This is a genomic window from Arenibacter nanhaiticus (assembly GCF_900141935.1).
Taxonomy (GTDB): domain Bacteria; phylum Bacteroidota; class Bacteroidia; order Flavobacteriales; family Flavobacteriaceae; genus Arenibacter; species Arenibacter nanhaiticus.
Genome location: NZ_FQYX01000019.1, coordinates 1 through 57,671, shown reverse-complemented (window position 1 = coordinate 57,671; position 57,671 = coordinate 1). Strand labels below are relative to the sequence as shown.

Genomic DNA, 57,671 nt, shown 5'->3' with positions numbered 1-57,671 from the left:
AACTTTATCTTAGAGATGTGGTGAGAAGTATTACGCCTCCTATGCGAGAATTAAAAGGATTTAAAAAAGTTTACCTAAAGAAAGGCGAAACCAAGTTGGTCACTCTTACCCTCCACGCAGATGATTTAAAATTTTATGACAGCCAATTGAATTTTGTTTCGGAACCAGGAGAGTTTGAGGTGTTTGTCGGGACCGATTCCAATGCCGCAACCAAGGTGACCTTTACGTTAAAATAAAGGAAGGCTACATGCCTTGATGAAATAGATTTCTTATTTGAAAAACAATAAATTGGCCTAGACAGTTAGCGCTGTTTGCTACGAACTATATCGAAGATGTATTACTTTATTAAATTACTGCTTTTAGTTTTTGTAGCGTGTAGCTTTTCGTGTAAGCGGGAACAGCCAAAGAAAACTGTCGAAAATAAAAAGCCCAATATCCTTTTTATTATGTCGGATGACCATGCTATCCAAGCGCTTAGTGCTTATGGGCATCCTATAGGTGAATTGGCACCCACGCCGAATATAGATAAGCTTGCCCATAAAGGAGCCCTTTTTACCCATAGTTATGTCACCAATTCTATTTGCGGTCCTAGTAGGGCGGTGATATTGACGGGAAAACATAGTCATATCAATGGTTTTAGGCAGAACGGCGATCGATTTGATGGGAGTCAGCCCACCTTGCCCAAGATGTTGCAACAATCGGGTTACCAGACCGCCTTGTTAGGAAAGTGGCATTTGCATGGGAATCCGGAGGGTTTCGATCATTGGAAGATTTTAGTAGACCAAGGAAACTACTACAATCCAGATTTTATTGAAAACGGAGATACCACTAGGATTCAGGGATACGCCACAGATATTATTACTCACGATGCTTTGGACTGGCTTAAGAACCAACGAAAAGATAGTGTGCCGTTCTTTCTAATGGTGCAACACAAAGCGCCGCATAGGAATTGGATGCCGGCGCTACGGCATATCAATAAGTACGACTCGGTTCAATTTCCCTTGCCAGACTCCTATTTCCCTACTTTTAATAACCAACAGGCCGCAGAAGAGCAACTACAGAATATCTACCGGGATATGTATGAGGGGCACGATCTTAAAATGACAGTAGAGTATGGAAGTACGGCACTGGCCCATAACCCATGGAAAACCGATTTTGAACGGATGAGTTCGGAGCAACGGAGTGCATGGGATGCGGGCTATTTGCCCAAGAATAATGCCTATCACAAGGCAAAATTAAGTGGTAAGGAATTGGCCCAATGGAAGGGACAGCGCTACCTGCAAGATTATATGGCCACCATAGCTTCCGTAGATGAAGGCGTTGGGGAGCTAATGGCGTATTTGGAGGACAATGGTCTGGCAGAAAACACCTTGGTGGTCTATACGTCCGATCAAGGATTCTATCTGGGAGAAAAGGGTTGGTTCGACAAACGGTTTATGTACGAGCCCTCTTTTGGAACGCCACTTTTAATGCAATGGCCAGCTACCATAGCACCAGGGAAGAAAATTGATGCCATGGTCCAGAACCTTGACTTTGCCCAAACTTTTTTAGAAGCGGCAAGGGTCTCGGATATGGGTGGGGAAATGCAAGGGGAATCCTTTCTGGGGCTATTGAACGGGAGTATGGATGAGACCGACTATAGGGATGTAATTTACTATCATTACTACGATTTTCCAGCCTTTCATATGGTGAAGAAACACTATGGAATAAGAACGCCACGCTATAAATTGATGCATTTTTATGACGATATTGATCAGTGGGAATTATACGACCTGCAAAACGATCCCTTGGAGCAACAAAACTTAATCCAAGACGCAAGCTATTCCGAGGTATTAGGGCAGATGCAGCATACCTTAGATAGTGTGCAAAAAGCCTACGGTGTAACCGATAAAGAATTTGAACAAGCTCCAAAGGCAAAGGTAGAGGGTGCCTATAAGCAGTTTAAAAAATTACGGGGTCCAGTGAAATAAAATGGCCTTGTCGAAAGTAAGACAGGATAATTTATAAAAAAGCTGACAGGTTTAATTTGCTGCCGATTTCTTTAATAGTTAATTTAATTAAGGCTACAAGATAGTTAGGGCATTCTTGTTTTCCTTTAGAGACAAGTTGCAACGTATGCTACAATCATAGATATTGGTGTATTCCTTGGTTTTCTAGCTCCCCCCCCCCCAAAAAAAAAATCCGACCCCCATTAGAGGTCGGATTTTCCGAGTTTTAAAAAATGAATGGTTGGTTATTTACTGTGGTTTGAAAAATGGTTTGGTTTTATTTTCCCTTTAGGGTCTGTTCGTTATAGGTGCTTTCAAAAATCTTATCTGCATTGGCCGATTCGAATCCGTCCCTACGGTGTTGTCGGGTAATGGCTTCTTTGGGCAGGTCTTTATATTCCGGAAATACTAGCCGTTCTGCAAACTCCACATAGCTCCCTGCAATTTCCATGGTACTGCCATCGGCAAATTCGGCTTCCATCATCTTGGCAATGGTACTGCTCTGTTTTAAGAGTCCGTCTGCACTGGTTTTTATCTTTCCGCCAGAAGTGTTCAAGGCAATCCCGATACTTTCCAAAAAGGTATTGAATTTGGCTACGGTATTGTAATCGTCCGGTAATTCGTGAACGCTAATCGTATAATGGTTTAGGTAGTAGCGGTTATAGATCACCCATGCCGCATATTCGCTTTCTTGGGCCAGGGCATTGTAATCTGCTGCGGTAGGCAGCTCCCAAAGCGACTTATGGAAAAATTCGCCCACAGCCTCAGGATCGTCCAAATCCAAGGCATCTACCGGGTCTGAGACAATATCCTTGGTATAGCGGCGAATAATTTCCTGTGCTTTATCAGACAGGTCCTGTACCCGTAATTCACTCATAAAAATCCTAGGATAATGGGGTTGCGGAGGGGCGTACCAATAGGCATCCAGTTTTTTGCCCTCAAAATAATAGTAGTCCTTTTTGGTATATCCGTAATGTAAAAATATTTTTTCAAAAGAAGTAACGCCCAAATTGGGAACCCCTAAGGTTCTAAAAGCAATATGATCGTTTACAATCTCGCTTTCGTCTTTTATGATTGCATGACTTACCATGGCCTTAGTTACTTTTTCCACATCTGGAACCCTAGTTTTATACGGGGTAAAAAGGGCGTCAAAAATCATGTCCAATGCTGCTGTGCTCATAAGTGCTTTTCTAAAAGGTTATATCCCAAAAGTATGGAGGACTATAACCTGAAACAATTCTTATTCTTTTAAAAACAATAAGTAAAACTTATTATAACTTGTGAAGTATCCTTTCTGTCTCGGTATTACTGCATTGTATACGATCGCATTTCGTAGTATATTTTTTCTCAAGAAGACTATTCCTGCGAGTCAAAAAACGCTGGGATGGTATGAGCGAAGGTTTGTGGTGAGAATTTTTTGACAACAACTGATGTGTTGAAAACTAACAGGTTATGAGTCGACTTGCTTGTTTCTCTATATTTTTGTACTTTCGTGCTTCGAAAAAATTTAAGGGCTATCACAAATAGGAACTACTTAGGGATGTTCCGATGCCTATTTTTTTGAACTGAAAAACGGCAGCATAGAGGTCAACGATATCTGGTTTTTTTTTAAACACTAGGCCTCTACCACCTGATAAATTCTATTTCGGGTGCCAGCATGTAGTAATTAGCAAGCACTAAGTGCTTATATCGTTTTTTTGACTTCCATAATGGGAGTTGATCTGCTATGCTACGTTCTGAAAGTTTTGACAATTATAAAAACAAATGTGAGATATATGAAGACAAGAATTGGAATTATTGGCGCCGGCCCCAGTGGTTTGGCGCAACTAAGGGCATTTGACTCCCTAGAAAAAGAAGGGAAAGAAATCCCTGAAATTGTTTGCTTTGAAAAACAAAGCGATTGGGGTGGACTGTGGAATTATACTTGGAGAACCGGTGTTGGAAAATACGGGGAACCTACCCACGGTAGTATGTACAAATACCTGTGGTCCAATGGTCCCAAGGAATGTTTGGAATTTTCGGATTATAGTTTCGACGAGCATTTTGGGAAGCCTATTTCTTCGTATCCTCCCAGACCGGTATTGTTCGATTATATCCAAGGAAGGGTAAAAAAGAGCGGGGTGCGCAAGCATATCCGTTTTAATACGGCCGCAAGGTGGGTATCCTTTGACGAAGACACTCAAAAATTCACCCTTATAGTAGACGATTTAGTAAACAATAAGACCTATACGGAGATATTCGATTACCTAGTAGTGGCTACAGGGCATTTTTCTACGCCCAATATGCCTTATTTCCAAGGCTTGGAAGATTTCCCTGGTGCCGTTATGCACGCCCATGATTTTAGGGGTGCGGATCAGTTTAAGGGTCAAAACGTATTGTTGGTGGGAAGTAGTTATTCTGCCGAGGATATAGGGATACAATGTTATAAACACGGAGCTAATTCCGTAACCCTGAGCTATAGGTCTAACCCTATTGGTCTTTCTTGGCCCGAAGGTGTCAAAGAAGTACCGCTTTTAGAAAATTTTGATGGTGAAATCGCCCACTTTAGTGATGGCAGTCAAGAACGTTTCGACGCCGTTATCATGTGTACCGGTTACCAACATAAATTCCCGTTTTTACCAGACGAGATGCGCCTAAAAACACCTAACTGTCTGTATCCGGACAACTTGTACAAGGGGGTTGTATTCAATGAACTTCCAAAGTTAATATACCTGGGGATGCAAGATCAGTATTATACTTTTAATATGTTCGATGCCCAGGCTTGGGTAGCCAGGGATATTATGTTGGGGAAATTGAAAGTTCCTGAAAAGGACGAGCGTTTGGCCGATATGGAAAAATGGCTTCAGAAGTCGCATTCCAATAAAACCCATGACGACGAAATAGATTTCCAGACCGATTATGTGAAGGAATTGATAGGAATGACGGACTATCCTGAGTTTGATTTGGATACCGTGGCCAGCTTGTTTAAAAAGTGGTTAAAAGATAAAGAAGACGATATTTTAAGGTATAGGGACAAAACCTTTAAGTCCGTAATGACCGGAACTATGGCCGAGAATCACCATACCGAATGGTTAGATGAAATGGACGATAGTTTTGAACGCTATTTTTCGGAATCGTCAGCGCCGGAAAAAAACCCGGAAAAAGAAGTCTTGATGCAAAGATAAAGGCACTGACAACCCTAAACGCCCTAAAGTAATTTTCTGTCTTTAGGGCGTTTTTTTATGCTTTTTTTTAAGGTCCGTAGGACGGTTTTCAAAAACTGTGCTTGTCGATAGCAGGGATGGGGGCTATGGTGGTGAGTATTTTGGGCGTTCCCTCCTTCGTCGGGCGGGCACTCCGCTATATCCCTCGCTCCACTTCGGGGATGCCGCTACGGTCCCTAACGCAAATTGATGTAACAATGTTGCAATTAAGGTAGTAAAACGGGTACATAAACCCATATCTGTGGGAAGTACCTTATTATGTGGTCCTATAAAATGAAATCAGGATTTTTGAGCTCCTGGAGGCAACTAGGGACGACAGAGAAGTCGTGTTTTTAGTCAGTACAATATGATTACTTTCTAAATGGTCAACCTAAATCAGGGACGTACAATGTACACCATTGATAATTGTTTATTGCTTATTGTTCCCTGTAATCGCGTTAGCTATTGCAGCGGCATCCTTTTTTAGGCGGCCGAGCCGCCTAAAAAAGATACAGCGGAAAGAGCGACCCGATAGGGGAACGCCCCGCATAAAAAACAAGTGATAAACGTCGCCCCCATCCTCAAAGCTTGTAAAACTTAAGGCATGCTATTTTCTAATTATTTTGTAATTTTAATTGGTGAAAGTTCTTATTTTACGCAAAATGATAAGAAATATCAATCAATTAGAATTACGTCCACTGCGATATTTTTTGGTATTGGCAGAAACCCTTCACTATACCCAAGCGGCAGAGGTATTGTTCATTTCGCAATCTGCCTTGAGCCAACAAATAAAACAGCTAGAGCACGTGTTGGGAACGCCTTTGTTTGTTAGGACCAACAGGAGAGTAGCCCTGAGTACGGCCGGGGAGCTTTTGCAGCAAGAGGCACGTCTGATATTGAAACAGCTAGATAGTTCCATGGAACGGTGGCAACTGTCTCTGGATGGGGTCGTAGGGCAGTTGCGGATTGGGTTCGTAGGTTCGGCCATGCAAGCGTACCTGCCACCGATCATCAAGGAATTTAGCAACGCTTACCCTAAGATTAGGTTTCATTTAGAAGAGCTTACCAATGCCGAGCAGCTGAAGGCCTTAGAGCAAGACCAAATAGATATTGGCTTTATGCGTTCTAATAAAGTGTCCTCGGAGATTGCCGTAAAAGCTGTTTACCGGGAAAATTTTTCCTTGGTTTTGCCATTGGAGCATCCGGTCACAGCTGGTAATTTTAAGAATATGGGACAGTTTTCGGAAGCTTCTTTTATTCTCTTTCCCAATGAAAATAGTCCTATGTACTATCAGCAGATTCAAAATTTGTGTGCCGATTACGGGTTTAGTCCACGCATTGCCCACAAGTCTATTCATGGTCCTACCATTTTTAAGTTGGTAGAAAACGGTATGGGCATTGCCTTGGTGCCCAATTCCTTAAAAGACGACAAAAATTACCGCATTAAGTTTATAGAATTAGCTAAGGAACCTCATAAGACCGAGCTTTTTGCCGCTTGGAAGAAGCAGCAACAGAGTATGTCCCTACAGCATTTTTTAGAATTTATTTAGGAGCTCATAAAAAAAAATCCCCCGACTTGGCTGGCGCCAGTCGGGAGATTCTGCTGTATTCAAAGAAACTAGGAAAACTTCTTAGTCAATGGCCGTATTGGCTTGTATTTCTGAAAGTGGTACAGGGAAATAGCTGTGCTTGGAAGCATCGAATCCACTTCTTCCAGCGGCACTCATGGCCGCATCTAACATTCCCCAACGACGTAAATCGAAGAATCTGGTCGATTCTAAAGTCAGCTCCATGGTACGCTCATGGATAATCTGTTCTTTTACATCGGCCTTAGAAGTAACGACTATCGGAGGCATATTTCCGTGTACGCTCCTTAGCTCATTGATAAGGCTAATGGCCAAAGGCGTATTATCGGTTTCGTTAAGCGCTTCGGCATACATTAATAGTACATCTGCATAACGCATCAACACCACATTGACACCAACATAACTGTTGTTCCAAACATAATTGGGCAACCACTTTCTAAAATATGCGTGGTTGTCATGGGTATCGCCATAGGTATCGGTCATCAGGGCATCCCAAGTACCACCTTGCATCTCATTGGTATTGGTGTCGTTATAAAAAGGGTCTTTAAAATAAAGGGATCCATAAAGTCTATTGTCATATAGTCCGTTGTTGGCAATTTGCCCCTCTTTTTTCATAACATCTACCAATTGCGGGTTGGCTGCTATGCCTCCCCATCCGCCTATGGACCAGTCTCCTACAAAGGCATGTAGTCTTGTAGCGTTCCATGAGGTAGCATCCCCGGATTTAAACTGCAGTTCAAAAATGGATTCTTGGTTATTTTCGTTTTCACCATTAAAAAGGCTCAAGAAATCTGGTTCTAAACTATATACTTGGCTATCGACAACGGCTTTAAGTGCATCGGCGGCATTTTTATAGTCTGTAGCCTCTGCGGAAGTGGCATCGCCGGCTTTGTGCAAATAAGCCTTTCCTAAATACGCTAGGGCAGCTCCCTTGGTAGCTCTTCCCAAATCGGTATCTGCTACCGTAGTCGGCAACATTTCCGAGGCCGCTTTAAAATCGGCAATAATAGACTCCCAAGCTTCAGGACGGCTAGACAATGGCTTGTCTAGGGTTTCTGGTGAGATGATTTCATTACGGACAATGATTTGCTCATAAAGACTGAGCAATTTAAAGTGGTAGTAGCCTCTTAAAAAGGTTGCCTCGCCCACAATTTGCTTCTTTTCTTCATCAGAAATCTGTTCCGATGTCATTTCACCTACCTTGGTAATTACCTGATTGGCAAAATTGAGTCCTTTGTAATTAGTACCCCAAATGACGTCTAAAAAGATATGTCCGTTGGTATAGTTAAAATTAAAGATCGACATCCAATGCGCATAATTGGTAGCATCGGGTCCTGGCAACGCATAATCAGACCTGAAATATTCTACCACAGGTCTTCCTTCTTGCCATCCGTCCCAAAAATTGCTTCTGGATTCCAATTCGGAATAGGCGGCCGTTAATCCGGAACGGGCATCTTCGGCATTTCGCCAAAAGTTCTCGGAGGTTAATTTGTCTGGTGAGGTCTCTACAAGAAACTCATCGTCGTTACAGGATATCATTGCCACCAATAAGAAGGCTGCCATGAATACTTTATATAGATTTTTCATTGTATGAATATTTTTTAATGATTAAAATTGAAGTTGTAGGCCCAAAATCACGGATTTGTATTTCGGATACAAATTAATATCGATCCCTCTAGAAAGGATACTTCCGCCTACCTCAGGATCTAAACCGTCGTACTTGGTAAAAGTGAATAGGTTTTGTCCGGTAGCATACAATCTTAATTTATTGATAAATGTTTTGTCTAAAAGTGATTGAGAGAAAGAATACCCTAACTGAATAGTTTTGATACGCAGGTAATCACCATCTTGTAAAAATCTGGTCGAAGCACGGTTATTCTTATTGGGATCTCCTAATACGGCTCTGGGCATATCGGTATTGGTATTGCTTGGAGTCCATGAATTAAGGGTGGCCGTTCTAAAGTTTCTACCGGTATCCATGCTCAATAATCTAAAGTCGTTTCCATTATAGATTTTATTGCCGCCAACCCCTTGGAAGAACACATTAGCATCGAACCCTTTGTAGTTTGCCGATAGGTTTAAACTGTACTCGTACTTAGGAATGGCCGTTCCCTGATAGGTTTCGTCATCGGAATTGATGGTGCCATCACCGTTTTGGTCGATGAATCTGATATCCCCTGGGGCAGCATCGGGCTGTATTAAATTGCCTGCAACGCTATGCGCATCTACTTCGGCCTGATTTTGGAAAATACCGTCTGCTACTGGTAAAAAGTAAGCTCCTGGTTCGTGGTTGATCCTTGTTTGGTTCACAAAGTGATCGGATCCAAATAAAAGTCCGGTACCGTATAATACCTGATTTTCGTTGCTTAGTTTGGTTACTTCACTGTTAATAGTGGTAAAGGTAGAGAAGATAGAATATTGAAAGGCGTTGTCCTTATTGTTGTAGCCCAGTTCAAACTCAATTCCCTTGTTTTGAAATTCCCCTACGTTTACAACCGGATTGTTGATTCCTGCCGAAGGCGATACTTCCTTAATGATCAATAGGTCTTCTGTGGTACTGTTATAGTAGTTGATAGCACCGTTTAATTTATTGCCCAATGCGGCAAAATCCAATCCAAAGTTCGATGAAGTATTAGTTTCCCACTGCAGGTCGTCGTTCTGTAGGGATCTTGCGATACTTCCCAAACTAGAATTTTGTGGGTTTCCAAATACATAGCCTCCATCGTTTTGACTCTTACCTTGAGAAATAAGGGCAACATAGTCATAATAGCCCAAAGCACTGTCGTTTCCTGCCTGTCCCCAGCTATAGCGAAGTTTAAGGAAATTAAAAACCTCTTGGTCGTCCATAAAGCTTTCATCGGTAATTTTCCAGCCTAGGGCATAAGAAGGGAAAACCCCGTATTTGTTGTTTTTACCAAATTTAGAGCTACCGTCCCTACGAACACTGGCCTGTACTAAATATTTACCGTCATAGGCGTAGTTTACACGGCCAAATTGAGATACCAAGGCATATTTTGCATTGGTGCCGCTAGCAGAATAAGTACCGTCATTAAAGGCATCCAAGGTATTAAAGTTAGGGTCTAGGATAATGGCGGGAACTTTGTTGTTGTCCTCATCTAATTTATATCCTTCTCCTTGGGCATAGGTTTCTTTAAACGGCTCTGAAATTCTTTGGTAACCGGCCAATAATTGAAAGGTATTTTTTCCTATTTCGCCCTGATAATTTAGGGTGTACTCTTGGTTAAGCCTTCTAAACTCGCTGTTGTATTCAGAAACAAAGGAAAATTCGCGTTGCGGATCGTCCTGTACGTCCCTTACTCTAAAGGGTTGGTGGAAATTATAAGTGTAATTGGCCAAGTTGGATAGGGAGAAATTAGAATTGAAGTTTAATCCGTCTATAATTTCATAGCCAAGGTTTACACTACCAAGGAAATACTTTATTCTGGTATATCCATCTAAATAATTAGCTTCTCCAACAGGGTTACGGTGATCTGGAATATCGCCGGTTCTATATCCGTATCCAGAATCATTACTACTGTCCAATACCGGAATTAAAGGGGAAATAAAATAAGTTTCCCTTAGCGAAAATTTATAGTCTTCCTTATAGGTTTCGCTATAGGTTAGATTCGTTTTTATGGAAAGGCGGCCCTTTTTGGCACCGATATTGGCATTGATTCCCTTTTTGGTGAATTCCGAACCTAATAAAACTCCTGTTTCATCGGCAAAGTTACCACTAATGCTATAGTCTACAAATTCCGAAGCTCCGCTAACCCTTATGTTTTGTAGGTGCAAAAGTCCTTCTCTATGGGTCTCGTCTATCCAATTGGTATTGACTGCTGGCGGATTTGCCAAGTATTGTGGCAAGGAGGCCCCGGCATTCTGGTACATTTGTTTGTGAACGTCTACATAGCCTTGGGCGTCTAGCAATTTCATTTCTTTACGCACGGTATTCATGCTTAAAGAAGAACCGATCTCTACTTTGGGCTTTCCGCTTTTTCCTTTTTTGGTGCTGATAATGACCACCCCGTTGGCAGCCCTTGTTCCGTAAATAGCACCGGAAGCGGCATCTTTTAAGATTTCTATCGAAGCAATATTGTTTGAGTCTATAAAATAAGGATCGGCCTGTACTCCATCGACGATATACAATGGTTGGTTGTTTCCAAAACTACCAATCCCTCTGATCATAATATCTGAAGCAGCTCCTGGACTTCCTGAAGACTGGGTAACGGTAACCCCAGAAACACGTCCTTGAAGGGCATCTGTTGGGTTGGTACTGACAACTTTGGTCAGTTCTTCACTTTTTACAGTACTAATAGCACCGGTAACATCGCTTTTCTTTTGCGTTCCATATCCTACCACTACTATTTCGTCCAAACTTTGTGCGTCTTCTACCATAGTAATGTTAATTTGGCTTTGGTTGCCAACAACCACCTCTTGGGTTACAAACCCTAGGTACCTAAATACCAAAGTAGTCTGTCCATCAGTGACCTCAATAGTATAGTTCCCATCAAAGTCTGTTTGTACTCCTATCGTAGGATTGTCCTTTAGGGTCACAGAGGCACCTGGCAACGGGTAGCCGGAGTTGTCCGATACCGTTCCTGAGACGGTTTTTTGTACTACTTCTTTTTTAAGAACAAGTGGTTTTTTGTCCAAAAGAATAGCCCCGTCTTGGGTAAAGGTGACTTCGAAATTTCCGAAAGACAAACTTCTTTCCAATAAGTCATTGGCCTTGATCTTTCCTTTTTTTAGGAAGACCTTTGGGGCCTTGTCAAATAAATCGGAGCGGTAAATAAAAGTGTGCTCGGTCTGATCTTTAATGAGTTCAAAGACCTGTTCTACGGAAAGATGGGAGTCCGTATCAATGGTGATTTTTTCATTTTGTGAGAATACTGGTTTGGGGCTAAATCCGAAGGTCGCCATACAGCATAAAAAGATAAAAGTCCTCATAACGGTCATTAGGAGTTTTCCCTTGTCATAAACAAGGGGTTGGTTAAATTTAGTTTTCATAAATTTGGTGGTTAGTTAGTTAAACATTTAATTAATTAATCCTGGGGGGATAGCGGAGTAAATTGTCCAGGTTTAAACGCTGTTCCCCTTTTTTTTAAATTTCTACTGTAATACGATTGTTTTTCCTACTGTTTTAAATTTTGCTTCATTGGTGTTTTCTATTATTGAAAGAATGTTTTCCAGTGCTTGTTTTTTATTGAATACCCCATTGAAAGGAACCCTGGCAGCTTCGTTGTTTTCGATAATAAAGTCTACATCGTACCATCGGGATAGCACCTGCAATATTTCCTTTAGCGGCTTTTCTTTAAAGCTGAAGAAACCGTTTTTCCATGAAATTTCGTTGTTGACATCCACTTCCTTAACCGAGAACTGATTGGTGGTGGCTTCTAAGGTTGCTTGTTGTCCTGGTTTTAGGTTGTTGGTACTAAGGCCATTGTTTACCATAACCTTTCCTTCTACCAAGGTGGTGGCTATGTGGGTATCTTCTTTATAGGCCCTAATATTAAATTGGGTTCCTAGCACCTCTACTTCTTGGGTTTTGGTAGCCACCATAAAGTGTGCTCCGTTGTGGGCGGTACTCGGAGATACTTCAAAATAGGCCTCTCCATATAACAAACTTACCTCTCTGGGGGCATTGTCCGTAAAGTTTACTGGGTATCTCAATTGAGAATCCGAATTAAGCCAAACCTTGGTGCCATCGGAAAGGGTAATAAAAAATTGTCCGCCCCTCGGAACGGTGACGGTATTGTATGCCACTTTATTGTTATCGGAAGTATTTTGGCCCTTGTAAATAAGTGCCTCTCCATTACTGCTTACCGCTGGGGCTTTAAAGGAGTTTCCCTTTTCCAACACAATTTGTTCGCCGTTATCTAAGGTCAATATAGCCTTGTCCGTACCTATAATGACAGGAGTAACTTCGGTGACTGTAGGGGTCTCCGCAGGGGTTGTGGAGGTGTTTTTGTTAAAAAAAGCTAGGGAAATAAGCAATAGTACGACGGCAGCTGCGGCAGAATATTTCCAAAAACTTCTGGTTTTTACCGTTGGGCTGTAATCGGTTCCAAGTTGTTCCCATCCTCTTTTAAAGTCTACGCCATCTGGATATTGACCATAGTTTTCCTTGACTTGGGAAAAATAGGCCCGGTGTTTTTCCGACTCCTGGTACCAAGATTGAAAACGTTGTTCTTCTTCCTGGTTCAGGGTGTTATTTATCTTTTTTATGATAAGCTTAAACTCCATTATTGATAATAAATTAAGAGGGGTTTTGGTAATAAGACAATTTGAAACAGGAAATGGGTGACAGGAAATAAAAATATTTTTATTTTTTTGTGAAATTACATTGATAAATTTTATGCCCTTGTTGGTATAAAATATACACGGAGGCCCTGTTTTAAAGCTATGGAAGGAAATGAATGGTGTTGAAAACCCGAATTTTTTTTTTTTTAAGATCGCAGTAAAGCAAACCATAAAATTAGGCCCAGTAGTTCCCCGATTTTAATTTTGGCGCGTTTTAACTGGGTTTTTACGGTATTGACAGAGATCCCCATTTCTTCGGCAATCTCTAGATATTTGTAATTGCTGATGAACCGTAACCGTACAATTGTTTGCATATTTGGAGGTAAAGAGGCTACGATGTCCAGGACTTTATGGTAGATGATTTTTTTCTCATCTTGGTCCAAAGCTTCCAAGTCGTATTCCTGATCCATCACCGCTTGTATTTCTAAAATACTTTCGTTGTCGGTAATTTTTACGGTCTTTAAAAAGTTAAGGCTTTTATTGCGGACCATGGCAAACAAATACCCTTTTAAAGATGTTTTTAGAATAATAGTATCGGACTTTTCCCATAGGAAGATAAATGTTTCTTGAACGATATCTTCGCTAGAATTGCGGTCGTAAAGATATCCATAGGCATAATGGACCAATCCTTCATAGAGGTCTTCAAAAAGATTTTTATATACAAATCTATTTTGTTTTTGTATTTCTCTTAAGATGGTATTATCGTCCAATGGCAATTATTGATTTAGACAAATCTAAACAAAAGATATGAACTATAGGACTGCTTTTATAGAGGAGGTGTTTATTCTAAAGACATAGAAAAGTGCGCAAAAGATGTTAAAAAATAGTCTAATTCATTTTTTTTTGTAATTTGGCCATGTCCAAAAAAAATAGAGCAGTTCAAATTTCCTCGATTGCTTTTTCCTTCTGTTTTACGAAAGAACTTATATAAAATAAAAGCCTGTCTCGAAGAGTCCTGGCACTAAATGTATGATCTCATGGACACAAAATATCCTGTATTATCTTATTTTCTAATAGTATTGCTGCTTGCAAGCTGTCGACAAAAACCTACAACTAAAGGAGAGAAACCTACTGTCCCTAAAAATCTTATTTATTCTTCCGATATATTAAACTACAAAGGTACTCCCAAAAGTTTTGACGATAGGGATATGCTGATGTTTTCTGATCAGGGGGCTTGGTTTGCCTATAGTTTTCCCGATTCTCCTGGGGGTATTGGCGGATTTGCCGGTCCCTTTTTAATGACCCAGAAAAACGGGCAGTGGATAAGCAAGTCCCTGGCCGAAATGGAGGTGAGCAGCGAGGCCTCCGAAGCCCCTTTAATAGATTGGGAAAAGGACCTAAAGTCGCAAAACTCCTTTGCCAGTCATATGGAGCAAATTTTTGAAAACGATTCGATCAGGATTCGTCAGGAATTGGTTTTTATAAGTGGGCATACGGCTTTACAGCGTACGACCATCACCAATATCGCAAAACGTGGATTTGCCATCAACTCTCAATTTAAGGGCGATTTATTTGAGGTGGGCATCACAGCTGCCAAGGAAGATAGGGGGGTGAAATTTAATAGCGTTCATAGCAAGGCTATCGGGTATTTACAAGTGATCAATGAAGAAGGAAATGTATTTGTTACCGATAGCAGTAGCTATACCATTGACAATGAAACCGGCTTTTTAAATCCGGATGATAGCAAACAGTACCTAATGGCCCAGACATTTATTTTTCCCGAATACTCTTGGGAAAAGGAAAAGGCCTTCTTGAACAACATAAACTTTGATTCGGTGTTGGAAGTGAGAAAAGCCGAAAAAGAAAACATGCTTACCGCCCTAATACAAGAGAGCAGGGATGTTTTTAAAGCGCCAAAATACGCAGAGGTGTTGGCCAAAGCGCAATTGACACTACAAAATAACTGGCGGATCCCTGCGGGGGAATTAAAACATCAGGGGGTGTTTCCAAGTTATCATTACGAATGGTTTCACGGCTTTTGGTCTTGGGACTCATGGAAACATGCGGTGGGCCTATCTGGATACGACAGTAAATTGGCAAAAGATCAGATCAGGGCCATGTTCGATTTTCAAAGTGAAGACGGTTTTATTGTAGATTGCATTTATAGGGATACCACCATAGAGCCCCATAATTACCGGGATACCAAGCCCCCTTTGGCGGCATGGGCGGTAGCCAAGGTATTGGAAAAAGATATGGACATGCCTTTTTTAAAGGAAATGTACCCCAAACTTTTAAAATATCACCAATGGTGGTACGCGAAACGCGACCATGATGGGGACGGCCTTTGCGAATATGGCTCTACGGACGGTACCGTATTGGCCGCAAAATGGGAAAGCGGTATGGACAATGCCATTCGTTTTGACGATTCTGAAATCCTAAAAAATTCGGATGGAGCTTATTCTTTAAATCAGGAAAGCGTAGATTTAAACGCCTATTTGTACGCCGAAAAATTATACTTGGCCAATATGGCAAAGACCTTGGGAGAGACAGAAACGATGCAAGCCTTGACCAAGGAGGCCGCCGTTTTAAAAGATAAATTGCAGACCCAATTTTACGATGCCGAAGACGGGTGGTTTTATGATACCAATTTAGAAGGGACTACCTTTGTTAAAGGAGCAGGAAGCGAAGGATGGACGGCTTTATGGGCCAATGCCGCAACGCAAGAACAGGCTGCCACAATTAGGAAAAAAATGATGGACCCCAATAAATTTTATACCAGGGTGCCCTTCCAGACCATGGCCAAGGACCATCCTAAGTTTGATCCTATGAATGGCTACTGGAGAGGACCAAATTGGTTGGACCAGGCTTATTTTGGAATTAAGGGCTTGCGAAATTATGGCTTTGACCAAGAGGCCGACAAGGCCACCATACAACTTTTGGAGGGGGCACAGGGAGTGCTGGGAAAAGGAGCGTCTATTCGCGAGAATTATCACCCTCTAAGCGGCGAGGGCTTGTATGCTAAAAACTTTAGCTGGAGCGCTGCCCACCTGATAATGATGCTTACCAAAGAATAGGGACAGAAAAGTAGATTACCAATAAAAAAATGTGTTTAATGAACTATAGCAATTTACTCATAACCACAGAAAAGGCCCAAGAAATAGCCTTGGAAGTTTTTAATATACAAGGGAAGGCAAAACCCCTTCCTGGGGAAATAGATTTTAATTTTAAGATCGATTCCAAGGAGGGAACGGCCTATATTCTTAAAGTATCGCGCCCTGGGGAAGATGAAAATTATCTGGATTTTCAGCAGCAATTATTACAATACGCCGCTAAACATGGAAAGGATATAATTTCTCCTAGGGTCATTACCGATATGGAAGGGAACCCCATTTCAGAAATTAAGGACGATTATGGCCAATTGCGGAAAGTACGCCTATTGTCCTGGATTTCGGGACGGGTTTGGAGCGGCGTAAATCCGCAATTGGACGATTTGCGCTATAGCCTAGGAGAACATTGCGGCAGGCTTACCCAAGCCTTGCAGGGTTTTGACCATCCCGAGGCCCATCGCGAATTCGTTTGGGACGTGGCCCAAGGGCATTGGACTACTGGGCATCTCCATCTTTTTGAGGGAAAGGAAAAAGAGATTGTTTCCTATTATCAGGAGCTGTTTTTAAAGGCACAACCCAGCTATTCCCAATTGAGGAAGGCCGTAGTACATAACGACGCCAATGACAATAACGTTATTGTGTCCGAAGAGCTGCTTGCCCCCAAGGTGGTTTCGGCCATCGATTTTGGCGATGCCGTATACACCCAGATCATCAACGACCTCGCTGTTGCCTGCGCCTATACCATCATGCACCACAACGACCCTTTGGAAGCAGCCTTGCCTATCGTACAGGGTTACCACCGGGAATTTGCCCTAGAAGAAGGCGAACTGGAGTATTTATATATGGCCATTGCCATGCGATTGGTGATTTCGGTGACCAAATCGGCCATCAATAAAATAGAAGAACCAGATAATACCTACCTGCTTATCAGTGAAAAACCGGCTTGGGAAGTACTAAAAAAATGGCGCCGTATCAATGCCGATTTTGCCCATTATAGTTTTAGGGAGGCCTGTGGGTATAGCGCCCACCCCAAAGAAGAACAATTTTCCCAATGGACCAAAAAGAATGTTTTTTCTCTAGAACAACTCTTTCCTAGTATCGGAGCCAACGAAATCCATGGGGTAGACCTCAGTGTTTCCAGTACCTGGATGGGCCATGAAAAGGATTTTAACGATCTGGATTATTTTCAATACAAAATCAACAAATTACAGGGGGAACACCCTACCAAAATATTGGCTGGAGGGTATTTGGAACCTCGTCCTATATACACGACTTCTTCCTATGATAAAATAGGGAACAAAGGCCGCGAAAGCAGGTCTATCCACTTAGGGGTCGATTTTTGGTTGCCTGCAGAAACCCCTGTACACGCCTTGTTCGATGGGGAAGTGGTATGTGCCGTAAACAATGCCGGCGATAAGGAATACGGTGGCATGGTGATTTTAAAACACCAAGAGGGAGCATTGGAGTTTTACTCGCTATACGGACATTTGTCGGTAGCTACTGCTACCCGACATACAATGGGCTCCCACCTAAAGGCGGGCGAGCTTATAGGCACATTGGGGAATGCGTCCGAAAACGGAAATTGGGTGCCGCACCTTCATTTTCAACTGATGCTTTCTCTCTTTGATTTTACCGATGATTATCCGGGAGTAGCCTATTTTAACCAACGTGCCGTTTGGGCAAGTATTTGTCCAGATCCTAACCTATTGTTCCAATCCAAGGCCTTGGCAGAAGACACGAGCCTCTCCAATGACGATATTATCGCTTATAGAAAGAAACATTTGGGTAAAAGTTTAAGCCTTCAGTACAAAGTGCCCATAAAAATGGTGCGTGGGGCTGGGCAATACCTGATGGACCAGTATGGGAGAAAGTATCTGGATACCGTCAATAATGTGGCCCATGTGGGCCACGAACACCCGGCAGTGGTAACGGCAGGGCAGGAGCAGATGGCCCTGATCAATACCAACAGTCGCTATTTGCACGAAAATATTAACGAATTGGCCAAGGAGCTCTTAGAAACCCTGCCCCCAGAATTGAGCGTGCTCCATTTTGTGAATTCGGGCAGTGAGGCCAATGAATTGGCCATACGAATGGTGAAGGCGGCAACGGGAGAGCGCGATATTATCGCCTCTGAAGTGGGCTACCATGGCAATTCCAATATGTGCATCGATATCAGCTCCTATAAGTTCGATGGGAAAGGAGGACAGGGCGCCCCGGAACACACCCATATTTTTCCGCTTCCCGATGCCTTTAGAGGAAAATACAGAGGCGATCATACCGCAGATAAATATGCCGGGGAAGTGAAAAAACAACTCGAAAAAATTCAGGCTAAAGGCCGGAATGTCGGTGCCTTTATTATAGAACCCATAATTAGCTGCGGCGGACAGATAGAATTGCCGGAAGGATTTTTAAACCAAGCCTACCAGATCGTACGGGAAGCAGGGGGGCTTTGTATTTCCGATGAGGTACAGGTAGGTTGTGGCCGTATGGGGAAAACCTTTTGGGGCTTTCAATTACATAATGTCATCCCCGATATTGTGACCATAGGGAAGCCTTTGGGCAATGGACATCCGCTGGCAGCAGTAGCATGTACTCCGGAAGTGGCCGAAAAATTTGCCAACGGAATGGAATATTTTAACACTTTTGGGGGCAATCCGGTGTCCTGTGCCATAGGGGCAGCAGTACTACGGGTGGTAAAACGCGAAAAGCTACAAGAGAACGCCCTTAAGGTGGGCGAATTTTTAAAAGAAGAACTGCGCCAATTGGCGGCAGAATTCCCCATTATAGGAGATGTACGTGGGCAAGGGTTGTTCCTGGGGATCGAATTGGTGACTGCCAATATGGAACCCTTGGGAGAACAGACCGATTATTTGGCCAACCGTATGAAAGACCACGGTATTTTAATGAGTACCGATGGTCCCGATCACAACGTGCTGAAAATTAAGCCACCGATAGTTTTTACCAAGGAAAATGCCGAAGAGCTGGTAGTATACCTGAGAAAAATTTTAGCAGAGGACTTTATGCAATTATAAGAACAAATACCTCCTCCCGAAAAGCTGTGTCAATTAATGGGCAGTACCTTGGGAGGAGATTTGCCTAATAGTTAAAAGCAGGCTTATCGGTAAAATTACCAAACCATATTTTGACTAACCGACCATTTAAATAAATCACCGTGAAAAACATATGCCTATTACCCCTTGTATTTATGGTGTTATGGGGCTGTAACACTACTTCCTTACCAGAAGTTCCCGAACAGACCAACCATTACAACCACAAAATTTTTGAAGAAAATAAATTACCGCCGCATGCCAGTTTTTTTGGAACGGAAGCCTCAGGGATAACGACCAAGGAAGCCTCCAAAAGGTTTATGAGTCTCAATGGAGAATGGGCCTTTCATTTTGTGAAGGACCCCAAAGAGCGGCCAACCAGGTTTCAGAACATGGAGTATGATGCTCGTGAGTGGAACAGCATACCGGTCCCTGCCAATTGGGAAGTAGAAGGCTACGACCATCCTATTTATTTAGACGAAAGATATCCGTTTACGACCACCTGGCCCGATGCCCCTACCGATTATAATCCGGTTGGAACTTACAGAAAAGAAGTAAGGCTGACCAAAGAAATGTTGTCGGAAGCTGTTATTCTGCATTTTGCCGCCGCTAAATCGGCCATGTATTTGTACGTCAACGGACACTATGTTGGCTATTCACAAGGAAGTAAAACACCGGCCGAATTTGATATTTCTTCTTATTTGAAGGAGGGGAAAAATTTAATCGCCATGCAAATGTTCCGTTGGAGCGATGCCAGCTATTTAGAAAGTCAGGATATGTTGCGCATGAGCGGTATAGAACGAGACGTGTACCTCTATACTAGGCCAAAGGTCTACGTAGCCGATTATTATGCCTATACCAATTTGGACGATGCCTATAGGGATGGAATTTTCAAAGGTACGGTCAGCATAGATAACACTACTCCAGAAACGGTCTCCAGGAATGTAACCCTAACTCTTAAGGATGGTGAAAACACAGTATATTCTGAAACCAAAACCATTCAGATTCCGGGAAATACTGGTCACGACTACCTGTGCACCACCCAAGTACCACAAGTAAAACAATGGTCGGCAGAAATCCCCAATTTATACACATTGCAAATTGCTTTGGAAGATTCCCAAGAGGCGAAAAACAACCAGTATATTGCTGTTCATACCGGATTTAAAAGGATAGAAATTAAGAATAGCCAGGTATTGGTCAATGGGAAGGCGATCTATTTTAAAGGAGTAGACAGGCATGAGACCGATCCAAGGACCGGTCACGTGGTCTCTAGGGAGTCTATGGAAAAGGATATCCTATTAATGAAACAAAATAACATTAATGCCGTGCGTAGTTCGCACTATCCCAACGATCCTTATTGGTTGGAATTATGCGATACTTACGGACTTTATGTGGTTGATGAGGCCAATATAGAAAGTCACCCCTTGGCCATAGACGAAAAGACCCAGATTGGGAATGAAATGAGCTGGTTGCCGGCACATATGATGCGCACCCAACGCATGTATTACAGAGATAGGAACCACCCTTCTATTTATTCGTGGTCTTTGGGGAACGAAGCCGGGGAGGGAGAAATTTTTAGAACTACCTATAAGTGGTTAAAGGAAAAAGACGATAACAGAATTGTACAATACGAACCAGCGGGAAAAGAGGATTATACAGACCTGTATTGCCCCATGTACCCTAAGCCCGAGTATTTGATAGAACATGGAGAATCCGATTCCGATAAGCCGTCTATTATGATAGAATATGCCCATGCCATGGGGAATTCTGTGGGGAACTTACAGGATTACTGGGATATTATAGAAAAGTACCCCAACCTCCAAGGAGGCTATATCTGGGACTGGGTAGACCAAAGTTTAGAGTATATTGATGAAGAAGGGAAGCCTTATTTTGCCTATGGGCACGATTTTCATCCTGACTTACCAACCGACGGGAATTTTTTAAACAATGGCTTGGTAGATCCATATCGGAATCCACACCCACACCTGAGCGAGGTAAAGAAGGTGTATGAGCCGGCGCAATTTTACTATTTGGGCAACGGGGAAATACTTTTGGAAAACAAAAATTTCTTTGCCGATTTTTCAGATAAAAGTATCTCATGGCAACTCTTGGCCGATGGGGTTGCTGTAGCTCAGGAGAGCGGGATTAGCGTAAAGGTTTTGCCACAAGAAAAAACGAAATTTAAAATCAACAAACTCCCTAAGGCTTGGGTTAAAGACAAAGAGTATATTCTAGAACTGCAATTGGTTCAGGAAACGGCAACACCTTTGCTTCCGAAAGGACACGAGGTGGCCTGGGATCAGTTTGTAGTACAAAAGGGAAAAACAAGTCTTCCTAGCTCGCAGGAGGGCAATCCGCTTTCGGTTAAAGCGACCGAGGCAGGAATAAGCCTTGCCAACGATTTGGTAAACTTGACCATTGATGACAAAACGGGCGAAATTAAAGACTGGAGCTATAAGGGAAGCTCGGTGACCAAGTACCCCATCCGCCCTAATTTTTGGCGTCCTCCCACGGATAACGATTTGGGGAACGATATGCACCGTTGGGCGAAGGTATGGCAAGACGCCACCTATGAATATACCGCTACCCTGATGCAGACCCCTAAGGAGTCGGGAAATGGAATAGCCTTTACCGTAGCCTACCGATTGCCCAAAAAAATAGCCGAAGTAGTTGTAAAATATGAATTACAAGCCAATGGTATCTTGACCGTTGATTATACCTTTACCCCTAAGCAACAAGAATTGCCCAATATTCCTAGAATAGGAATGTATATGACCCTACCTGACGATTTTGTTACCATGGACTGGTACGGAAACGGACCCGAGGAAAGTTATTGGGACCGTAAAACAGGGGTTAAAAAAGGGCGGTATTCAGCGAAAATAACGGATAGTTTTCACCGCTATCTACGCCCACAGGAAACAGGAAATAAAACGGAGGTAGAAAGCATAAAGCTTTCTTCGCCCAATATTACTTTGACGGCGGTAGGTAACGCTACGGTTTTAAATAGCAGTGCCTGGCCTTTTGGGATGTCGGAACTCGATTTTACTAGTGGCGACGGAGCCGAATCGGCATCTGGATTGGTGCCGGTGACCAAAAACCACGGGGCAGATATCAGAATTGGGGAAACCGTCCAATGGAATATAGACTATCTGCAAATGGGCGTAGGAGGCGATAATTCATGGGGTGCTTTGCCGCATCGGGAATATACCATTATACCCAAAGTATATCGGTATTCCTTTAGTATTTTGCCACAAAAGAAATAAGGATACAGTTTCATTAGAACAGCAAACCAAAAAGGGTGCTTTCTTAGCTTTGAACAGCCAAGAAAAAGCACCCTTTTTTATTGGGTTTGTACCGCTAAAAGCTGTTATAGGTTAGACAACCAGCCTATCCATTGTTTGGTCCAACTAGCGAGGTGATCATTGCTTAATCCTAAGGCAAAGCCATGGCCGCCAAAAGGGTAGATATGTATTTCTGAAGGGATATTATATTTCCTAAGAGCCGTATAAAAGAGCAGGCTATTTTCTACAGGTACCGCTGCATCATCATTGGCATGTACCAAAAAGGTAGGCGGGGTATCCCTGTTGACATGTAGTTCATTAGAAAAATGGGCTGTTAGGCCTTGGCTGGGGGCTTCTCCCAACAAAGCTGTTTTTGATCCTTGGTGGGTATGGGGCGCGGCCATGCTGATCACCGGATAAATTAAGGCCATAAAATTTGGGCGTGCACTTTCTTGGTCAATAGCATCCGTTTTTGCATATACTTCTTCATTGTAACGAGTGCCCAAGGTAGCCGCTAAATGACCTCCTGCGGAAAAACCCAAAATTCCAATGTTGTCTGGTGAAATATTCCATTCCTTGGCCATGGAGCGTACCAAACGTATGGCCCGTTGCGCATCTTGCAGCGGTACCTTATGTTTTTCCGTAACCGATTTGGAATTTGGCAAACGGTATTTTACCACGATGCCGGCAATGCCCTTGGAATTGAGTAATTTGGCAAAATCGGTTCCTTCCCAATCATAGGCCAAAATCTGGTAGCCTCCTCCCGGGAAAATCAGTACCGCCTGTCCGGTGGCTATTTTTTTCGCGGGGAGATATACCTCTATAGTTGGGTTCTGGACTTTGGAGATTCTGATAATATCTTCGCTGATCACTATTTCTTCTTCCCCACTTTCCTGGGAATTCGGAATTTTATTGGGCCATAAGGGCAAAGCAGTATTTTGGGAGTAGTGGTGCATGGAACAGAAAAAGGTTAAAAGGAATACAATTGATTTCATAATATTGTAATTGGATGTCCTTAAAGATAAATAATATGTTGGGAAGGAATAATATTAGTCTGTAAATAGATAAGGACAGCCAATAGTTGGTAGAATACAGCGATGAAAAAAGAACCGAATAGATTTATGACCCTGTGTTTTAGAGATTGATATAAAAGCTATATTCACCTTTGGTTTTAACTGAAAAAACTATGCCCAAAAACAATGTTGAAAGATAGTCAGCTTACTAAAAGAAAAGAAATGCCAAATAGTAAATTCGAATTATTGGGGCAAACCGTTTCGCCCGGGAAAGGGTTATTGCTGAGTTTGGATATCGCCAAATTGCATACAGGAACCAAAATTGAAGTTCCCATTATTGTGCAACGAGGTAAAAAACCGGGTCCCGTGTTATTGATAACGGGGGGCATCCATGGGAATGAAGTGAACGGGGTAGAGATTGTTCGACAACTGATTTCCAAAAAATACAATAGACCGCTTTGCGGAACGGTCATTTGCATGCCGGTGGTCAATATTTTCGGTTTCCTGAACCAAACGAGGCAGTTCCCCGATGGGAGAGACCTCAATAGAGTCTTTCCTGGGAGTCCACGTGGTTCCTTGGCCAGTAGGTTTGCGTATCATATTATGAAAGAAATAGCCCCGATGGTCGATTATTGTATCGACTATCACACGGGAGCAGATAGCCGATTTAATGCGCCGCAAACTAGGATAAATAAGGACGATGAAGAAAGTATGGAGCTGGCAAAGGTATTTGGGGCCCCCTTTGTGATGCTCGCGAATACCAGAGAAAAATCGTTTCGGGAAGCCCTGGCCAAAATGGGGAAAAAAGTATTGCTCTTCGAAGGAGGGAAATCCTTGGATATTGACAAGGGGGTTACACAAAACGGAATCGCAGGGGCCCTGAGGGTAATGGACCATTTGGGAATGAGAGATTTTACCCAAGAGCTAGGCCTAATGGAGGCAAAGGCAAAAAATCCGGTGACCATCAAGAAGTCACAATGGGTAAGGGCAAAATATTCAGGCATGTTCCACCCCTATATTGCCTTGGGAAGCAAGGTGAAAAAAGGCGATGTTTTAGGGAGTGTGTCCGACCCCTTTGGCAACTTTGAGCGCAGTATAAAAGCGGTGAATGACGGCTATATTATATGTATCAATCAATCTCCCATCGTTAATCAGGGCGATGCCATTTTTCATATTTCCCAAGAATAAAAGCATGATTGCCAACTTAAAATCCCCCATAATCGGGAAACAGCTTGGTGAATTTTGAGGGCAGCGCTTTGGTAAAAGTCATTTTTTCTTGGCTAAACGGATGTGTAAAGGTTAAGGAATACGCGTGCAGGTACAGGCCTTTTCCGTTGAGGATCAAGGGTTCGGTTCCGTATTCCTTATCTCCTAAAATAGGGTTGTTCAAGGAAGCCAAATGTTTCCGCAATTGATGTCTTCTTCCTGTTTTTGGCGATAATTTTACCAAATTCAACCACTGAAACCTTTCCGAAGGCACTGTTTTTAGTACTTCATAAGAAGAAATGGCCATTTTACCGTCTACGGGCTCCTGTATAGTTCCTTGTGTTTTCATGGCGCCTATGGCAACCGCAAAATAAGTCTTGGCAATGGTTTTATGTTCAAAAAGCTGGTGCAAAGCGGCAAGGGCCGTATTCGTTTTTCCTATAAGTAAAAGCCCTGTGGTAGGGTAATCTAATCGATGTGCCGGTCGGGGCGATATCTTATCTTCTTGGGTGCTGCTGTGGAGGTTTTGCGCCAAGGCATTGGCCACGGTAATAAATTTATTCCCACTGGTTAAAATACCCGCTGGTTTATAAATCACGGCCAAATAATCGTCCTGGTACACTACTTCTAAAGGGAAGACCAAGGTTTTTTTGGGCGCAAGGCTAGGAGGTTCCCTAAAGATGATGACCTCATGGCCGTATAAAAAAGTTGCGGTGGTCGCAATTTTCCCATCCACGGATATCAATTCTTTTTTCAGGGCTTTTTTTAAGGCCGATTTGGTGGGGGTCTTGGTAAAAATCCCTGCCCCATAGTCTTGTAAACGTATAGGTTTTTCTTGCAAGGGCACGCTATGGGTTTCTGTGGGCAACATCAATTAAAATTTAAAATATTCCCTTAAAAATCGCCTTTTTTGGCAATGAGCTTTGGGAAATAAGCCATGGTTTAAAAAAGATTAGGAAGGACAAGGTACCACAAATAAGGCGTTTCCGAAGCTAATTGGCCCTTTTTTACAGAAGAAGGGGTTTAGGAACCGGGTGTTCTTTTCCTAGGAATTAGGTGTGGGCGTTCCGGCTAGGGCCGTCAGGCTTTCCGCTGCAAGTCCTCGTATTGCTAGGGCAATACTGTGGGCTTTTCACTCCAATCCTTAACGCAAAAACTACAAGAAAGTTACCCGTACTTTTTATGGTGGTGTTGGGATCATAAAGGGGTTGATCCACGGATATTTTATTTTTGGGGACTGTGGTTTTAGAAGATTAGGTGTATTAACAAGTTGCTGCATAATCACGGGAGAACGCGTTAGGGACCGCGGCGGCATCCCCGCAGCGCAGTAAGGGATATAGCCAAGGGCCCGCCCGACGAAGGAGGGAACGCCCAAATTAGTATGACGAGGGCTATTGGAATTAGGAGTAGGACCGACTTGATTATAGTGCCTACAAGTTTTGTTTGAATAGGACATAGGTCGGTTCTCATTGTCCATAAAAAACCCGGAAAACTACTATTTTCCGGGTTTAAAAAAAACTAACTCAACATTTTTGTGGGCTGCATAGAACCAATGTTTTATGTCTATGCCCCCCGTTATATAACTGTAACAATTTAAAGACACAGTAATATTAAAACACTTAACTCTATTGCAAGATATGGGCTTATTGGCTGCTACGCTACCAAAAAACAGCCTATTATCAATATGATTTTTGCTCTTTCTTTGTGAATGTGTTAAAGTTTTGGTTTAACAACTTTTTTTAATCCTTTTTAGTGTGTTTTTTTAGGCGATTGTGCTCTTTTATTTAGAAAATAGAAAATCGATAGGAGAGTAATCCATAATGAGGACCTTATTACAATGTTCACATGAAAAATTGGGATGGGTGCATTGGGAATAAATTCGGTCGTCGTCCCGTGAAGACTATTCCCATAAACTTATATATCCCTTAGGGCTTACCAATATTCTATAATTTAATAGCAGGTAAAATATTCCGACCATAAGTAAACCAACCATTGTTTAGATCTCCGTTACACTCCTCTGTCAAAATTCTTTCTAGTTCTTTGGCTTTTTCCCCATTGCCTAAAATTATATTGTTTTCTTCCCTATAATCATTTGGTAGAAAATATAATTGAAAAATATCCTTAGCGGCAAAGTAACGGAGTTTCCAACCGTCATGTGTTACAATGGCGGGACCTAAAAATGAGGAATACACCACATATTCCTGGGTTTTTCCTTGGTGTCCCAGCAATTCTGGCAGATAGGAAACACCATCTTTGCCTTCCAAAGTATTATACTCTAAAAGGTCGGCCATGGTGGCCATAAAGTCATAGTTAGCTACTAAAGTGTTGGAGGTAGTTCCGGGTTGAATTTTTCCGGGCCATCGCACTAGCAACGGCACTCGGACACCACCCTCCCAATTACTCCTTTTGATTCCTGCCATGCCATCATTTCCATCAAAAACATCTCCGCCTATTTCACTATAAAATTTAGTGTTTATATCGTCAAAAAATTCACCAGACGTCATGTTCCTAACAGGCTTCAGAATCCTGCCTTCTTGGGAATAGTATATTTCATGACCGTTATCGGAAGTAAATACAACTATGGTATTGTCATCGATACCCAATGTCTTTAATTCATTCATAATAATCCCAACATGGTCATCCAACATTTTAACCATGGAGGCATATTCCTTTTCAATTTGCGTCAGTCTATCATCGTTCACAAATTCCTTATGAACTTCGGGAATGGCAACAGGGCCATGAGGCAATTGGGTGGGGTGATATAGGAAAAAAGGACGGTCTTTATTTTCATTAATAAAGCCAATTATTTTTTCTAGAAATAGATTTTGGGAATAGACCGATTTTCCCTCCATATTCCAGCGCTCATTATAGGTTTCCGCTGTTTCGAGTTCCCTACTTTTTCCGCTATTGATCCTTGTATTCCCTTTTATTTCTACCAAGTTTCCATTTTCAAATAGGAATGGAGGGTAAAAGCCATGGCACCTCTGATGATCTAAATATCCGTAATAATAATCCCAGCCATGTCTTTTCATTTGCTTGTCGGTAGCCGAGAATCCCCACTCGAGCTTTCCGATTTCGGCTGTTTTATATCCCGAATTTTTAAAAATCTCGGCCAAAAACACCTCACTAGCAGCAGTTTCACCTAATTGGTTATTTAATTTTAACGCTATTTCGTCCTGATCCATTTTTCCCGTGGAAATATTGGCATACGCATTCCCCGATGTTATTTTCCAGCGATCTCCGTGTACATCGTGATAGCCTGTAATAAGGCTGGCCCTTGCAGGAGCACATAGCATAGCCCCGTAGGCATTTTCAAAACGCATGCCTTCTTTTGCCAAATTATCAATGTTTGGGGTCTTAATGATTTTTTGACCTTCGTGAGAAAGCAACCCTCTACCAAGATCATCTGCATATATAAGGATCACATTGGGTTTGTTCTTTTCTTTGGTCTTTTGGCCAAAGCAACTGGTAATTGCTAAAACAATTAGGAGGACTGCTGTTTTAATTTTAAAATCCATCAGTAATGTTTTGTTTAAATTAGCTTGGGTTGGTTAAGTATAATGAACACGATACAATTTGTTCGTGAATAGGGTTTACTGCTTTTTTCTAATTTTAATCCAATGGTTGCAGTTCCCTGTCTAGGGTCTGTGTTTTGCCGGAGAGCAGGGAAGTTCAAACCTGCATCATCCAAGATTTGGCATGCTCTTGGTGCCAAAGTTTTAACTCTTCTCCCTTTTGAGCGAGTAGGCCGGAAGAAGACAAAAGAAATATTCCGATAAGAGCACCGAAATAAATAGGGTTTAATTTGTTCATTTTTGTTGCTAGTTTATTGTTGAGTTCTTGTGGTATTGCGGGGAATGCACAGTATTATTGCTAATCAATGGTTGTTTGGATATTGAAAAGTGTTGATTTGTTATTTTAATATTCGACTGCAATTGAGTAATAGAATTTCCCGAAATTAAACTGTTTTTCTACCATTATCTACCAAGAAAGTACTTATTGTCGATACTTTTTTTGCTGCAATAAGAAAGAGTGATATCTTTATGACAGAAACAACTATTTGTTATAGGTAGGTTTAATTTTTTAATAACGGTAGGAATTGAGCATGACCGAAAACTGGTCGCAAAGACGAATGGCAATATGCGAATTACTTACCTGTACTGGGGGCAGTCGAAGTATGACCGCTAAAAAAACAATAGATATCCATATATGAAACTTCATCTTCTCGATAGGGCCAGTAAAGAAAATAGTTCCTTTTTGGTAAGTCATAATCGGTATTCCCACTTTTTAAAGGTATGGCATTATCATCCTGAATTAGAATTGGTGCTTATCCTAAAAAGTACGGGTACTCGGTTTATCGGCGATAGTATAGAAAAATTTTCGGAAGGCGATCTGGTCTTAATAGGGAAAGACCTGCCTCATATGTGGTTAAATGATGAGGTGTACTTTGAAGAAAATTCTACCCTGCTATCCGAAGCCATTGCGGTACATTTTAAGGAGGACTTCCTTGGGGTGGATTTTTTTGAACTTCCTGAAATGAAAAAAATTCTGCAATTGATGAATACCGCCAGGCAAGGGATTTTATTTGTAGATATTAACCCTGAAATTTTAAAAGACTTCAATACGCTTTTAACTGCAATGCCTTTTGAAAAAACGCTTAAATTAATCGAAATTCTCCATCAATTGGCCAATCACGACAACTATAGGTTGTTGTCTAGCCCGGGGTATCTTACCTCTTTCCAGAAAACTGAAAATAATAGTCTGGATGAAATTTATGAGTATATTTTTAAGAATTTTAGTAAGCCCATAAGCTCCAAAGATGTGGCCGAAGTGGCCAAAATGAACCCTTCTGCCTTTAGTAGGTTCTTTAAACGTATCCATAGGAAAACCTTTACCCGTTATTTAAATGAAATTAGAATAGGATATGCCTGTAAATTACTGATGGAGAATCAGCATAATATTACACCGGTCTGCTATGAGTCTGGGTTTAATAATATATCCAATTTTAACAGACATTTCAAATCTATAACCGGTATGTCTCCTTCGGATTATATCCGTTTACACAATCAAAAATAAATTGTTCTAAAAAGCACATATCGTGGGTTATACCCTATTTAATGGGTTAAGGGGATACTTTTTTTGCATTTAAATAAGGATTGTAAAATATATTGTATATTTTTATCTTTAAATGTATAACATACGTTTATATAAGGATAACCAAGAATAACCTCCTATGAAACTTCATCTCCTTAATAGAACCAGTTTACAAAACAGTTCCTTTACCGTTACCCAGCATTCCGATTCACATTTTTTAAAGGTTTGGCATTATCATCCAGAATTAGAATTGGTATATATCTTAAAAAGTACTGGAACTCGATTTATTGGCGATGGTATAGAGAAGTTTTCGGAGGGGGATTTGGTGTTGATTGGAAAAAATCTACCACATATGTGGTTAAATGACGATGTTTTCTTTGAGGAAGGATCTACCCTTCGTTCGGAAGCTATCGGAGTTCATTTTAAGGAAGAGTTTCTTGGGAAACATTTTTTTCAGGTCATCGAAATGAAGCCTATCCGAGAGCTGATAAAGAGGGCGGCCCAAGGGATTTTGTTTGTAGACGTAGATCAGGATATAAAAAATGAAATCGAGGAACTTGTACATTTAGAGGCCTTTGAAAAGACCTTAGGTTTCCTTAAGATTCTTTATAAATTGGCAAATCATGGGGAATACCGGCTCTTGTCTAGTCCAGGGTTTTTAAATTCCTTTCATAAGACGGAGAACAAAATTTTGGATGATATCTACGAGTTTGTTTTCAAAAACTTTAATCAGCCTATAGGCTCTAAAGATGTTGCTGCCATCGCAAAAATGAATCCTTCTGCCTTTAGTCGGTTTTTTAAACGGGTGCATAGAAAAACCTTTACCCGCTATTTAAATGAAATAAGGATTGGTTACGCTTGTAAATTGCTCATGGAAAACCAGCAGAATATTACCCCGGTCTGCTATGATTCCGGATTTAATAATGTCTCCAATTTTAACCGTCACTTTAAATCTATTACTGGTATATCGCCTTCCGAATATATTAAACTTCATACTCAAAATTGATAATATTACATGTTTCGGGTTTAAAAAGTATCACAAAAGGTGCTTCTAGTGGTGGAATAGACTAGAGTTTAAGCTTAATTTTGTTAGGGTAATAAAATAGGAATGGGGTTAAGAGTGCTAAAAAGCCAATTATTAATGGATCTTTTTAGACTATAAATGCAAGGTGCCCATTCCAACTAACAGAATGTAAACAGATGAAAACCAAAATCTTAATTACGGATATTTTAGTAAAGGATGTCCGCTTCCCTACTAGCAAATCTTTGGACGGCTCTGATGCCATGAATCCAGATCCTGATTATTCAGCCGCCTATGTAATATTAAAGACCGATCATCCCGACGGATTGGAAGGTCATGGTCTTACCTTTACCATAGGAAGAGGGAATGAGCTATGTGCAGCCGCTATTCAATCTTTAGCACCATTGGTTAAAGGCAAGACCTTGGAGAGTTTTACTCAAAATATGGGTGCTTTTTGGAAAATGATCACTGGAGACAGTCAGTTGCGATGGTTGGGGCCAGAAAAGGGAGTTATTCATTTGGCTACTGGGGCGGTGGTAAATGCCGTATGGGATCTTTATGCCAAGGCTGAAGGAAAACCGTTATGGAAATTATTGGCCGATATGACTCCAGAAGAATTGGTGTCTTGTATCGACTTCACCTATATTACCGATGCCATTACCCCACAAGAAGCCCTAGAGCTTTTACAGGCCAAGGCCGCCACAAAGCAAGAGCGTATCGATAATTTATTAAAGAGCGGATATCCTGCTTATACTACTTCTGCCGGATGGTTAGGATATTCCGACGATAAAATGCGACGTCTATGCCGGGAAGCTAAGGAGGCCGGATTTAAGCATATGAAGATTAAGGTGGGATCCGATTTACAGGACGATATGCGCCGAGCGGCCATTATCAGGGAAGAAATCGGTGATGATCTGAAATTGATGATGGATGCCAACCAAAAATGGGATGTAGATGAGGCCATTACCAACATGGAGTCCCTTAAAAAATACAACCCATGGTGGATAGAAGAACCTACAAGTCCAGATGATATATTGGGACATGCCAAGATAGCAAAAGCAGTAGCGCCCATAAAAGTGGCTACAGGAGAACATTGTCAAAACAGAGTTGTGTTTAAACAATTGATGCAAGCCGATGCTATTGGGATTTGTCAGATTGATAGCTGTAGAGTAGGGGGGGTTAACGAAAATTTAGCCATTTTATTGATGGCTGCTAAATTCAATATTCCTGTTTGTCCACATGCTGGTGGTGTTGGTCTGTGCGAGTATGTACAGCATCTTTCTATGATAGACTACATTGCTATAAGCGGATCTATGGAAGATAGGATTATAGAATTTGTAGATCACTTACACGAGCATTTTTACGATCCAGTGGTGATTGAAAATGGGGCTTATATGCCACCATCAATGCCAGGATACAGTATTACTATGAAAGAACAGTCTTTGGAAGATTACAGCTTTCCAAAGGGGAGTGTATGGGCAAAGGAATTAGCCGATAAGGCCTAAGGACTTTGGTAGTACAGAATTAACAATGTAAAGTAAACAAAAAATGGCAGGATTTAGTTTAGAGAATAAAACAGCTATTATTACCGGTGGCGCGAGTGGAATAGGCGAGGCCATTTCCAAAAAATTTGCAACCCAAGGCGCAAACGTTCATATTCTTGAATTTAATGAAGAAAGCGGAGCCAATATAGTTGCAGCGATAACAAAAGAAGGAGGTAAAGCTACATTTTACCAGTGTGATGTGTCTAACCATAAGCAGGTAGCAGGAATTATAGATACTATTGCCAAGGAAAATTCTATAGATATATTGGTGAATAATGCCGGTATTGCCCATGTAGGTAATTTAGAAGGCACCGAAGAAAGTGACCTGGATAGGATTTACAATGTAAATGTGAAAGGTGTTTACAACTGTATGCATGCCGCGATATCAAAAATGAAGGAAAAAGGTGGGGTTATTTTAAATATGGCCTCTATTGCTTCTTCGGTTGGTATTTCGGACCGTTTTGCCTATTCAATGTCTAAAGGGGCTGTGCTTACCATGACGCTTTCGGTAGCTAAGGATTATGTAACGGAAGGAATCCGATGTAATTGTATTTCTCCTGCAAGGGTACACACGCCATTTGTAGACGGATTTATAAAGAAAAATTACCCAGGGAGAGAAGCAGAAATGTTCGAAAACCTTTCTAAAACCCAGCCGATAGGAAGAATGGGGAAACCAGAGGAAATAGCTAATCTGGCATTATATCTATGTTCGGATGAGGCTTCTTTTATTACCGGATCCGATTTTCCTATCGACGGTGGATTTATAAAGTTAAACGGGTAATGTTTTTTTTAACCAAGTAAGAATAACTAATGAAAAAATATAGCATTGCCTTAACCCGGGTAGCTTTGTTAGGAGTCTCTAAGGTGAATTCCCAAAACAGCTATCAGCCCACTTGGGAGTCCTTAGATTCCCGTCCCGTGGCGCAGTGGTTCGGCGATGCTAAATTTGGAATCTTTATTCATTGGGGCCCTTATTCGGTTCCTGCCTATTCTCCTAAGGGGACGTATTCTGAATGGCACCAGTATTGGTTGCAGAATAGGACCCTTTTCGGGAACGGGGATTTTTCTTGGAACACTATGGTCGTTGGAATAAAACGAGATTTGGAATGCGATTTTATTTTAAAACAGACCGTGGATCCCGAACCTGGATTTGCCGTTAAAGAATTATTTTTCACACAAAACGAAGAGGCTTATTTTGCCATAGCCCCTAGATGGGCCAACGGGGAATTGCTGATTAGAAATTTTAGTCCCAAAAGGGATACCCAAATAGTGCTTTTGGCAACTGGGGAAACCATTTCCTGGAAAAAATCGGGAAAAGATATGAAGCTGATCATGCCTTCATATGACCCTAACACAATGAAACCATCAGATGAGTATGCCTATGTTTTTAAGATTTCTAAAAACTAATGCCTGTCCACTGTAATTTTTTAAAATAACTGATTACCATTATGAGAAAGATTGTTCCGTATTTCTTAACTCTTGCCCTATTAGGGGCCTGCGCTCAAAAGCCAAAGTTTAATGCCCTGACAATGCCGGTTGCCAATACTATTGCGGTAAAAGATACAGATACTAAGGATTCTATCGTTCTAAAGGCGGCCCATGTAGTGCCTACCGCTAACCAATACGAGGCCTTAAAAAATGAATTCATCGCTTTTATTCATTTTGGACCCAATACCTTCACCAGAATGGAATGGGGAAATGGAACGGAAGACCCTAAAATATTCGACCTTCAGAATTTGGACACCGACCAATGGTGTAAGGCGATGCGGGATGCGGGAATGAAAAAAGTCGTTTTTACCGCAAAGCATCACGACGGTTTTGTGCTTTGGCAAAGTCGATATACCCAGCACGGAATTATGTCTTCACCCTTTATGGATGGCAAGGGCGATGTATTAAAGGAACTGTCTAAATCTTGTGAAAAATACGGGCTTAAACTAGGGGTGTATTTGTCTCCGGCCGATTTGTACCAAATAGAAAATGAAGAAGGACTCTACGGGAATTTAAGTGAATATACCGAGCGAACTATTCCTAGGGCTGTAGCAGGAAGACCTTTTGAAAATAAAACCACCTTTACCTTTAAAGTTGATGATTATAATGAGTATTTCTTAAACCAACTTTTTGAACTGTTAACCGAATACGGGCCTATTCACGAAGTATGGTTTGATGGTGCCCATCCAAAGAGAAAAGGAGGACAGACCTATAACTATCTGGCTTGGAAAGAATTGATTAGAGCTCTTGCTCCGGAAACAGTTATTTTTGGAAAGGAAGATATCCGTTGGTGCGGTAACGAAGCTGGAGAAACCAGGGATACTGAGTGGAACGTAATTCCATACCAAGAAGATCCAGCAAAACTGAATCGTTTTGCCGACATTACTGCTGAAGATATTGGAAGCCGAGAAAAATTGTACGATGCCAAGTTTTTGCATTATCAACAAGCAGAAATAAATACCTCTATCCGCGAAGGCTGGTTTTATAGGGACGATACCGATCAGAAAGTACGTAGTACCGATGATGTTTTTGATATGTACGAAAGATCAGTAGGTGGCAATACTACCTTTTTATTGAATATTCCACCGAATAGGGAGGGGAAATTTTCTCCCGAAGATGTTCGTGTTTTAGAAGAAGTAGGACAGCGAATTAAAGAAACGTATACGGATAATTTATTGGCTGCGGCCCAAGGCCCTAAAAATGTCTTGGATACCGATAGCGATAGCCATGAAGTATTTGACAAGCAAAATAGTGAGATGATCGTGAGTACCGAAACTCCGATCACCTTAAATAGATTTGTAATCCAAGAAGCCATAGCGACCCATGGAGAAAGGGTAGAAAAACATGCTTTGGATGCTTGGATAAACAATGAATGGCAAGAAATTGCGGTAGCCAGTAACATTGGATACAAGAGAATATTGCGTTTCCCAGAGGTAACTACCAATAAATTAAGGATAAGATTCATACAATCTAGATGGTATCCTGCAATTTCCAATATTGGAGCCTTCTATTATAATACACGTCCGCCACAACTTGCTATTGTAAGGGATGTAAACGGAATGGTAACTATTGCTCCCAAAAAAGAAGACTTTGGATGGAAACCCCATGGACGTGATATTAGCGGGGGTTTAAACGGAGATTATACTATTAGATATACAACGGATGGTAGCGAGCCTACGGGCGATTCCCCGATTTATGAGGAAAACTTCTTGCTTGCGAAAGGGGAAGTAAAGGCGGTAGCCCAAATACACGACCAGTTTGGTGCTGTGGCCGGTACTGAGTTCGGGGTGATTAAAAAAGATTGGAAACTATTGCAACAAAGTAGCGCAGAACAAGGAAAAGAAGCAGCAGCTGCTTTTGATGCTAATAACAATACCTTTTGGCAGTCAACGCCTAATAATGGAGGGGTACATTATCTATCCATAGATTTAGGAAAAGAATATGCCCTTAAAGGGTTTGCCTATACCCCTCAAAAGAAACATTCAGAAGGGATGATTGAGAGAGGTATCCTTAAGGCAAGTGCCGATGGTACATCGTGGAAAACCTTGGAATCCTTTGCGTTTGGTAACCTGATCAACGATCCAACAACAAGGAAACATACCTTTAAATCGATTGTCAATACCAGATATATTAGGATAGAATCTAAAGAAATTGCTGGAGGAGGAAAAACGGCCGCCATAGCAGAATTGGATTTTTTAATGGAATAATATCGAAATCGGTTATTGTGAAAGAGGAAAAAATACGGTGATTTATCTTTTAGGGGAAATCATATATACCGTGGCCGATTGAATGAAGTCTTGTCAGAATAATAATTGGAAAGGGACTTTAAAGCTTCGTGTTTTTAGGAATCAGAATGAACTAGAAATTAACTTATCTACCAAAAAATAGCAATATGAAACCTAGGTGTAATAATATAGTAAATTTACTTCTCCTGCTCGTAGGACTATTTTTAATAGGTTGTAATGAGAAGGCCGAAGTAGAAGAACGTCCTAATATTATTTATGTGCTTGCCGATGATTTGGGCTATGGTGATATTCGGGCCTATAATCCGGAAGGCAAAATAAGGACGCCTTACTTAGACCAACTGGCCTCGGAAGGGATGAGGTTTACAGATGCCCATACCTCTTCGGCAGTATGCACTCCTACCCGTTATGGTATCCTTACAGGGAGGTATAATTGGAGAAGCCCCTTAAAAAGCAGTGTGCTAACAGGCAACTCCAAAGCCCTTATTCCCACAACCCGTACTACGGTAGCTTCCTTGTTACAAAAAGAAGGGTATGCTACTGCCTTTATAGGGAAATGGCACCTAGGGTGGGATTGGGCGCTTAAAGATCCAAAAGTGATTTCGGGAGATGGCTGGGACGCCAAGGATTTTGACAATATAGACTTTTCAAAACCAGTAACAAACTCGCCCAACGACCTTGGCTTTACCTATTCGTACGGACATAGTGGTTCTTTGGACATGGCGCCCTATGTATACGTAGAAAACGGGATGCCCACCATGGTACCCGATACGGTTACCGAAAGCACCGACAAATATGGCTGGTGGCGAAAGGGTCCAACGGCCAAAGATTTTGTTTTTGAGGATGTTACGCCTAATTTTTTTCGACGTTCCTTTGAATATATAAAAAACAAATCCAAGGAAGGGCAACCATTCTTTTTGTATTTGGCACTACCTTCTCCCCACACCCCTATTTTGCCTACTGAAGAATGGGCAGGAAAAAGCGATCTTAACCCTTATGGAGATTTTATGATGTTGATAGACGCTTATATGGGGCAATTGAATGCGGTGCTTAAAGAAGCCGGAGCAGAAGAAAATACCTTGGTCGTCTTTACCAGTGACAACGGTTGTTCCCCAGCCGCAGATATCAATGAAATGTTGGCCAAGGGCCATAGTCCTAGCGGAATTTTTAGAGGGCATAAAGCCGATATCTTTGAAGGGGGACATCGCGTACCATTTATAGTAAAATGGCCACAGAAAATAAAGGCGGCGACCATAGCCGAACAGACAATATGTACCACAGACTTTTTGGCTACCTGTGCCGATATTGTAGGCGTTGATTTAAAGGACGAGGAGGGAGAAGATAGTTTTTCCATGCTTCCAATACTACTAGACAACAAAGCACCAACCTTTGCAAGGGAGGCTACAGTACATCATTCCATCAACGGTAGCTTTGCGATCCGAAAAGGAAAATGGAAAATGATCTTTGCAGCAGGTTCCGGTGGTTGGAGTGCTCCAAAACCGAAAAGCAAAGAGGAGGAGAATTTACCTCCTTTTCAGCTATACGACTTAGATAATGACCCCCAAGAACAACACAATCTATATGGAGATTTTCCAGAGATAGAATCGTCTTTAACAGCCTTGATGAAATCCTATGTCGAAAATGGTAGAAGTACCAAAGGGAAAAAGCAACATAATGAGCCAGAAGGATATGGAAGTAAACTATGGAAACAGTTGGAGGTGTTTTATTAGTAGTAATGCCTTTAAAATATCGTTGGTTGAAAAATAAAAGGGAGAACTTCTAGAAACAGGGGTTTCCCAAAAAATATAAAAGTTAATACAATTCAAATTTAAATAACAAGGAAATGAAACTAATAAGATTTGGTGCTGTAGGCAGTGAGAAACCAGGAGTGCAATTGGAAGATGGAAAGCGCTTGGATGTGTCCGCTTTTGGACAGGATTATACCGAAGATTTTTTTGGAGGGGACGGACTAGAGCGATTAAAAAATTGGTTGGCCGATAATGCGGGTACTTGTCCTGTTGTGGATAGTGGTGTAAGATTGGGAGCCCCTTTGGTAAGACCTTCCAAAATTGTATGTGTAGGTCTCAACTATGCAAAGCATGCGGCAGAAAGTGGTATGGCGGTACCTAAGGAGCCGGTATTGTTCTTTAAAGCTACATCGGCCATCGTAGGGCCTAATGACGATTTGATCATTCCTAAGGGTAGTGAAAAAACAGACTGGGAAGTAGAATTGGCAATCGTAATCGGGAAAAAAGCATCGTACGTTTCTGAAGAAAATGCCTTAGACCACGTAGCGGGCTATGTGTTGCATAACGACTATAGTGAAAGAGCTTTTCAAATAGAAAGAGAAGGGCAATGGGTAAAAGGAAAGAGCTGCGATACTTTTGCGCCTCTTGGACCTTTTATCGCAACCAAAGAAGAGATTAAGGACCCTAACAATTTACACCTGTGGTTAAAATTGAACGGGGAAACCGTACAAGATAGTAGTACATCCGATTTTATTTTTAACGTTCAGGAGGTAGTGAGTTATATCAGCCAATTTATGACCTTATTGCCAGGGGATATTATTTCTACAGGAACTCCGTTTGGAGTAGGTCTTGGATTTAATCCTCCTAAATATTTAAAAGCCGGGGATGTGGTAGAGTTGGGAATCGAAGGATTAGGAAGCTCTAAACAAACAGCAAAAGCATACCAATAACCACAATGAACTAAAACCAATAAACCAAGCATTATGAGCACATCTGAAAGCAATTTTAACAGGAGGAAATTTTTGAGATCTTCGGCCTTGGTAGGCGCCTTTATGGGACTGCCAGGAATAGCAACCTACTCTAGGGCGAACGCCACGGAAACGGTAGAAAAAATAGCAGCGCCAAGACCTGTCTTAGGGAAGTCTGTTATAGGATTAAAAGTAGCCCCTATAGAAAAAGTTAAAGTTGCTTTCATAGGTGTGGGAATGAGAGGTTCTGGGCATGTAAGACAGATTGCGGCATTAGACCCAAAGGCCCAAGTAGTCGCCATTTGCGATATCCGAGATGAGGTGGCGCAGAAATCGGTAGACTTTTTAAAGTCTAAGGGTAATAAAAAAGTAAAAAAATATAGTGGAAGCAAAGAGGCGTGGAAAGAAATGTTACGTCAAGATAATATAGACCTTGTCATCATTTCTACCCCTTGGGAAGACCATGTGCCCATGAGTGTGTACGCCATGCAACAAGGAAAACACGTGGCGGTAGAAGTACCGGCTGCCTATACTGTAGAAGACTGCTGGAAATTGGTAAATACCGCCGAAGAAACCCAACGGAACTGTATGATGTTGGAAAATGTTTGTTATGGCAACGAGGAGTTGACCATTTTACAAATGGTAGACCAAGGGGTATTTGGTACCCTTACCCATGGAGAAGCGGCTTATATCCACGACCTAAAAGATTTGATGTTTAGTCAAAATGCCTATTACCAACAATGGCGGTTAAAGCATAACGAAAAATATGATGGTAACTTGTACCCTACCCATGGTCTAGGACCTGTGGCTCAGTATATGGGAGTAGGAAGGGGAGACCGTTTTGGGCATTTGGTGTCCATGAGTTCCTTAGAAGCCAGCTTGTCTGAGCATGCAAAAACGGTGGAGTCCGATAATGAATTCTTTAACCGTAACAAATTTGCCCATGGCGATATGAATACTACCCTTATTCAAACCGCAAAAGGCAGGTCTATTATGTTACAGCACGATGTGGTTTCTCCCAGACCCTATAGCCGTATCAATGCCCTTTCTGGAACCAAAGCGTATCACGAAGGGTATCCAAGCCGATTAAGTATTGCCGGCAAAGGACACGATTGGCTAAAAGAAGCTGAGTATAAAGCGTATATGGACAAGTACAAGCACCCTATTTGGGACCACTTAAAAGAAGAAATAAAACAACATGGTGGCCATGGGGGAATGGACTTTGTGATGTTGTACCGACTGATAGATTGTTTTAACAAAGGCAAGGCCTTGGATCAGGATGTGTACGATGCGGCAGATTGGTCCGTGGTAACACCACTGTCTGGAATCTCTATAGAATTAGGGAACATTCCAGTAAAATTCCCTGATTTTACAAGAGGGAAATGGCAAGAAGAAAGACGCTTAGGAATTATGGAAAATTTATAAGACTAGGACTATGATAAGGAATTTCTTTCTACTGTTCTGTGTAGGTATACTACTGTCTTCATGTAAAAATGGGAACAGTAGGAAGGATATTGTTGAAAACGGGCAAAATACTGGCAAACCAAATATTATTTTTCTCTTTTCCGACGATCAGAGTTTTAAGGACGTACATAAATTGGGAAATCCAGAGGTTCAAACCCCCACCATGGATAAGTTTGTGACTGAAGGTACAACTTTTACGCACGCCTACAACATGGGCGGATGGAACGGAGCTATTTGCGTAGCTTCGAGAGCTATGATTATAAGTGGCCGGTCCTTATGGAGGGCCCAACAAATCTCACATCAATACGCACAAAATCTAGAGCTCGATAAAACCTGGCCGCGGTTAATGCAGACAGCCGGTTATGATACCTATATGACAGGGAAATGGCATGTAGAGGCAAAGCCCAAAGATATCTTTAACTATGTAGGCCATGTGCTTCGCGGAATGCCACATGACACTGCGGAAGGATATAATAGACCCCAAAGTGTCCATGATACTATTTGGAAGCCATGGAAAAAAGAGTTTGGAGGGTATTGGCAGGGAGGCAGGCACTGGAGTGAACTGGTCAAAGACGATGCCGTAGCATTTTTAGATAGCGCGGCAATACGCAAAAAACCATTTTTTATGTACGTAGCCTTTAATGCGCCTCATGATCCACGGCAGGCACCCAAGGAATATGTAGATAGGTATCCTTTAGAAAATATTAAGGTGCCAGATAGTTATATGGCTCTTTATCCTTATGCGGAAACTATGGGGGCGGGGCCCGATTTAAGGGACGAGAAATTGGCGCCTTTTCCTAGAACCGAATATGCTGTCAAGGTAAATAAACAGGAATATTATGCTATCACCTCTCATTTAGACGATCAGCTTAAAGATATTATGATGGCTTTGGAACAAAGTGGTCAAAAAGAGAATACCTATATTTTTTACTCCTCTGACCATGGATTGGCTTGTGGAGAACATGGCCTTATGGGCAAACAAAATATGTACGATCATAGCGTAAGGGTGCCTTTAATGGTTATAGGTCCAGATATTCCTGCAAACAAAAAGGTTGATTCGGATATTTACTTACAAGATGTTATGGCAACGGCACTGGATTTGGCGGGAGTAGAGAAACCCACCTATGTAGAATTCAATAGCCTTATGGAATTGGTGAAGAATTCGGGAAGTAAAGCCGAATATGACGGTATTTATGGGGCATATGAAAAGGCGTCTCAACGGATGATTCGAAAGGACGGATATAAACTCATAGTGTACCCAAAGTCAGGCATTATCTTGCTTTATAATCTTAAAAAAGACCCTCAGGAATTAAACAATATTGCGGAAGTACCTGAAAATGCAGCCCAAATAAAACTCCTTTTTAAGGAACTAATGCTTTTACAGGAAAAGATGGGCGATCAACTTGATTTAAAACCTATTTATGATTTGATATAATGGGAAAGAATAAATTGGTCTTATTGGTTTTAGGTTTATTCCTAATGGTAGAGTCTTCTTGGGCGACCCTTCAGGAGCCTGTAAGGATTGCCTGTGTAGGGAACAGTATCACCTATGGGTATAAGGTTGCTAATAGAGAAAGGAATTCTTACCCAGCACAACTGCAAGCATTATTGGGTACCTCTTACGAGGTTCGGAATTTTGGCGTTAGCGGAAGAACGCTTTTGCAAAAAGGGGACTTACCATATATAGAAACTGATGCTTATGCCAACGCCCTAGAATTTAATCCGGACATTGTTTTTATAAAATTGGGGACCAATGATAGTAAGTTACAAAACCGGGAGCATTTGGCCGATTTTGAGAATGATTACACCCAGTTGATACACAGCTTTAAAGAAGTCAATAAAGATGCAAGGATTGTTCTGCTTCTGCCAGTGCCGGCATTTACGGCCGATATCACTGGCATTTGGAATGAGGTGATCAAAAATAAAATAGTGCCACTTACCCAAGCGGTGGCGTATGGAACAGCATCCGAAGTGATAGATCTATATCAACTATTTATAGATCAACCTAATTTATTGCCAGATACGGTGCATCCATCCTCCTTGGGAGCGACCGTTATCGCAAACCGCCTTTATGAAACGGTGATGCTTCAAAAAAGCCAGGCCATCGAACTTTTTAACTCAGACCAGATAAAAAACCGGGAAACCCAAAATTTTTATGGATACCGCCAAACTAATTTTGAATATAAAGGCATTCCTTCAAAAGTGGTTCAGCCTAAAAGAACTGCCGTGGGTAAGCCATGGGTATTGCGAGCACGATTCTGGGGGCATGAGCCTCAAACAGATATAGCTTTGTTAGAAAGAGGGTTTCATATTGCTTATTGCGATGTAGCCGATTTATATGGAAGTTCTAAAGCCTTGGAGCGTTGGGATGATTTCTACAGGTTCATGACGCAAGCTGGACTATCAAAAAAGGTGGTCCTGGAAGGGATGAGCCGAGGAGGGCTCATCAGTTATAACTGGGCAGAAAAAAATCCAAAAAAAATAGCCTGCGTATATGCCGACGCACCCGTATTGGACGTCAAGAGTTGGCCAGGTGGTTTTGGTAAAGGCAAAGGCAGTAGTGCCGATTGGGAGGCTCTTAAAAAGGTGTATGGACTTAAAACAGAAAAAAATGTAACTGATTTTATAGCCGATCCAATCCATAAGGTAAAATCAATAGCAAAAGGGGGCTACCCTATGTTACATGTTTGCGGGGCTGCCGATGAGGTGGTTCCTTTTGATGAGAATACGAAGGTTTTTGCAGAAGGCATCAAAGCACATGGGGGAGCAATAGAAGTGATTTACAAAGAAGGCATTGGGCACCATCCCCATAGCTTGGAAAACGCCACTCCCATGGTCGATTTCATTCTTAGGGCTACGAATCAAAAGGTGAATTTTGCTACGATTCCTGCCCCTTCGGCAGAATACAGGTCGGCCGCAGGCTGGACAGTAGGGAAAGATTGGTGGGCACAAAGTCAAGATATAGATTCTTTATGCAAGGTCAATAAGGAGATAGATGTACTACTTATCGGGAATTCCATAACCCAAGGATGGGGTGGCACTAGACCCAATGTTACCTATGCCCCTGGCAAGGAGGCTGCAACAGTGTACTTGAAAGATTTGAATTGGATCGGTGCAGGAATTTCAGGGGATCGAACCCAGCACATTTTATATCGTATAAAAAAAGGAAATTACGAAGCTGCCAATCCAAAGGTAATCGTACTGGCAATCGGAGTTAATAATTTTGGGAGCAATACAGCGTCGGAAATCGCCGATGGAATTAAGGAAGTGGTGCAAGCCATTGAAGAAAAATTTTCACCGACTACTAGAATAATGTTGTTCGGTCCTTTGCCTACAGGCATAGAACCTAATACACCAAGACGAGAAAAATACGATCATATCCACGCACAGATAAAGAAGTTAGGAAAGCAAAGGAATATCGCCTATTACAATCTTTTAGATACTTTTTCGGACGATAAGGGCTTTTTAAAAACAGCCTATTATTCCAATGACGGAATTCATTTGTTACCGGAAGGATATAAAGTTTGGGGTGAGTTTATTTATGATAATAGTTTCTTGAACCACTAATTAATAATGCCATGAACAGAATTCTAGTTTTACTACTCTTGTTATCGGTGAGCAATTCCTACGGGGAAATTTGGCTGCCATCAATTCTTTCCGATAATATGGTATTGCAACAGCAATCCAAGGTAACGATTTGGGGCTGGACCACCGCTACCAGTGAAGAAATTACGGTCTATGGTTCATGGAACAATGAAAAAATTACTACCAAGGCTTATCAGGGGGTTTGGTCTTTGCAATTACCAACCCCAAAAGCGGGAGGCACTTACAGCCTGCATATAGAAGGTCATGAAAAACTAGAAATCAACAATGTGCTGATAGGAGAGGTCTGGTTGGGGTCTGGACAAAGCAATATGCAATGGACGCCCAATCAAGGGTTGGAGAATGCGGAAGAGGAAATAAATAATGCCAATTATCCGGAGATGCGGTTTTTTCAAGTAGCACAGCAGATAGCGGCCTGTCCTCAAGAACAATTAAAAGGAAAATGGGTGGTATGTAGCCCAGAAACAATGAAGGAATTTAGCTCCGTAGCTTATTTTTTTGGAAGGGAATTGCACCAAAAATTATCGGTTCCCGTTGGGCTGATAACTTCTAGTTGGGGAGGCACGCCTGTAGAGGTATGGTTACAAGAAGCTTTGATAACCGAGAATGCGGAATTGAGCGAGGCCGCAGAAAAATTAGCAGAGGTTGCTTGGTGGCCCAATACCCCGGGAATCGCCTATAACGCCATGATCCATCCTATAACAAAATTCAATATAGCAGGCTTTATTTGGTATCAGGGAGAATCAAATAGGCAAAACCCTAGTTCGTATTATAAATCATTTCCTTTGTTGATTAAGTCCTGGAGAGCAGTATGGGGCAAGGAACTTCCCTTTTATTTTGTGCAGATAGCCCCCTTTAAATATGATGATCCTGACGGTACGGACGCTGCCCAAGTGCGAGACGCCCAGTTGTACACCATGAAAAATGTGGACAATACCGGAATGGTAGTGACCAATGATATTGGGAATTTAGAGAATATTCATCCCATTAACAAACAAGATGTAGGATACCGTTTGGCCCTTTGGGCCTTGGCAAATACCTATGAAAAAGGAGATCTGACCTTTTCCGGACCATTGTACCAATCAATGGAAAAGGAGGCAGGGAAAATAATATTGCATTTTGATCATACCGTAAAGGGATTGAAGAAAAAAGGGAAGGTTTTATCGGAATTTTATATTGCAGGGGAAGACCGGAAGTTTTATCCGGCCAAAGCCAAAATCAAAGGGAGTACTGTTTTGGTAGCTTCTCCCAAAGTAAAAGACCCGGTAGCGGTACGTTTTGCCTTTACAAATGGCGCCACGCCCAACCTATATAATGCCGCTGGTTTGCCAGCCTCGGCCTTTAGGACAGATGATTGGGAATTATCGCTAAATAAATAAAATTAATAAACAGAATGATTCGATTAAATGTACTTTTACTATCCGTTCTGGGGTTGGTGATTTTTTCTTGCCAACAACCAAAAGAGCCATTGGCAACCAACGAAATTTGGTATGCTCAGCCCGCTTCCAAATGGATGCAGGCTTTGCCAGTGGGCAATGGTCGATTGGGCGCCATGGTTTTTGGCGATCCACAACATGAACGTATTCAACTAAATGAAGATTCCATGTGGCCAGGAGCAGCAGATTGGGGGAACTCCAAAGGGACTCCGGAAGACTTGGCCCATTATAGAAAACTGCTCTTAGAAGGCAATCCACATGAGGTAGATGCCAATTATATGGACAGTTTTTCCTATAAGACCGTGGTGCGCTCGCATCAAACCATGGGGGACCTGTATATCGATTTTTTGGATGATAAAAAGGTAGAAAACTATAAAAGAGCCTTAGATTTAAATAAGGCGTTGGTCAGTGTAGTTTATTCTGCCGATGGAGCCGAGTATAGTGAAAAAGTATTTTCATCTCAAGCCGATGATGTAATGGTGATTCAACTTTCGACCACAGCAGAAGGGGGAATGGATTTCGATTTAAAACTCGACAGGCCAGAAGATCATGGGCATAAAACAGTGTCGACCTCCAATCCTTCCAATTCCGAGATAAGTATGCTGGGGATGGTGACCCAGTACGGCGGAAAAAAGAACTCCCAGCCCTATGAAATAGACTATGGGGTAAAATTTGAGACGAGGTTAAAAGTAGTCAATAACTCGGGAACGGTGACCGCTAAGGACGGAGTGCTATCTCTTAAAGGGGTTAAAAACGCTACTTTGTTGATAGTTTGTAATACTTCGTTCTACACCGATAATTATGAAGCTAAAAACGAGGAGACTTTGACAAAGCTTCAAGGGAAAAGTTTTGATGATTTATTAGAGAGACATATAGAGGATTACGGAGAATTATATGCTAGGGTCGATTTGGATTTGGGCGGAAAATCTTTGGATAGTATCCCAACGGACCAGCGTTTAAAAAACATTAAAGAAGGGAAGGACGACCCCGATTTAGCGGCTAAATTATTTCAATACGGACGTTATTTGTTAATATCTTCTTCACGCCCAGGAACCAATCCTGCTAACTTACAAGGACTGTGGAACCACCATATTGAAGCGCCATGGAATGCAGATTACCATTTAAACATCAACCTTCAGATGAATTACTGGCCGGCCGAGGTAACCAACCTTAGCGAATGTAACGTTCCTCTGTTCAGTTATGGGGACCGTTTGTTGGAACGAGGACGAATAACTGCAAAAGAACAATATGGTATAGATAGGGGCGCAGTAATGCACCACGCTTCCGATTTATGGGCGACACCATGGATGCGTGCCGAAAGAACCTATTGGGGCGCTTGGATCCACGGTGGTGGTTGGTTGGCACAACACTATTGGGAACGCTACAGATATACCCAAGATGAAAATTTCTTGAAAGAACAAGGCTATCCATTTATAAAGGCCATCAGTGAGTTCTATTTAGACTGGTTGCAGAAAGATGAAAAAACGGGGAAATGGATTTCTTTTCCTGAAGCCTCTCCAGAGAATTCGTATTATGCGGCCGACGGTAAACCGGCAGCCATGACTACCGGAGCGGCTATGGGACATCAGATTATAGCCGAGGCATTTGGCAATGCTGTGAAGGCCGCCGAAATATTAAATATTCAGGATGCGTTCGTAAATGAGGTTAAAACTAAATTGATAGATTTACATCCTGGAGTAGTGATTGGTGATGACGGTCGAATTTTAGAGTGGAACGAACCTTATGAAGAGCCAGAGAAAGGGCATCGTCATATGTCGCATCTTTACGCCTTACATCCTGGTGATGCCATTACTTCAAAGGATAAGGAATTTTTTGCCGCTGCACAGAAAACCATCGATTATCGTTTGCAGCACGGCGGTGCAGGAACGGGTTGGAGCCGCGCTTGGATGATTAATTTCAATGCCCGTTTGTTGGATGCAAAATCGGCACAAGAAAATATCCAGAAATTTATGCAGATTTCAGTGGCCGATAATTTGTTCGATGAACATCCGCCCTTTCAAATTGACGGGAATTTTGGTTATACCGCTGGGGTAGCAGAGCTTTTGATGCAGTCGCACGAAGGCTTTATCAGAGTGTTGCCTGCCTTGCCCGAAAATTGGGGCACCGGAGCCATCAACGGATTGGTGGCAAGAGGGAATGTTGAGGTCGATTTGGAATGGCAAGAGGGGAACTTGGTAAAAATAGGGTTGATGGCTAAAACCGGGGACGTTCTAGAAACAATCCAGTATCGAAACCAGCGTAAAGAAGTGGAATTGCCGATAGGAAAAAAAATATGGTTGAACGGTGACCTTACTACTGTTAATTAATAAACTTACAACAATTAAAATACATTTAAACTAGTAGATCGAATGAAAAAATTATTTCTTGCCATTTTCTGTTTTGGGACCATGGCAACCTTTGCCCAGAAGAAAAATGCAGTTGACAGTCATGAAAAAAAAATGGAATGGTTCAAAGATGCCAAACTTGGGATCTTTATTCACTGGGGCTTATATGCGGTGAATGGTATAGATGAGTCTTGGTCTTTTTATAACGGCTATATTTCTCACGAGAATTACTTAAAGCAGAAGGACGGCTTTACAGCCGAAAATTACGATCCAAAAGCATGGGCATCCCTAGTGAAGAAAAGTGGGGCCAAATATTCGGTGATTACCGCCAAACACCATGACGGTTTTGCCCTGTGGGATTCAAAATTTGGCGATTTTGATGCTAAGAAGAGTTCTGCCGCCAAACAAGATGTTTTAACCCCGTATGTAGATGCCTTAAGGGAGAACGACCTTAAAGTAGGAATCTACTATTCTTTGCCAGATTGGTCTTATAAGGATTATACGCATTTTAAAAGAAACGAAATTCGGTACGATATTAAAAAGGAACCAAAACGTTGGGAGACCTTCTTAAATTTTTACCAAGGACAATTAAAAGAACTTGCCGATACCTATAATCCAGATTTATATTGGTTCGACGGGGATTGGGAACATAGCTCTAAAGAGTGGGAGGCCCCTAAGGTGCGCCAAATGTTATTGGATAGAAATCCTAATACCATATTAAATTCAAGACTGAAGGAACATGGCGATTATGCCACACCAGAACAGGGAATGCCAATCACCCGTCCCGAAAATAAATATTGGGAACTGTGTTTGACCATGAACAATTCTTGGGGGTACCAAAGAAATGACCACGATTACAAAACTACAGATCAGATCATAGGCATTTTTGCCGATGTTATCGGAAATGGCGGAAATTTATTATTGGATATAGGCCCTAAAGGCGATGGTAGTATTCCAGAAGAGCAGGTAGAAATTTTGGAAGGCCTGGGGAGATGGACCAAAAAACATCAGGAAGCCATTTACGGAACTAGATCTGGAATTCCCAAGGAGCATTTTTACGGCCCTACCACCTTGTCTAAGGATGGGACTATCCTATACCTTTTTGTGAAAGGAGATCCTAAAGGAGAAGTAGTAGTACGTGGCTTAAAAAACAGAATTAACCGCATTTGGGTGGTTGGTGAAGGAACCAAGTTGTCGCATCAAGTTGTAGGAAATGTTTATTGGAGCCATTATCCAGGGATTACCTATGTAAAGGTTCCAGAGTACGTCTTGGATGAAAACATGACAGTTTTGGCCTTGCTATTAGATGGAGAAGTAGATTTATACAGAGAAGACGGCGCTGTTATAGAAAGTAATTAAGACATATTAAACGTTTACCAATAGAAACATTTAAAGTATAAGATGAGGCACTTTGTAAAAATTTTAGGAATTAGTATAGTGGGAATTCTTTTTTTGAATTCCTGTAAAAGTAGTCAGTTCTCCGGAACCCATAAACCCATTGCAAAAAGGGTTATTCTTATTGGTTCTGACGGTTTTGGGGCCTATGCCTTTTCCAAGGCCAAAGTGCCTAATCTAAGAAAATTAATGATGGAGGGGGCCTATTCTCTGGAGGCACGCTCCGTATTGCCTTCTTCCAGTGCGGTAAATTGGGCCTCCATGATTATGGGGTCCGGGCCAGAACTGCACGGATATACGGAATGGGGCAGTAAAACACCAGAATTACCGTCTAGAATCATAGGTGAAGGCAATATTTACCCCACCATTTTTAGTGTTTTGGACGAACAGCGGCCCAAAGCAAAAAAAGGGGTTTCCTACACCTGGGGAGGGATAGGATACTTGTTCGAAAAGAACATGGTAGATTTGGATTTTAATGGAAAGACCGACAAGGAAACCGTCGCCAAAGCCATGAAATTTGTGGTAAAGGAAAAACCTGTGTTTACCTTTATTCATTTAACACACCCCGATAATGAAGGTCATGAAGTGGGCCACGGAACACCAGAATACTATAAGGCTGTAGAAGGGGTAGATGCCCTTGTGGGGGATATTGTAGCCACCTTAGAAAAAAAAGGCATGTTAGAGGATACTATTCTGATTTTTAGTTCGGATCACGGAGGTATTGATAAGGGGCATGGCGGAAAAACCTTGGCCGAGGTAGAAATCCCTTGGATCATTTATGGGAAAGGCATTCCTGCCAAAGGGAAATTGGCCTCTAGTATTGTTACCTACGATACTGCCGCTACTATTGCCTATGCCTTGGGATTACAAATGCCCGATTTTTGGAGAGGAAAACCTGTAAAAGAAGTATTTATAGATGAAAAGTAACCAGCTTATAACCGCCTTTTTGGCTATAACCCTTTTTATCGGGTGTAAGCCAAAAAAAGAAAACCAAGAAGTAAAAACCACAACGCCTAATATTGTCTTGTTTTTTGTAGATGATATGGGATGGCAAGATACTTCGGTTCCCTTTTGGGACAAAACCACCGAATTTAATGAGTTGTATCATACTCCCAATATGGAGCGTTTGGCAAAGGAGGGGATGAAGTTTACCCAAGCCTATGCGACGGCCGTATGTTCTCCGACACGCGTAAGTTTAATGACGGGGATGAATGCCGCCAGGCATAGGGTTACCAATTGGACCTTAAAAAAGGACCAGCTGCAGCCCATGGAAGTAAACCATAAGACATTAAGCTTCCCCGAATGGAATGTCAACGGTTTAACCCCGGTTGAGGGTATCGATAAAGCGGTACATGCAACAATATTGCCGCAACTACTGCAAGAGGCCGGTTACTTTACAATACATACGGGAAAAGCTCATTTTGGGGCTATAGGAACGCCAGGAGAAGATCCTTCAAACATAGGTTTCCATGTCAATATTGCCGGGCACGCGGCAGGGGCTCCAGAAAGTTATTATGGTACTGAGAACTTTGGCAATGGAAAAAAAGGCAAGGAAGAGTGGGCAGTCCCCGGTTTGGAAAAATACCACGGGCAAGATATCAACCTTACCGAGGCCCTAACCATAGAGGCTAAAGAGGCCATGGACATTGCGGTTGACAAAAAGGAGCCTTTCTTTTTATATATGTCTCATTATGCGGTGCATATCCCTATTATGGCCGATGATCGTTTTGTGCAAAAATACTACGATATGGGCATAGATTCTACCGAAGCCAAATACGCATCCTTGGTAGAGGGTATGGACAAGAGTTTAGGCGATATCATGGATTACCTGGAAGAAAAGAAATTAGCAGAGAACACCATTATCCTGTTTATGTCAGACAATGGCGGTTTGAGCGTCCATGCCAGAGGAGGAGAAAAAAACACCCATAACAAACCTCTTAACAGTGGGAAAGGATCGGCCTATGAAGGAGGTATCCGCGAACCGATGATCGTGAAATGGCCAGGAAAAGTAGCGCCTAACTCGGTGAGCAAGGAACAGGTGATTATAGAAGATTTTTATCCTTCAATCTTAGAAATGGCCGGAATTAAAAATGCAACGACCATTCAGGAGGTAGACGGACTTAGTTTTGTACCTGCCCTGACCGATACTACTTTCAAAAATCCCGAAAGACCACTGTTTTGGCATTACCCTAACGAGTGGGGGCCAAGGGGACCAGGAATCGGGGCCTCTAGTGCTGTTCGTTTGGGCGATTGGAAGTATATCTATTACCACAATGACGGCAAAATGGAGCTGTTTAACCTTAAAGAGGATATTGGAGAAACCAACAACCAGATCGATCAAAATATTGAAAAGGGGAAAGAATTGGCCAAGGTGTTATCGGATCATTTGAGAAAAGTAAACGCTCAAATGCCGGCCCATAAATCGACTGGGAAACAAGTGGCCTTTCCTGATGAACTTTTGAAATAGGAAAAATATAAATAGCTAATACGTATAATTAAGGAGCCTCGGAAAATTAAAATACAAGGGCATTTTAATTCTGAAATGGAAATATAAGGAATAAGTATAAATGGATTTACAGCTAAAAGACAAGGTAATAATAGTGACAGGTGGTTCTAAAGGTATCGGAGAAGGGATATCTACCGTTTTGGCCAATGAAGGAGCTATTCCGGTGATTATCGGAAGAGACAAGGAAAGTGTCTCCAAGGCCGTGGCAGCCATAGAAGAAAATGGAGGCAAGGCATATTATGCTATTGCAGAACTAACCGATCCCGAACAGTGTAGGGCAGCGGTAACACGTACCTTGGAAAAATTTGGAACCATTGATGGATTGGTCAACAATGCGGGAGTAAACGATGGTGTGGGCTTGGAAAATGGCAACTATGAGGATTTTTTAAAATCTATAAACCGCAATCTTACGCACTATTATATGATGGCCCAATATGCCTTGCCAGCTTTAAAAAAGAGTAAGGGCGCCATTGTTAATATAGGGTCTAAAACGTCGGTTACAGGTCAGGGAGGAACCTCGGGCTATGCCGCAGCCAATGGGGGGAGAAATGCCCTTACCCGTGAATGGGCGGTAGAATTACTGCCGTATAGTGTACGGGTAAATGCGGTTATTGTGGCCGAGTGTTTTACGCCACTGTATGGCAGGTGGATACAAACTTTTGAAAATCCCGAAGAAAAACTAAACGAGATTACCAAGAACATCCCCTTGGAAAACAGAATGACCACCTCGGAAGAAATAGGAAGTACCGTGGCATTTTTGCTGTCCAATAGATCGAGCCATACTACAGGACAATTACTATTTGTAGATGGCGGATATTCTCATTTGGATAGATCCATAACATAATTCAAACCTTATATTTATAGCCAAAAAAATAAACTGATGAAAAAAACTGAACAGCCCCCTGTGGTATCCAAAAAGGTACTGATCCCATTTATTTTAATAACCTCATTATTTGCCTTATGGGGTTTTGCCAATGCCGTTACAGACCCTATGGTACAAGCTTTTAAAAAGGTGTTAGAATTGTCCAACTCGCAGGCAGCTTGGGTACAAATGGCTTTTTATGGAGGGTATTTTTGTATGGCTTTGCCCGCAGCCCTCTTTGTTCGCAAGTATTCCTACAAGGTGGGAGTTTTAATAGGTTTGGCCTTATATGCTATCGGGGCCTTGTTGTTCTATCCTGCGGCTATTACCGAGCAATTTTGGTTTTTTTGTTTGGGGCTCTATGTGCTGACCTTTGGCTTGGCATTCTTGGAAACGACGGCCAACCCTTACATTCTGGCGATGGGAGCTCCGGAAACGGCAACCCAACGCCTAAATTTAGCCCAAGCATTTAATCCGGTCGGACTCTTATTGGGACTATTGGTGGCCCAACAATTTGTGCTTAAAAATCTGCAGTCAGACGATATAGAAAATTACAGTGCCTTGGCAGAAGCCAAAAAAGCCTTGATCAGGACTTCCGACCTTATGGTGATTAGGGATCCATACGTGGTATTGGGGCTGGTTATCATGGCTGTTTTTGTGCTGATCGCCATTAGTAAAATGCCGCAGGCAAAGGGAGAAGGAGGTATTCCTAGCTTGGGAGACACCTTTAAAGGTCTTTTTCAGAACAAAAAATATGTACTGGGGGTGTTGGCGCAAATATTATACGTAGGGGCACAAATAATGTGTTGGACTTATATATATCAATATGCTGAAGCCATAGGAATGGCTGCCGAAGATGCTGCCAATTATCAATTCATCGCCTTTATCCTATTCCTTGTTGGGAGAATTATTGGGACCTGGATGTTGCGTTTTTTAAGCCCAGGGAAACTTCTGATGTATTTTGGAATTTTAGCCATGGTGGCTTGTGTAGGAACCATATATATCCAAGGGTTGGGCGGACTCTATTCGTTGGTAGGGGTTTCTTTTTGTATGTCTTTAATGTTCCCGACAATTTACGGAATAGCCTTAAATGGTCTTAACGAAGAAGAGTCAAAAATAGGTGCGGCAGGATTAGTAATGGCCATTGTAGGGGGAGCCTTAATGCCGAAATGGCAAGGCATGATCATCGATGCTGGTGGGAATGCGGTAAACGATCTAACAATTATGGGAGTGCCAGAGGTTAATTTTTCTTTCGTCCTTCCATTATTGTGCTTCCTATATATTTCATGGTATGGCCTAAAGGTGTTTAAAAAATATGGAGCCTAACGGCAATAAGGAAGCATTTCATAAATAGTAGTATAAAATGAGTCAGAAGGAAATAAAAATAAATCCCAAATATCCATCGGTCACCGATTTGAGGAATAGGGCACAAAAACGGATTCCGAAATTCGCTTTTGAATATTTAGACGGAGGTTGTAATGAAGACGTGAACCTTCATAAAAATACGGCCGAAATTAGGGAGGTAGAACTGTTGCCTTATTATCTAAGCAAACATACAGGCTCTCAAATGAAAACAGAATTGTTTGGCCATGTATACGATGCGCCTTTCGGCATCGCTCCGGTAGGATTACAAGGACTAATGTGGCCCAATGCGCCAGAAATCCTGGCAAAAGCCGCCTTTGAGCACAATGTGCCCTTTATTCTAAGTACGGTTACCACCAGTAGTATTGAGCGTATTAGTGAAATTACAGAAGGGAAGTCCTGGTTTCAACTTTATCATCCTGCCGAAGATCGCCTTCGAGACGATATTATTAAAAGAGCAGAAGCAGCAGAATGTCCGGTTTTAGTAATTCTTTGTGATGTGCCTACTTTTGGTTTTCGCCCTAGGGATATTAGAAACGGCTTAGCTATGCCCCCCAAAATGTCGGTAAAGAATATTCTTCAGGTATTGGGAAAACCTAGCTGGGCAATGGAAACCTTAAAGCACGGACAACCAAATTTTGAAACCCTAAAGCCATATATGCCCAAAGGATTAGATTTGGCACAACTAGGGAAGTTTATGGACCAAACCTTTTCGGGCCGCTTAAACGAAGAAAAAATTAAACCAATCCGCGATATGTGGAAAGGGAAATTGGTGCTAAAAGGAGTGGCCAATGAAGCCGATGTAGAAAAGGCCATCCAATTGGGAATAGATGGGGTGATCGTTTCTAACCACGGTGGAAGGCAGTTAGATGCTGGGGAATCTACCATAAAACCCTTAACGCGCATAGCAGCCAAATACGGAGACCAGATAAAAGTAATGATGGATAGCGGACTGCGTTCAGGACCAGATATTGCCAGATCAATGGCAAGTGGTGCTCAATTTACCTTTATGGGGCGTTCCTTTATGTATGGAGTGGCTGCCTTGGGAGCAAAAGGAGGAGACCATACAATCTCCCTTTTAAAAACAGAATTACAACAGGTTATGGAGCAAATTTGCTGTGAAGAAGTAAAAGATTTTCCAAACCACCTTATCTAATATATGTTTTAAATACCCATTGATAAACAATAGCGGATAAATGTAAAATATTATCAATAATCTCTTAAGGTGTTGGTAATTTTATCAAATAAATTTTACATTTGCCTGCCCACGTATTCGATGGGTATTATTGGCCTCATAGTTCAACGGATAGAATAGAAGTTTCCTAAACTTTAGATCCAAGTTCGATTCTTGGTGAGGTCACGAACAAACGTGCGAAGCACGACAAGCACAGCTTGTGAATCGAAGCCTGTCCTGAGCAGAACCGCATGGGATTCTTGGTGAGGTCACTGTTCACTGTAAATTAGTTTGTAATAGTAATAAATTGATTTACAGTTTTTTTTATTTCAAAGGAGGTGTCAGCTATAAAGTATTTGAGTTTACAAATCGTCAATATTTTTATTCAAAAGTTCCTTGCCTAGTTTAAGGCTACTCGTTTTCGAGTGCTAAGACGGATAGGTTGCTCATAATTTGCCTTTCGGCTAAATTAAAGGTAAGATGAATGTCACGAGATCTGCTACAACATTTTCTTGCCAAATTAGGATGTACATTAAAAGAATCAAGAAAAATCGAGCAGCACGATACACTATAATTACCATAGCTGGGCAAAAATTGCAAGAGCGCTCAACCAGTGGCTAACATAGTGCATTGCGGACTATTGAATTGTGGTAAAAATTTAAGAGCAGAGGATAGGGGTATAATCATACTGCTTATCACATCCAAATCTCTGAGAGAGGACAAAGCCGAGAAGTACTCGGTAAAGGACCTTATCAAATATTACCATAGGTCACGACTTTATAGTATTAGCCAAAGGGCTATCCTACTTTTTGTTAATACTGCATAGCTACATTAGGTAATTCCGCACAAATCCTATACATGTCACCAAAAGACAAAGAATACTCATTCTTTTTAAGGATCTCAAAAGAAATATTCTAAGGATTATTTTTTTTCAAGAGATAAGGAAAAAGATGAAAAATTGGCTGTGTCAATATTTTTATCAACCTTGCAGGATCCTTAAAATTATAAACAACCCAATACTAGAATGTCCAAATTATTTACAGCAATCCTATTTTTTATTGTGCCATTTACTTTATTTTCGGAAGATACCGTTCAAGTAGATAGTATACAACAGCCATTATACAGGCCATTGATTGAAAGATATATACTTGATGAAATAAAAAGTTTAAGACAGGAAAACCAAAGTCTGAAAGCACAGGTTACCAAACAGATTTCTGAAGCTAAATTAGAGTCGTCGGATAGAGCAATCAATTATACCACCAGCACAGTAAATAACATTTTTTACATAATTACTGCAGCAGCATCATTGTTGGTACTCTTGGGCTGGCGTTCTTTGAATGATATAAAAAAGAGCCTAAAGATTGATATGGCAAAGAAAATTCAAACGCTTACTTCGGACTATGAAAGTCGTTTACAACAGATTGAGGTGAAAATGACGGAGCGTTCGAAAGTCATTATAGAAACACAAAAAAATATAACCGATACCAATTCAATTCACTCTTTATGGATGCGTGCTGGACTAGAAAAAGGTGACGAGGACAAGATTTCGGTATACGATGAAATTTTAAGTATAAAACCCGATGATATTGAAGCTATGACCTATAAGGCCGATGCATTACTAGAAATAGGAGAAGTACGCTGGGCATTGAATCTTGCAAATAATGCTATTGATCTTGACAAGGAGTATGCGCTGGCATATTGGCAGCGCGCCTGTGCTTATTCACAACTTGATAAACAAACTGAAGCATTAAAAGATATAAAAAAGGCGCTTGAATTGTCCGATACCCTGGAAGACGAACTGCTAAATGAAAAACATTTTGAAAATTTACATGATAATAAATCTTTTAAATTATTAATTCCTAAGTCGTAACTGTTATAAAATCAGATGCTTAGGGGCTTTTATCAATGTTGCGTGCTGTGTTGAAAGGTTTGAAGCCCGAAATCTATTAGACTTTCATGGCCTATATACTAAATAGCATTTCAAAATAAAAGATAATTGGCATGGAAATCATCCCTGATATTCAATATGAATAATCCGAAAACTCCTTGAAATTGGTTAAAAGACGTTGCATACTTACGAAGTATTCTGCCTTGCGATACTTGTCAAGCAGGAAAAAAGAATACGCGATGAAACTGAATTGCACAGTCTATTTAATTTTGTAAATTGTATAACAACGATTTACAAAAAAAAGCTATGTTAAACAAGCTATATCCTTTACTTATACAATTCCCTATAGGCACACGAAACCCAGATGACAATGATCCTATCGATCTTACAAGCGCATTTGATGTCATTGTATATATTATTCTTCCCATACTATTGGTCATCTTTTATATCCTTTGGAGGAAAAAAAAGAAGAAGGAAAAGAATTAAAATGGCCTGAAGCTAAAAGCTTACAAATCGTTAAAATGAGATATCAATAGAAAGTGCCATCCAGCTGTAATCGGTAAGTAACAATGCTCAGAAATTGGCAAATAAGAGTGCACAGTTTTTGGCAACAAGAATGCACAATCTTTGTAAATATAATGAGGTTATTCCTTCTGTTCAAAAAAAGTTTTTCTATTCTCCATTCTATAACTTTTTCCAGATAGATTCATTACGTCACATCGGTAGAGCAATCTATCAAGTAGCGCTGTAGCCAGCACTTCATCATCCAGCATTCTGGCCCAATCGGCGGCCATTTTATTTGTGGTAATGATAAAGCAGGTGTTTTCATATAATTGATTGATAAAATTAAACAGAGCTACCGCCTGGTTCTTTTCCACTG

Annotated in this window: 38 protein-coding genes and 1 tRNA gene (1 of these 39 running past the window's edge); 29 read left to right on the top strand and 10 right to left on the bottom strand. The window is 41.5% G+C overall.

The window, feature by feature from the left end; translation table 11 throughout:
* Together bglX and BUA16_RS11940 are read left to right on the top strand one after the other, a co-directional pair.
* Positions 1-236: the 3' portion of a beta-glucosidase BglX gene (gene bglX, locus BUA16_RS11945; protein WP_072764982.1), read on the top strand. Its footprint begins 2,032 nt before the window's first position; only the last 236 of its 2,268 coding nucleotides appear in the window; the start codon falls outside the window, past its left edge; the stop codon is at positions 234-236.
* Between the two features lie 96 nt (positions 237-332).
* Positions 333-1,970, top strand: coding sequence for a sulfatase family protein (locus BUA16_RS11940; protein WP_072764981.1), 1,638 nt, complete (start codon positions 333-335; stop codon positions 1,968-1,970).
* A 295-nt stretch (positions 1,971-2,265) separates the two neighbouring features.
* Here the strand turns inward: BUA16_RS11940 and BUA16_RS11935 are convergent, their stop codons facing one another.
* The gene (locus BUA16_RS11935) at positions 2,266-3,168 is read right to left on the bottom strand and encodes a DUF1338 domain-containing protein (protein ID WP_072764980.1); all 903 of its coding nucleotides are present in this window, start codon (positions 3,166-3,168) and stop codon (positions 2,266-2,268) included.
* A 595-nt stretch (positions 3,169-3,763) separates the two neighbouring features.
* Between BUA16_RS11935 and BUA16_RS11930 the strand changes: the two genes are divergently transcribed.
* Together BUA16_RS11930 and BUA16_RS11925 are read left to right on the top strand one after the other, a co-directional pair.
* Positions 3,764-5,152, top strand: coding sequence for a flavin-containing monooxygenase (locus tag BUA16_RS11930; RefSeq protein ID WP_072764979.1), 1,389 nt, complete (start codon positions 3,764-3,766; stop codon positions 5,150-5,152).
* A gap of 680 nt (positions 5,153-5,832) precedes the next feature.
* On the top strand, positions 5,833-6,720 hold the full coding sequence (locus BUA16_RS11925) for a LysR family transcriptional regulator (protein WP_072764978.1): 888 nt from the start codon (positions 5,833-5,835) through the stop codon (positions 6,718-6,720).
* A gap of 81 nt (positions 6,721-6,801) precedes the next feature.
* Here BUA16_RS11925 and BUA16_RS11920 read toward each other — a convergent pair whose 3' ends face one another.
* From BUA16_RS11920 to BUA16_RS11905, 4 genes are all read right to left on the bottom strand, one after another.
* Entirely contained in the window at positions 6,802-8,343 is a 1,542-nt protein-coding gene (locus BUA16_RS11920) for a RagB/SusD family nutrient uptake outer membrane protein (protein ID WP_072764977.1), read from the bottom strand.
* 21 nt (positions 8,344-8,364) lie between these two features.
* Positions 8,365-11,763: a SusC/RagA family TonB-linked outer membrane protein gene (locus BUA16_RS11915; RefSeq protein ID WP_072764976.1), complete on the bottom strand. Its 3,399-nt coding sequence runs from the start codon at positions 11,761-11,763 to the stop codon at positions 8,365-8,367.
* A gap of 102 nt (positions 11,764-11,865) precedes the next feature.
* Positions 11,866-12,999 carry a FecR family protein gene (locus BUA16_RS11910; protein ID WP_072765001.1) on the bottom strand — a complete coding sequence of 378 codons (1,134 nt, stop codon included), beginning with the start codon at positions 12,997-12,999 and terminating at the stop codon, positions 11,866-11,868.
* Positions 13,000-13,202: 203 nt separating this feature from the next.
* Positions 13,203-13,766 carry an RNA polymerase sigma factor gene (locus tag BUA16_RS11905; RefSeq protein ID WP_178338878.1) on the bottom strand — a complete coding sequence of 188 codons (564 nt, stop codon included), beginning with the start codon at positions 13,764-13,766 and terminating at the stop codon, positions 13,203-13,205.
* 267 nt (positions 13,767-14,033) lie between these two features.
* On the opposite strand from BUA16_RS11905, the gene BUA16_RS11900 reads away from it, so the two are divergent.
* The 3 genes from BUA16_RS11900 to BUA16_RS11890 all read left to right on the top strand — a co-directional run bounded on the left by BUA16_RS11900 (position 14,034) and on the right by BUA16_RS11890 (position 22,413).
* Positions 14,034-16,070 (top strand): MGH1-like glycoside hydrolase domain-containing protein, encoded by a 2,037-nt coding sequence (locus BUA16_RS11900; protein ID WP_072765000.1) that lies wholly within the window; start codon positions 14,034-14,036, stop codon positions 16,068-16,070.
* 38 nt (positions 16,071-16,108) lie between these two features.
* Complete coding sequence (locus BUA16_RS11895) at positions 16,109-19,135, top strand: aminotransferase class III-fold pyridoxal phosphate-dependent enzyme (protein WP_072764974.1); 3,027 nt, start codon at positions 16,109-16,111, stop codon at positions 19,133-19,135.
* 140 nt (positions 19,136-19,275) lie between these two features.
* Positions 19,276-22,413 carry a glycoside hydrolase family 2 TIM barrel-domain containing protein gene (locus tag BUA16_RS11890; protein ID WP_084668494.1) on the top strand — a complete coding sequence of 1,046 codons (3,138 nt, stop codon included), beginning with the start codon at positions 19,276-19,278 and terminating at the stop codon, positions 22,411-22,413.
* A 104-nt stretch (positions 22,414-22,517) separates the two neighbouring features.
* On the opposite strand, the gene BUA16_RS11885 is transcribed toward BUA16_RS11890, so the two are convergent.
* On the bottom strand, positions 22,518-23,426 hold the full coding sequence (locus tag BUA16_RS11885; protein ID WP_072764972.1) for an alpha/beta hydrolase: 909 nt from the start codon (positions 23,424-23,426) through the stop codon (positions 22,518-22,520).
* A 204-nt stretch (positions 23,427-23,630) separates the two neighbouring features.
* Here BUA16_RS11885 and BUA16_RS11880 point away from each other — a divergent pair, with 204 nt between their 5' ends.
* Positions 23,631-24,632 carry a succinylglutamate desuccinylase/aspartoacylase family protein gene (locus BUA16_RS11880; protein ID WP_245795556.1) on the top strand — a complete coding sequence of 334 codons (1,002 nt, stop codon included), beginning with the start codon at positions 23,631-23,633 and terminating at the stop codon, positions 24,630-24,632.
* A gap of 16 nt (positions 24,633-24,648) precedes the next feature.
* On the opposite strand, the gene BUA16_RS11875 is transcribed toward BUA16_RS11880, so the two are convergent.
* From BUA16_RS11875 to BUA16_RS18675, 3 genes are all read right to left on the bottom strand, one after another.
* Positions 24,649-25,521, bottom strand: a complete 873-nt coding sequence (locus BUA16_RS11875) for an RluA family pseudouridine synthase (RefSeq protein WP_072764971.1) — start codon at positions 25,519-25,521, stop codon at positions 24,649-24,651.
* Positions 25,522-26,593: 1,072 nt separating this feature from the next.
* Positions 26,594-28,168 (bottom strand): arylsulfatase, encoded by a 1,575-nt coding sequence (locus tag BUA16_RS11870; RefSeq protein WP_072764970.1) that lies wholly within the window; start codon positions 28,166-28,168, stop codon positions 26,594-26,596.
* A gap of 154 nt (positions 28,169-28,322) precedes the next feature.
* On the bottom strand, positions 28,323-28,463 hold the full coding sequence (locus BUA16_RS18675) for a hypothetical protein (RefSeq protein ID WP_178338877.1): 141 nt from the start codon (positions 28,461-28,463) through the stop codon (positions 28,323-28,325).
* A 396-nt stretch (positions 28,464-28,859) separates the two neighbouring features.
* Between BUA16_RS18675 and BUA16_RS11865 the strand changes: the two genes are divergently transcribed.
* The 21 genes from BUA16_RS11865 (at position 28,860) to BUA16_RS11765 (ending at position 56,773) form a co-directional block, all read left to right on the top strand.
* Positions 28,860-29,726, top strand: a complete 867-nt coding sequence (locus tag BUA16_RS11865; RefSeq protein ID WP_072764969.1) for an AraC family transcriptional regulator — start codon at positions 28,860-28,862, stop codon at positions 29,724-29,726.
* A 157-nt stretch (positions 29,727-29,883) separates the two neighbouring features.
* Entirely contained in the window at positions 29,884-30,750 is an 867-nt protein-coding gene (locus BUA16_RS11860) for an AraC family transcriptional regulator (protein WP_072764968.1), read from the top strand.
* 194 nt (positions 30,751-30,944) lie between these two features.
* Positions 30,945-32,270: an L-fuconate dehydratase gene (locus BUA16_RS11855; RefSeq protein ID WP_072764967.1), complete on the top strand. Its 1,326-nt coding sequence runs from the start codon at positions 30,945-30,947 to the stop codon at positions 32,268-32,270.
* A 43-nt stretch (positions 32,271-32,313) separates the two neighbouring features.
* Positions 32,314-33,090: an SDR family NAD(P)-dependent oxidoreductase gene (locus BUA16_RS11850; RefSeq protein WP_072764966.1), complete on the top strand. Its 777-nt coding sequence runs from the start codon at positions 32,314-32,316 to the stop codon at positions 33,088-33,090.
* A 29-nt stretch (positions 33,091-33,119) separates the two neighbouring features.
* Positions 33,120-33,716: an alpha-L-fucosidase gene (locus BUA16_RS11845; RefSeq protein ID WP_072764965.1), complete on the top strand. Its 597-nt coding sequence runs from the start codon at positions 33,120-33,122 to the stop codon at positions 33,714-33,716.
* Between the two features lie 41 nt (positions 33,717-33,757).
* Positions 33,758-36,004: an alpha-L-fucosidase gene (locus BUA16_RS11840; protein ID WP_072764964.1), complete on the top strand. Its 2,247-nt coding sequence runs from the start codon at positions 33,758-33,760 to the stop codon at positions 36,002-36,004.
* Positions 36,005-36,189: 185 nt separating this feature from the next.
* Positions 36,190-37,770: a sulfatase family protein gene (locus BUA16_RS11835; RefSeq protein WP_072764963.1), complete on the top strand. Its 1,581-nt coding sequence runs from the start codon at positions 36,190-36,192 to the stop codon at positions 37,768-37,770.
* Between the two features lie 113 nt (positions 37,771-37,883).
* A complete protein-coding gene (locus BUA16_RS11830; RefSeq protein ID WP_072764962.1) occupies positions 37,884-38,738 on the top strand; it encodes a fumarylacetoacetate hydrolase family protein in 855 nt (284 codons plus the stop codon).
* A 33-nt stretch (positions 38,739-38,771) separates the two neighbouring features.
* Positions 38,772-40,181, top strand: a complete 1,410-nt coding sequence (locus BUA16_RS11825) for a Gfo/Idh/MocA family protein (protein ID WP_072764961.1) — start codon at positions 38,772-38,774, stop codon at positions 40,179-40,181.
* Positions 40,182-40,191: 10 nt separating this feature from the next.
* Entirely contained in the window at positions 40,192-41,655 is a 1,464-nt protein-coding gene (locus BUA16_RS11820) for a sulfatase family protein (protein WP_072764960.1), read from the top strand.
* The gene (locus BUA16_RS11815) at positions 41,655-43,787 is read left to right on the top strand and encodes a GDSL-type esterase/lipase family protein (RefSeq protein ID WP_072764959.1); all 2,133 of its coding nucleotides are present in this window, start codon (positions 41,655-41,657) and stop codon (positions 43,785-43,787) included. Before BUA16_RS11820 ends, BUA16_RS11815 begins: the two co-directional genes overlap by 1 nt.
* Before the next feature lie 11 nt (positions 43,788-43,798).
* A complete protein-coding gene (locus BUA16_RS11810; protein ID WP_072764958.1) occupies positions 43,799-45,202 on the top strand; it encodes a sialate O-acetylesterase in 1,404 nt (467 codons plus the stop codon).
* A gap of 14 nt (positions 45,203-45,216) precedes the next feature.
* Positions 45,217-47,586: a glycoside hydrolase family 95 protein gene (locus BUA16_RS11805; protein WP_072764957.1), complete on the top strand. Its 2,370-nt coding sequence runs from the start codon at positions 45,217-45,219 to the stop codon at positions 47,584-47,586.
* Positions 47,587-47,628: 42 nt separating this feature from the next.
* Positions 47,629-48,963 carry an alpha-L-fucosidase gene (locus tag BUA16_RS11800; RefSeq protein WP_072764956.1) on the top strand — a complete coding sequence of 445 codons (1,335 nt, stop codon included), beginning with the start codon at positions 47,629-47,631 and terminating at the stop codon, positions 48,961-48,963.
* Between the two features lie 42 nt (positions 48,964-49,005).
* Complete coding sequence (locus BUA16_RS11795) at positions 49,006-49,926, top strand: alkaline phosphatase family protein (protein ID WP_084668493.1); 921 nt, start codon at positions 49,006-49,008, stop codon at positions 49,924-49,926.
* Positions 49,916-51,466: a sulfatase gene (locus BUA16_RS11790; RefSeq protein ID WP_072764955.1), complete on the top strand. Its 1,551-nt coding sequence runs from the start codon at positions 49,916-49,918 to the stop codon at positions 51,464-51,466. The genes BUA16_RS11795 and BUA16_RS11790 overlap by 11 nt, the downstream gene beginning before the upstream one ends.
* A gap of 100 nt (positions 51,467-51,566) precedes the next feature.
* Positions 51,567-52,349, top strand: a complete 783-nt coding sequence (locus BUA16_RS11785; RefSeq protein WP_072764954.1) for an L-fucose dehydrogenase — start codon at positions 51,567-51,569, stop codon at positions 52,347-52,349.
* A gap of 36 nt (positions 52,350-52,385) precedes the next feature.
* Positions 52,386-53,693: an L-fucose:H+ symporter permease gene (gene fucP, locus BUA16_RS11780; RefSeq protein WP_072764953.1), complete on the top strand. Its 1,308-nt coding sequence runs from the start codon at positions 52,386-52,388 to the stop codon at positions 53,691-53,693.
* Positions 53,694-53,730: 37 nt separating this feature from the next.
* The gene (locus BUA16_RS11775) at positions 53,731-54,885 is read left to right on the top strand and encodes an alpha-hydroxy acid oxidase (RefSeq protein WP_072764952.1); all 1,155 of its coding nucleotides are present in this window, start codon (positions 53,731-53,733) and stop codon (positions 54,883-54,885) included.
* 132 nt (positions 54,886-55,017) lie between these two features.
* Positions 55,018-55,089, top strand: a tRNA-Arg gene (locus BUA16_RS11770).
* A gap of 838 nt (positions 55,090-55,927) precedes the next feature.
* Positions 55,928-56,773, top strand: a complete 846-nt coding sequence (locus tag BUA16_RS11765) for a tetratricopeptide repeat protein (protein ID WP_072764951.1) — start codon at positions 55,928-55,930, stop codon at positions 56,771-56,773.
* A 662-nt stretch (positions 56,774-57,435) separates the two neighbouring features.
* On the opposite strand, the gene BUA16_RS11755 is transcribed toward BUA16_RS11765, so the two are convergent.
* Positions 57,436-57,671 (bottom strand): ATP-binding protein (locus BUA16_RS11755; protein ID WP_178338876.1); only part of this gene is annotated, 236 nt, incomplete at its 5' end.

Coding starts and splice junctions, on each gene's coding strand:
- BUA16_RS11940 (WP_072764981.1), top strand. CDS start 333: ATGTATTACTTTATTAAATTACTGCTTTTAGTTTTTGTAGCGTGTAGC.
- BUA16_RS11935 (WP_072764980.1), bottom strand. CDS start 3,168: ATGAGCACAGCAGCATTGGACATGATTTTTGACGCCCTTTTTACCCCG.
- BUA16_RS11930 (WP_072764979.1), top strand. CDS start 3,764: ATGAAGACAAGAATTGGAATTATTGGCGCCGGCCCCAGTGGTTTGGCG.
- BUA16_RS11925 (WP_072764978.1), top strand. CDS start 5,833: ATGATAAGAAATATCAATCAATTAGAATTACGTCCACTGCGATATTTT.
- BUA16_RS11920 (WP_072764977.1), bottom strand. CDS start 8,343: ATGAAAAATCTATATAAAGTATTCATGGCAGCCTTCTTATTGGTGGCA.
- BUA16_RS11915 (WP_072764976.1), bottom strand. CDS start 11,763: ATGAAAACTAAATTTAACCAACCCCTTGTTTATGACAAGGGAAAACTC.
- BUA16_RS11910 (WP_072765001.1), bottom strand. CDS start 12,999: ATGGAGTTTAAGCTTATCATAAAAAAGATAAATAACACCCTGAACCAG.
- BUA16_RS11900 (WP_072765000.1), top strand. CDS start 14,034: ATGGACACAAAATATCCTGTATTATCTTATTTTCTAATAGTATTGCTG.
- BUA16_RS11895 (WP_072764974.1), top strand. CDS start 16,109: ATGAACTATAGCAATTTACTCATAACCACAGAAAAGGCCCAAGAAATA.
- BUA16_RS11885 (WP_072764972.1), bottom strand. CDS start 23,426: ATGAAATCAATTGTATTCCTTTTAACCTTTTTCTGTTCCATGCACCAC.
- BUA16_RS11880 (WP_245795556.1), top strand. CDS start 23,631: ATGTTGAAAGATAGTCAGCTTACTAAAAGAAAAGAAATGCCAAATAGT.
- BUA16_RS11875 (WP_072764971.1), bottom strand. CDS start 25,521: ATGTTGCCCACAGAAACCCATAGCGTGCCCTTGCAAGAAAAACCTATA.
- BUA16_RS11870 (WP_072764970.1), bottom strand. CDS start 28,168: ATGGATTTTAAAATTAAAACAGCAGTCCTCCTAATTGTTTTAGCAATT.
- BUA16_RS18675 (WP_178338877.1), bottom strand. CDS start 28,463: ATGAACAAATTAAACCCTATTTATTTCGGTGCTCTTATCGGAATATTT.
- BUA16_RS11865 (WP_072764969.1), top strand. CDS start 28,860: ATGAAACTTCATCTTCTCGATAGGGCCAGTAAAGAAAATAGTTCCTTT.
- BUA16_RS11860 (WP_072764968.1), top strand. CDS start 29,884: ATGAAACTTCATCTCCTTAATAGAACCAGTTTACAAAACAGTTCCTTT.
- BUA16_RS11855 (WP_072764967.1), top strand. CDS start 30,945: ATGAAAACCAAAATCTTAATTACGGATATTTTAGTAAAGGATGTCCGC.
- BUA16_RS11850 (WP_072764966.1), top strand. CDS start 32,314: ATGGCAGGATTTAGTTTAGAGAATAAAACAGCTATTATTACCGGTGGC.
- BUA16_RS11845 (WP_072764965.1), top strand. CDS start 33,120: ATGAAAAAATATAGCATTGCCTTAACCCGGGTAGCTTTGTTAGGAGTC.
- BUA16_RS11840 (WP_072764964.1), top strand. CDS start 33,758: ATGAGAAAGATTGTTCCGTATTTCTTAACTCTTGCCCTATTAGGGGCC.
- BUA16_RS11835 (WP_072764963.1), top strand. CDS start 36,190: ATGAAACCTAGGTGTAATAATATAGTAAATTTACTTCTCCTGCTCGTA.
- BUA16_RS11830 (WP_072764962.1), top strand. CDS start 37,884: ATGAAACTAATAAGATTTGGTGCTGTAGGCAGTGAGAAACCAGGAGTG.
- BUA16_RS11825 (WP_072764961.1), top strand. CDS start 38,772: ATGAGCACATCTGAAAGCAATTTTAACAGGAGGAAATTTTTGAGATCT.
- BUA16_RS11820 (WP_072764960.1), top strand. CDS start 40,192: ATGATAAGGAATTTCTTTCTACTGTTCTGTGTAGGTATACTACTGTCT.
- BUA16_RS11815 (WP_072764959.1), top strand. CDS start 41,655: ATGGGAAAGAATAAATTGGTCTTATTGGTTTTAGGTTTATTCCTAATG.
- BUA16_RS11810 (WP_072764958.1), top strand. CDS start 43,799: ATGAACAGAATTCTAGTTTTACTACTCTTGTTATCGGTGAGCAATTCC.
- BUA16_RS11805 (WP_072764957.1), top strand. CDS start 45,217: ATGATTCGATTAAATGTACTTTTACTATCCGTTCTGGGGTTGGTGATT.
- BUA16_RS11800 (WP_072764956.1), top strand. CDS start 47,629: ATGAAAAAATTATTTCTTGCCATTTTCTGTTTTGGGACCATGGCAACC.
- BUA16_RS11795 (WP_084668493.1), top strand. CDS start 49,006: ATGAGGCACTTTGTAAAAATTTTAGGAATTAGTATAGTGGGAATTCTT.
- BUA16_RS11790 (WP_072764955.1), top strand. CDS start 49,916: ATGAAAAGTAACCAGCTTATAACCGCCTTTTTGGCTATAACCCTTTTT.
- BUA16_RS11785 (WP_072764954.1), top strand. CDS start 51,567: ATGGATTTACAGCTAAAAGACAAGGTAATAATAGTGACAGGTGGTTCT.
- fucP (WP_072764953.1), top strand. CDS start 52,386: ATGAAAAAAACTGAACAGCCCCCTGTGGTATCCAAAAAGGTACTGATC.
- BUA16_RS11775 (WP_072764952.1), top strand. CDS start 53,731: ATGAGTCAGAAGGAAATAAAAATAAATCCCAAATATCCATCGGTCACC.
- BUA16_RS11765 (WP_072764951.1), top strand. CDS start 55,928: ATGTCCAAATTATTTACAGCAATCCTATTTTTTATTGTGCCATTTACT.